The organism is Burkholderia sp. YIM B11467, assembly GCF_052952715.1.
This window is the reverse complement of the sequence record NZ_JBQVSQ010000003.1, coordinates 648,924-705,069: the sequence shown is the minus strand read 5'-3', so window position 1 is coordinate 705,069 and position 56,146 is coordinate 648,924. Positions and strand designations below refer to the sequence as shown.

The 56,146-nt window shown below is 67.9% G+C and carries 55 protein-coding genes (2 of these 55 only partly in view); 38 read left to right on the top strand and 17 right to left on the bottom strand.

Features of this window, described 5'->3' with window-relative positions; genetic code table 11:
* The 7 genes from ACTRWB_RS15205 to ACTRWB_RS15175 form a co-directional block, all read right to left on the bottom strand.
* Positions 1 to 570 carry the start of a DUF3426 domain-containing protein gene (locus tag ACTRWB_RS15205; protein WP_446902349.1) on the bottom strand. Its footprint begins 783 nt before the window's first position, so only the first 570 of its 1,353 coding nucleotides appear in the window; its start codon is at positions 568 to 570; its stop codon lies beyond the left edge, outside the window.
* A 45-nt stretch (positions 571 to 615) separates the two neighbouring features.
* Positions 616 to 1,518, bottom strand: a complete 903-nt coding sequence (prmA, locus tag ACTRWB_RS15200; protein ID WP_048251161.1) for a 50S ribosomal protein L11 methyltransferase — start codon at positions 1,516 to 1,518, stop codon at positions 616 to 618.
* Between the two features lie 2 nt (positions 1,519 to 1,520).
* Positions 1,521 to 2,888, bottom strand: coding sequence for an acetyl-CoA carboxylase biotin carboxylase subunit (accC, locus tag ACTRWB_RS15195; RefSeq protein WP_193097593.1), 1,368 nt, complete (start codon positions 2,886 to 2,888; stop codon positions 1,521 to 1,523).
* Positions 2,889 to 2,972: 84 nt separating this feature from the next.
* Entirely contained in the window at positions 2,973 to 3,443 is a 471-nt protein-coding gene (accB, locus tag ACTRWB_RS15190) for an acetyl-CoA carboxylase biotin carboxyl carrier protein (RefSeq protein WP_446902348.1), read from the bottom strand.
* 66 nt (positions 3,444 to 3,509) lie between these two features.
* Entirely contained in the window at positions 3,510 to 3,962 is a 453-nt protein-coding gene (aroQ, locus tag ACTRWB_RS15185) for a type II 3-dehydroquinate dehydratase (protein WP_111015348.1), read from the bottom strand.
* A gap of 194 nt (positions 3,963 to 4,156) precedes the next feature.
* Entirely contained in the window at positions 4,157 to 4,708 is a 552-nt protein-coding gene (locus ACTRWB_RS15180; protein WP_446902347.1) for a TlpA family protein disulfide reductase, read from the bottom strand.
* A 7-nt stretch (positions 4,709 to 4,715) separates the two neighbouring features.
* Positions 4,716 to 5,360 (bottom strand): UDP-N-acetylmuramate--alanine ligase, encoded by a 645-nt coding sequence (locus tag ACTRWB_RS15175; RefSeq protein WP_446902346.1) that lies wholly within the window; start codon positions 5,358 to 5,360, stop codon positions 4,716 to 4,718.
* A gap of 235 nt (positions 5,361 to 5,595) precedes the next feature.
* Here ACTRWB_RS15175 and mpl point away from each other — a divergent pair, with 235 nt between their 5' ends.
* The 17 genes from mpl (at position 5,596) to pyrF (ending at position 24,192) form a co-directional block, all read left to right on the top strand.
* The gene (gene mpl, locus ACTRWB_RS15170) at positions 5,596 to 6,981 is read left to right on the top strand and encodes a UDP-N-acetylmuramate:L-alanyl-gamma-D-glutamyl-meso-diaminopimelate ligase (protein ID WP_129513669.1); all 1,386 of its coding nucleotides are present in this window, start codon (positions 5,596 to 5,598) and stop codon (positions 6,979 to 6,981) included.
* Positions 6,978 to 7,547, top strand: a complete 570-nt coding sequence (locus tag ACTRWB_RS15165; RefSeq protein WP_446902345.1) for a YqiA/YcfP family alpha/beta fold hydrolase — start codon at positions 6,978 to 6,980, stop codon at positions 7,545 to 7,547. The genes mpl and ACTRWB_RS15165 overlap by 4 nt, the downstream gene beginning before the upstream one ends.
* A gap of 80 nt (positions 7,548 to 7,627) precedes the next feature.
* Positions 7,628 to 9,721: an RNB domain-containing ribonuclease gene (locus tag ACTRWB_RS15160; RefSeq protein ID WP_446902344.1), complete on the top strand. Its 2,094-nt coding sequence runs from the start codon at positions 7,628 to 7,630 to the stop codon at positions 9,719 to 9,721.
* Entirely contained in the window at positions 9,718 to 10,584 is an 867-nt protein-coding gene (aroE, locus tag ACTRWB_RS15155; protein WP_446902343.1) for a shikimate dehydrogenase, read from the top strand. Before ACTRWB_RS15160 ends, aroE begins: the two co-directional genes overlap by 4 nt.
* 14 nt (positions 10,585 to 10,598) lie before the next feature.
* Entirely contained in the window at positions 10,599 to 11,336 is a 738-nt protein-coding gene (mtgA, locus tag ACTRWB_RS15150; RefSeq protein WP_446902342.1) for a monofunctional biosynthetic peptidoglycan transglycosylase, read from the top strand.
* Between the two features lie 425 nt (positions 11,337 to 11,761).
* Positions 11,762 to 13,372 (top strand): S10 family peptidase, encoded by a 1,611-nt coding sequence (locus ACTRWB_RS15145; protein WP_446902341.1) that lies wholly within the window; start codon positions 11,762 to 11,764, stop codon positions 13,370 to 13,372.
* Positions 13,373 to 13,454: 82 nt separating this feature from the next.
* The gene (locus tag ACTRWB_RS15140) at positions 13,455 to 13,853 is read left to right on the top strand and encodes an EF-hand domain-containing protein (protein WP_446902340.1); all 399 of its coding nucleotides are present in this window, start codon (positions 13,455 to 13,457) and stop codon (positions 13,851 to 13,853) included.
* A 348-nt stretch (positions 13,854 to 14,201) separates the two neighbouring features.
* A complete protein-coding gene (locus ACTRWB_RS15135) occupies positions 14,202 to 15,101 on the top strand; it encodes an IclR family transcriptional regulator (protein WP_048251172.1) in 900 nt (299 codons plus the stop codon).
* Complete coding sequence (locus ACTRWB_RS15130; RefSeq protein WP_446902339.1) at positions 15,098 to 16,123, top strand: 2-dehydro-3-deoxygalactonokinase; 1,026 nt, start codon at positions 15,098 to 15,100, stop codon at positions 16,121 to 16,123. Before ACTRWB_RS15135 ends, ACTRWB_RS15130 begins: the two co-directional genes overlap by 4 nt.
* A gap of 23 nt (positions 16,124 to 16,146) precedes the next feature.
* A complete protein-coding gene (locus ACTRWB_RS15125) occupies positions 16,147 to 16,824 on the top strand; it encodes a 2-dehydro-3-deoxy-6-phosphogalactonate aldolase (protein WP_419686175.1) in 678 nt (225 codons plus the stop codon).
* Positions 16,824 to 17,603 (top strand): SDR family oxidoreductase, encoded by a 780-nt coding sequence (locus tag ACTRWB_RS15120; RefSeq protein WP_446902377.1) that lies wholly within the window; start codon positions 16,824 to 16,826, stop codon positions 17,601 to 17,603. Before ACTRWB_RS15125 ends, ACTRWB_RS15120 begins: the two co-directional genes overlap by 1 nt.
* Positions 17,604 to 17,705: 102 nt before the next feature.
* Positions 17,706 to 18,701 (top strand): arabinose ABC transporter substrate-binding protein, encoded by a 996-nt coding sequence (locus ACTRWB_RS15115; protein ID WP_446902338.1) that lies wholly within the window; start codon positions 17,706 to 17,708, stop codon positions 18,699 to 18,701.
* A 68-nt stretch (positions 18,702 to 18,769) separates the two neighbouring features.
* Positions 18,770 to 20,281 carry an L-arabinose ABC transporter ATP-binding protein AraG gene (gene araG, locus ACTRWB_RS15110; RefSeq protein WP_446902337.1) on the top strand — a complete coding sequence of 504 codons (1,512 nt, stop codon included), beginning with the start codon at positions 18,770 to 18,772 and terminating at the stop codon, positions 20,279 to 20,281.
* A 70-nt stretch (positions 20,282 to 20,351) separates the two neighbouring features.
* Positions 20,352 to 21,368 carry an L-arabinose ABC transporter permease AraH gene (araH, locus tag ACTRWB_RS15105; RefSeq protein ID WP_446902336.1) on the top strand — a complete coding sequence of 339 codons (1,017 nt, stop codon included), beginning with the start codon at positions 20,352 to 20,354 and terminating at the stop codon, positions 21,366 to 21,368.
* A gap of 29 nt (positions 21,369 to 21,397) precedes the next feature.
* On the top strand, positions 21,398 to 22,213 hold the full coding sequence (locus ACTRWB_RS15100) for an SDR family NAD(P)-dependent oxidoreductase (RefSeq protein WP_446902335.1): 816 nt from the start codon (positions 21,398 to 21,400) through the stop codon (positions 22,211 to 22,213).
* Positions 22,214 to 22,263: 50 nt separating this feature from the next.
* On the top strand, positions 22,264 to 23,325 hold the full coding sequence (locus ACTRWB_RS15095; protein WP_129513680.1) for an aldose 1-epimerase: 1,062 nt from the start codon (positions 22,264 to 22,266) through the stop codon (positions 23,323 to 23,325).
* A gap of 39 nt (positions 23,326 to 23,364) precedes the next feature.
* A complete protein-coding gene (gene pyrF / locus ACTRWB_RS15090; RefSeq protein WP_048251180.1) occupies positions 23,365 to 24,192 on the top strand; it encodes an orotidine-5'-phosphate decarboxylase in 828 nt (275 codons plus the stop codon).
* A 60-nt stretch (positions 24,193 to 24,252) separates the two neighbouring features.
* On the opposite strand, the gene ACTRWB_RS15085 is transcribed toward pyrF, so the two are convergent.
* From ACTRWB_RS15085 to thiL, 3 genes are read right to left on the bottom strand one after another with little or no spacing between them, the layout of a single operon-like run.
* Complete coding sequence (locus tag ACTRWB_RS15085) at positions 24,253 to 24,753, bottom strand: CinA family protein (RefSeq protein ID WP_446902334.1); 501 nt, start codon at positions 24,751 to 24,753, stop codon at positions 24,253 to 24,255.
* A gap of 31 nt (positions 24,754 to 24,784) precedes the next feature.
* Complete coding sequence (locus ACTRWB_RS15080; RefSeq protein ID WP_419686181.1) at positions 24,785 to 25,330, bottom strand: phosphatidylglycerophosphatase A family protein; 546 nt, start codon at positions 25,328 to 25,330, stop codon at positions 24,785 to 24,787.
* Positions 25,320 to 26,318 carry a thiamine-phosphate kinase gene (gene thiL / locus ACTRWB_RS15075; RefSeq protein ID WP_446902333.1) on the bottom strand — a complete coding sequence of 333 codons (999 nt, stop codon included), beginning with the start codon at positions 26,316 to 26,318 and terminating at the stop codon, positions 25,320 to 25,322. Before thiL ends, ACTRWB_RS15080 begins: the two co-directional genes overlap by 11 nt.
* A 136-nt stretch (positions 26,319 to 26,454) precedes the next feature.
* Between thiL and ACTRWB_RS15070 the strand changes: the two genes are divergently transcribed.
* The 4 genes from ACTRWB_RS15070 (at position 26,455) to ACTRWB_RS15055 (ending at position 31,107) form a co-directional block, all read left to right on the top strand.
* Positions 26,455 to 28,797: an NADP-dependent malic enzyme gene (locus ACTRWB_RS15070; protein WP_276321857.1), complete on the top strand. Its 2,343-nt coding sequence runs from the start codon at positions 26,455 to 26,457 to the stop codon at positions 28,795 to 28,797.
* Between the two features lie 377 nt (positions 28,798 to 29,174).
* Complete coding sequence (locus ACTRWB_RS15065) at positions 29,175 to 29,606, top strand: ribonuclease domain-containing protein (protein WP_048251184.1); 432 nt, start codon at positions 29,175 to 29,177, stop codon at positions 29,604 to 29,606.
* Positions 29,607 to 29,622: 16 nt separating this feature from the next.
* Positions 29,623 to 30,189, top strand: coding sequence for a barstar family protein (locus tag ACTRWB_RS15060; protein WP_048251226.1), 567 nt, complete (start codon positions 29,623 to 29,625; stop codon positions 30,187 to 30,189).
* Positions 30,190 to 30,399: 210 nt separating this feature from the next.
* On the top strand, positions 30,400 to 31,107 hold the full coding sequence (locus ACTRWB_RS15055) for a hypothetical protein (protein WP_446902332.1): 708 nt from the start codon (positions 30,400 to 30,402) through the stop codon (positions 31,105 to 31,107).
* A 78-nt stretch (positions 31,108 to 31,185) separates the two neighbouring features.
* Here ACTRWB_RS15055 and ACTRWB_RS15050 read toward each other — a convergent pair whose 3' ends face one another.
* From ACTRWB_RS15050 to speE, 3 genes are read right to left on the bottom strand one after another with little or no spacing between them, the layout of a single operon-like run.
* Positions 31,186 to 31,953 carry a 16S rRNA (uracil(1498)-N(3))-methyltransferase gene (locus ACTRWB_RS15050; RefSeq protein ID WP_193097608.1) on the bottom strand — a complete coding sequence of 256 codons (768 nt, stop codon included), beginning with the start codon at positions 31,951 to 31,953 and terminating at the stop codon, positions 31,186 to 31,188.
* Positions 31,954 to 31,970: 17 nt separating this feature from the next.
* Positions 31,971 to 32,387: a VOC family protein gene (locus tag ACTRWB_RS15045; RefSeq protein WP_446902331.1), complete on the bottom strand. Its 417-nt coding sequence runs from the start codon at positions 32,385 to 32,387 to the stop codon at positions 31,971 to 31,973.
* Positions 32,388 to 32,437: 50 nt separating this feature from the next.
* Positions 32,438 to 33,295 carry a polyamine aminopropyltransferase gene (gene speE, locus ACTRWB_RS15040; RefSeq protein WP_048251188.1) on the bottom strand — a complete coding sequence of 286 codons (858 nt, stop codon included), beginning with the start codon at positions 33,293 to 33,295 and terminating at the stop codon, positions 32,438 to 32,440.
* Between the two features lie 217 nt (positions 33,296 to 33,512).
* On the opposite strand from speE, the gene tkt reads away from it, so the two are divergent.
* Together tkt and gap are read left to right on the top strand one after the other, a co-directional pair.
* Positions 33,513 to 35,585 (top strand): transketolase, encoded by a 2,073-nt coding sequence (tkt, locus tag ACTRWB_RS15035; protein WP_446902330.1) that lies wholly within the window; start codon positions 33,513 to 33,515, stop codon positions 35,583 to 35,585.
* An 87-nt stretch (positions 35,586 to 35,672) separates the two neighbouring features.
* Positions 35,673 to 36,683 (top strand): type I glyceraldehyde-3-phosphate dehydrogenase, encoded by a 1,011-nt coding sequence (gap, locus tag ACTRWB_RS15030; RefSeq protein ID WP_014898111.1) that lies wholly within the window; start codon positions 35,673 to 35,675, stop codon positions 36,681 to 36,683.
* A gap of 77 nt (positions 36,684 to 36,760) precedes the next feature.
* On the opposite strand, the gene ACTRWB_RS15025 is transcribed toward gap, so the two are convergent.
* A complete protein-coding gene (locus ACTRWB_RS15025; RefSeq protein WP_193097611.1) occupies positions 36,761 to 37,651 on the bottom strand; it encodes a LysR family transcriptional regulator in 891 nt (296 codons plus the stop codon).
* A gap of 151 nt (positions 37,652 to 37,802) precedes the next feature.
* Between ACTRWB_RS15025 and ACTRWB_RS15020 the strand changes: the two genes are divergently transcribed.
* From ACTRWB_RS15020 to ACTRWB_RS15005, 4 genes are all read left to right on the top strand, one after another.
* Positions 37,803 to 38,576 (top strand): SDR family NAD(P)-dependent oxidoreductase, encoded by a 774-nt coding sequence (locus ACTRWB_RS15020; protein WP_193097612.1) that lies wholly within the window; start codon positions 37,803 to 37,805, stop codon positions 38,574 to 38,576.
* 153 nt (positions 38,577 to 38,729) lie between these two features.
* A complete protein-coding gene (locus tag ACTRWB_RS15015; protein WP_446902329.1) occupies positions 38,730 to 40,169 on the top strand; it encodes an MFS transporter in 1,440 nt (479 codons plus the stop codon).
* Between the two features lie 74 nt (positions 40,170 to 40,243).
* Complete coding sequence (locus ACTRWB_RS15010; RefSeq protein WP_446902328.1) at positions 40,244 to 41,200, top strand: 2-hydroxyacid dehydrogenase; 957 nt, start codon at positions 40,244 to 40,246, stop codon at positions 41,198 to 41,200.
* 10 nt (positions 41,201 to 41,210) lie between these two features.
* Complete coding sequence (locus ACTRWB_RS15005) at positions 41,211 to 42,269, top strand: L-idonate 5-dehydrogenase (protein ID WP_446902327.1); 1,059 nt, start codon at positions 41,211 to 41,213, stop codon at positions 42,267 to 42,269.
* Between the two features lie 96 nt (positions 42,270 to 42,365).
* Here ACTRWB_RS15005 and ACTRWB_RS15000 read toward each other — a convergent pair whose 3' ends face one another.
* Positions 42,366 to 43,565 (bottom strand): MFS transporter, encoded by a 1,200-nt coding sequence (locus ACTRWB_RS15000; protein WP_419686196.1) that lies wholly within the window; start codon positions 43,563 to 43,565, stop codon positions 42,366 to 42,368.
* A gap of 310 nt (positions 43,566 to 43,875) precedes the next feature.
* Here ACTRWB_RS15000 and cynR point away from each other — a divergent pair, with 310 nt between their 5' ends.
* A complete protein-coding gene (gene cynR / locus ACTRWB_RS14995) occupies positions 43,876 to 44,766 on the top strand; it encodes a transcriptional regulator CynR (protein WP_446902326.1) in 891 nt (296 codons plus the stop codon).
* A 30-nt stretch (positions 44,767 to 44,796) separates the two neighbouring features.
* Here the strand turns inward: cynR and ACTRWB_RS14990 are convergent, their stop codons facing one another.
* Positions 44,797 to 45,519 (bottom strand): FadR/GntR family transcriptional regulator, encoded by a 723-nt coding sequence (locus ACTRWB_RS14990; protein WP_080971041.1) that lies wholly within the window; start codon positions 45,517 to 45,519, stop codon positions 44,797 to 44,799.
* 214 nt (positions 45,520 to 45,733) lie between these two features.
* On the opposite strand from ACTRWB_RS14990, the gene ACTRWB_RS14985 reads away from it, so the two are divergent.
* The 3 genes from ACTRWB_RS14985 to ACTRWB_RS14975 all read left to right on the top strand — a co-directional run bounded on the left by ACTRWB_RS14985 (position 45,734) and on the right by ACTRWB_RS14975 (position 48,707).
* Positions 45,734 to 47,056, top strand: coding sequence for a C4-dicarboxylate transporter DctA (locus tag ACTRWB_RS14985; RefSeq protein WP_048251228.1), 1,323 nt, complete (start codon positions 45,734 to 45,736; stop codon positions 47,054 to 47,056).
* Between the two features lie 104 nt (positions 47,057 to 47,160).
* Positions 47,161 to 48,168 (top strand): allantoicase, encoded by a 1,008-nt coding sequence (gene alc, locus ACTRWB_RS14980; protein WP_446902325.1) that lies wholly within the window; start codon positions 47,161 to 47,163, stop codon positions 48,166 to 48,168.
* A gap of 14 nt (positions 48,169 to 48,182) precedes the next feature.
* Positions 48,183 to 48,707 (top strand): ureidoglycolate lyase, encoded by a 525-nt coding sequence (locus tag ACTRWB_RS14975; protein ID WP_048251196.1) that lies wholly within the window; start codon positions 48,183 to 48,185, stop codon positions 48,705 to 48,707.
* Between the two features lie 165 nt (positions 48,708 to 48,872).
* On the opposite strand, the gene fur is transcribed toward ACTRWB_RS14975, so the two are convergent.
* Positions 48,873 to 49,301, bottom strand: a complete 429-nt coding sequence (gene fur / locus ACTRWB_RS14970; RefSeq protein WP_011350926.1) for a ferric iron uptake transcriptional regulator — start codon at positions 49,299 to 49,301, stop codon at positions 48,873 to 48,875.
* Positions 49,302 to 49,442: 141 nt separating this feature from the next.
* Between fur and ACTRWB_RS14965 the strand changes: the two genes are divergently transcribed.
* From ACTRWB_RS14965 to holA, 7 genes are all read left to right on the top strand, one after another.
* Entirely contained in the window at positions 49,443 to 50,261 is an 819-nt protein-coding gene (locus ACTRWB_RS14965; protein ID WP_129513698.1) for an outer membrane protein assembly factor BamE, read from the top strand.
* A 65-nt stretch (positions 50,262 to 50,326) separates the two neighbouring features.
* Complete coding sequence (dapB, locus tag ACTRWB_RS14960) at positions 50,327 to 51,124, top strand: 4-hydroxy-tetrahydrodipicolinate reductase (RefSeq protein ID WP_048251198.1); 798 nt, start codon at positions 50,327 to 50,329, stop codon at positions 51,122 to 51,124.
* Positions 51,125 to 51,142: 18 nt separating this feature from the next.
* Positions 51,143 to 51,811 carry a MotA/TolQ/ExbB proton channel family protein gene (locus ACTRWB_RS14955; RefSeq protein ID WP_048251199.1) on the top strand — a complete coding sequence of 223 codons (669 nt, stop codon included), beginning with the start codon at positions 51,143 to 51,145 and terminating at the stop codon, positions 51,809 to 51,811.
* Positions 51,812 to 51,835: 24 nt separating this feature from the next.
* Complete coding sequence (locus ACTRWB_RS14950) at positions 51,836 to 52,279, top strand: ExbD/TolR family protein (RefSeq protein WP_446902324.1); 444 nt, start codon at positions 51,836 to 51,838, stop codon at positions 52,277 to 52,279.
* A gap of 253 nt (positions 52,280 to 52,532) precedes the next feature.
* The gene (leuS, locus tag ACTRWB_RS14945; protein WP_446902323.1) at positions 52,533 to 55,127 is read left to right on the top strand and encodes a leucine--tRNA ligase; all 2,595 of its coding nucleotides are present in this window, start codon (positions 52,533 to 52,535) and stop codon (positions 55,125 to 55,127) included.
* Positions 55,128 to 55,165: 38 nt separating this feature from the next.
* Positions 55,166 to 55,717: an LPS-assembly lipoprotein LptE gene (locus tag ACTRWB_RS14940; protein ID WP_446902322.1), complete on the top strand. Its 552-nt coding sequence runs from the start codon at positions 55,166 to 55,168 to the stop codon at positions 55,715 to 55,717.
* A gap of 18 nt (positions 55,718 to 55,735) precedes the next feature.
* A protein-coding gene (holA, locus tag ACTRWB_RS14935) for a DNA polymerase III subunit delta (protein WP_446902321.1) crosses the window boundary here: on the top strand, positions 55,736 to 56,146 show its start. It continues 684 nt past the right edge of the window; 411 of the gene's 1,095 nt are visible here — the first part of the coding sequence; its start codon is at positions 55,736 to 55,738; its stop codon lies beyond the right edge, outside the window.

The window sequence follows — 56,146 nt, the reverse complement described above, 5'->3', positions numbered from 1 at the left end:
CTCACGCGGGTCGCGCTCGACGGTCGACGACGCGATGGGGGCGGCCGGAACTTCCGTTTCGTGTTGCGGCTGTGTCGAATGCGCTTCGGTCGGTGGCTCGATGGCGGCGGAGGCGTCCAGTTCGGCCGGGGAGGATGCGATCGGCGTGGGCGTACCCGACAGGTGAACGACACCGGCGTCCGTGTCCGGGAGCGCGAGCGGCACCAGTGGCTCGGTGCGTATGGTCTCCACGCTGTGCTGCAGCGACGGATCGACGCCGGCGTCGAGCCACGGCGCCCACATGTCCCAGCCTTCCGGCTTGTAATCGGTGTCGGATGACGACCCGGCCGGTGCGCCGACGAACAGTCGTGGCGGCACGGCCTGATGGTGCGCGTCGCCGTCGTCCGGCGCGGCAGCCATTTCGGTCAAGACCGGTTCGGGCTGCTGCGCGTGCTCGGGAACGAGCGATTCGGACGCGTTGAAGACTTCGTGGCAATGCCCGCAGCGCACGAGCCCTTGATGCAGCGAGAGCTGTTCCTGCTGCAGCCGGAAGACGGTTTCGCAATGAGGGCAGCGCGTCGCAAGAAGCATGTCGAGCCGGGCGGCCTGCTGGCCAGAGTGAAGGACAGCGCTATTCTAATGGCTTTCCCGCCGGGTTCCGGCGAGGCATACCCAACCTTCGTGTTCACGCCAGACCGCGATGTCGACGTAGCGCGCGTAGACGGCCGCGACTTCGTCCGCCTGACGCGCGAGCACGCCCGACAGCGCGATGCGCCCGCCCGGTTTGACCTTCGACGCCAGCATCGACGCCATCAGCTTCAGCGGGTTCGACAGGATGTTCGCGACGACGATGTCGAATTCGCCTTCCGGGCATGCATCGGGCAGTCCGTACGTGACTTCCGCACGGTTGCGTTCGCTGTTCTGCCGCGCCGATTCAACCGCCTGCGGATCGATGTCGATGCCGATGACGGGGTTCGCCCCGCATTTCTTCGCGAGGATCGCGAGAATGCCGGAGCCGCAGCCGTAGTCGAGCACCGACTGGCCGGGCTTCACCGACTGTTCGAGCCATTCCATGCAAAGGCGCGTGGTCGGGTGGCTGCCGGTGCCGAACGCGAGGCCGGGGTCGAGTTCGAGGACGAGCGCGTCGGGATCGGGCGCATCGTGCCACGACGGCACGACCCAGATCCGCTCGCCGATCGGGATCGGTTCGAACTGCGATTGCGTGAGCCGTACCCAGTCCTGTTCCTCGACTTCGCGGACGGTGAAGGTCGGCGTCTCGGCGACGCCGATTTCGTTCGCGGCCGCCGCGAGCAGCACGGCCGGCTCGTGGTCGGCCGACAGCAGCGCGACCACGCGCGAGTGCTGCCACGCGGTGCGATCGGGCACGAGGCCCGGCTCGCCGAAGAGCGGCTGTTCGTCGGGCGTGTCGGCGTCGGCGTCCTCGACGGACACCGACAGCGCGCCGAGTTCGAGCAGCGCGTCGGACAATGCCTCCGCATGCTCACGGGCCAGTTCGACGACGAGTTCGCGATAACTCATGCTTACGCTTCTTCCGGTGCGACCTGCTGCTTCTGCGCGAGCCGGTTTTCGAGGTAATGGATGCTGGTGCCGCCTTCGACGAACTTCGAGTCGATCATCAGCTCGCGGTGCAGCGGGATGTTGGTCTGGATGCCTTCGACGACCATTTCCGACAGCGCGATGCGCATCCGGCGGATCGCCTGGTCGCGCGTGGCGCCGTAGGTGATCAGCTTGCCGATCATCGAATCATAGTTCGGCGGCACGAAATAGCCATTGTAGGCATGCGAGTCGACGCGCACGCCGGGGCCGCCCGGCGTATGCCACGACGTGATCCGGCCCGGCGACGGCGTGAACTTGAACGGATCCTCGGCGTTGATCCGGCATTCGATCGCATGTCCGCGGAACTGGATGTCGCGCTGGCGCAGCGCGAGCTTCTCGCCGGCCGCGATGCGGATCTGTTCCTGCACGATATCGACGCCGGTGATCATTTCCGACACAGGGTGCTCGACCTGCACGCGCGTGTTCATCTCGATGAAGTAGAACTCGCCGTTTTCGTACAGGAACTCGAACGTGCCCGCGCCGAGGTAGCCCATCTTCTTGCACGCGTCCGCGCAGCGGTCGCCGATGCGGTCGATCAGGCGGCGCGGAATGCCGGGTGCCGGCGCTTCCTCGATCACCTTCTGGTGGCGGCGCTGCATCGAGCAATCGCGCTCGCCGAGCCAGATCGCGTTCTTGTACGCGTCGGACAGCACCTGAATCTCGATGTGGCGCGGGTTCTCGAGGAACTTCTCCATGTACACCTGCGGGTTGCCGAACGCACGGCCGGCTTCCTCGCGGGTCATGTTGACCGCGTTGACGAGCGCGGCCTCGGTGTGCACGACGCGCATCCCGCGACCGCCGCCGCCGCCGGCGGCCTTGATGATGACCGGATAGCCGATCGAGCGCGCAATCTTGACGATCTCTTTCGGATCGTCCGGCAACGCGCCTTCCGAGCCCGGCACGCACGGCACGCCGGTCTTGATCATCGTCTGCTTCGCGGTGACCTTGTCACCCATCATGCGGATCGTTTCCGGGCGCGGACCGATGAACGTGAAGCCCGACTGTTCGACGCGCTCCGCGAAATCGGCGTTCTCCGACAGGAAGCCGTAGCCGGGGTGGATCGCCTCGGCATCGGTGACTTCCGCGGCGCTGATCAGCGCCGGCATGTTCAGGTAGCTCAGGTTCGACGGGGCCGGGCCGATACAGACGGCTTCGTCCGCGAGGCGCACGTACTTGGCTTCCTTGTCGGCTTCCGAGTAGACGACCACCGTCTTGACGCCGAGCTCGCGGCACGCGCGCTGAATGCGCAGCGCGATTTCACCGCGATTGGCAATGAGGATTTTTTCAAACATAGCGAGTATTCGTCTCTTCGAGGGGCGCGCGAACGGCGCCTGGCGAGCATCGGCGGCGCGCGGCCGGCTGGCCGCGCGGCGGGCTTAGCCGATCACGAAAAGCGGCTGGCCGTATTCGACGGCCTGGCCGTTCTCGACGAGGATTTCCTTGACCACGCCGGCCTTGTCCGACTCGATCTCGTTGAGCAGCTTCATCGCTTCGATGATGCAGATCGTCTGGCCTTCCTTGACCGTGTCGCCGACCTGGACGAACGGGTCCGCGCCCGGCGACGGCGCACGATAGAACGTGCCGACCATCGGCGACGTCACGACATGGCCCTGCGGGACGGCGGGCGCTGCAGCGCCGGCTGCTGGCGCAGCAGCGCCTTCGGTCGGCAGTGCGACCGACGGAGCGGGCGCGCTGAATTGCGGGGCATACCCAGCCGTCGGCTGTACGTAGACCGGCGGCGCGTTCTTGACGATGCGCACCTTGCCTTCGCCTTCCGTCACTTCCAGCTCGGAGATGCCGGATTCGGAGACGAGGTCGATCAGAGTTTTCAGCTTACGAAGATCCATCGGGAATTCCCCTTTCAATACGTAAAAGCGCCGGTTAGGGGCCGGCGCTGAATCTAGATCGCGAAATCAGCCGCGCGACGTGCCTTGCAGCTTGTCCAGCGCGTACTCGAGCGCGTACAGATAACCTTTCCAGCCAAGCCCGCAGATCACGCCTTCGGCCTGGTCGGAAAAGTAGGAGTGGTGCCTGAACGCTTCGCGGCGATGCACGTTCGACAAGTGAACCTCGACGAACGGGATGCCAACGCCGGCGATCGCGTCCCGGATCGCGACGCTCGTGTGCGTATACGCGGCCGGATTGATCAGGATGAAATCGGTCTGTTCCTCCCGCGCGGCCTGGATGCGGTCGACCAGCGCACCTTCATGGTTGCTCTGGAACGACGACAGTTCGGCACCGGCTTCCCGGGCGCGTGCGGCAAGCGCCTGATCGATCTGCGCCAGCGTGACGTGGCCGTACACCTCCGGTTCCCGGGTGCCGAGAAGGTTCAGGTTGGGGCCGTGCAGCACCAGCAATCGTGTCATGGTCGCTTCTATTTCTGCGGAATTGCGCGAACTTTAGCGCTATTTAGAGAATTTTGTCTAGTTTCGCCGAACGGCCGGGCGCGCCGGACCCGCAAGAATTACCGGTGCGGATGTAAAGTATCGGCGAATTCACGCGAAATTGCGGCGATCGACCCACAAATCGCCGCCAACGTGCGGGCCGTCGTTCGAGCAGGTTACAGCGCGTCGAGCGTCTTTTTCAGCTCGGCCGGCTGGATTTGTCCCAATTTTGTCTCGCGAATCTTGCCGGTCTGGTCGATGACGACCGTGAACGGCAACGCGCCGGCGGTATTTCCAAAATTACGGGCCAGATCGGCGCCCGCATATCCGCTGACGAAAACCGGATAGTCGACCTTCACTTTCTGCAGAAAGTTCTTCACGTTCTGCCCGGAATCGACGCCGATCCCGATGAAACGGATGCCTTTCTGCTTGTACTGGTGCGACAGCGCGACGAGCTCGGGCATCTCCTCGACGCACGGGCCGCACCACGACGCCCAGAAATTGACGACGACCTTCTGGCCCTTGAAGGCCGCCAGCGTGACCGGCTTGCCGTCGACGTCCGTCAGCGACGACGCCCACAACTGGTCGACCGGGTTGCCCTGTGCGGCGGGCGCGGCGACGGCGACACCGTCGTCGGCACTGCCGCGGAACCAATGGCCGGCGGCGATCCCGCCGGCAACGGCGGCGGCCGCGACCACCGCGAGCGCCATCATGCGTTTCATCATCATCGTTGAATCATTCCGGTTCGGAAGGGGCCTTGCCCGCCTCGACGAGCACGCGCAGCGCGGTGGCATCCGCGCGGGCGACGCGGCCGCGCGCGTCGGCCTTGACCGCGCCGCGCAGGTCGTCGCTCGCATAGAGCGCGAGGTGGATGCCGATTGCGTCCACGTCGCGCCGCGGGCGCCACAGGAAGCTCAGCGTCTCGACGTCGTTGCGGCCCGCGAAGTGCCGCGTCTCGGACACGTCGTACTGGACGTTCTGGTTCAGCAGGTAAATCGCGACGTCCTTCGGGTTGTCGGGGAATGCCTGCAAATGGATGTCCGAATGCGCGTTCGCGGTGCCGTTCAGCACGGCGCCCGTCACATACGGACGGAACTCGGCGAGCCGCTGCATCCAGTCGAGCGCGACTTCGCGCAGGCGACGCAGTTCGTCCGGCTGCGTGTCGCTCTGGAACAGGGCGAGGTACTCGCGCAGTTCTTCCTCGATCTGGTCGTTATCCGGCAGCCATTCGCCGGCAACGCGCGAATCGCCCAGCAACTGGCGCGCGGCCTTGCGTTTCGCACTGGCGTAGTCCAGGCCGTCCTCCGCGATCAGGCGGGCGGCGGACTGGGCGATTTCCTCGCGGACGCGCCGCGGGTCGACAAGAGGTTTGCGAGACATGATCCGGCAATCATACTCGATCGCTGCGGCGCCCGAGCGCGGGTACGGCCGCCTGCCGCCCGGCGCGCAGGCGCCGTTCGCGCGCATCGTTCGGGCCGCCGGGCATGGCAGGCCGTCAGTTACAATACTGCTCTTTGTGTCGCGGCGGCGAGCGCCGGTCGCACGGCCTGTCCGGCGCGCCGCAGACGCATCTTTTCCGAATCGACGGCGCCCGGCGGCGCGAAAGCATTCATCTATGCACATCCACATTCTTGGCATCTGCGGCACCTTCATGGGCGGTCTCGCCGTACTCGCGCGCGAGGCGGGCCACACGGTGACGGGTTGCGACGCGGGCGTCTATCCGCCGATGAGCACGCAGCTCGAGGCGCAGGGCATCACGCTGATCGAAGGCTACGGCGCCGAACAGATCGACCTGAAACCGGACCTGTTCGTGATCGGCAACGTCGTCACGCGCGGCAACCCGCTGATGGAGGCGATCCTCGATCGCGGCCTGCCGTACGTGTCGGGCCCGCAATGGCTTGGCGAGCACGTGCTGGCGGGCAAATGGGTGCTGGCGGTGGCGGGCACGCACGGCAAGACGACCACGTCGTCGATGCTCGCGTGGCTGCTGGAAGACTCGGGGCTGAACCCGGGTTTCCTGATCGGCGGCGTGCCGCTGAACTTCGGCGTGTCGGCGCGGCTCACCGATTCGAGCTTCTTCGTGATCGAGGCCGACGAATACGATACGGCGTTCTTCGACAAGCGCTCGAAGTTCGTCCACTACCGGCCGCGCACCGCGGTGCTGAACAACCTTGAATTCGATCACGCCGACATCTTCCCGGATCTCGCCGCGATCGAGACGCAATTCCATCATCTTGTGCGTACCGTGCCCGGTGTCGGCCGGATCGTCACGAACGGCCGCTCGGACGCGCTCGAGCGCGTGCTGGCGCGCGGCTGCTGGAGCGAGGTCGAGCGGTTCGGCGTCGACGGCGGCTGGCAGGCGCTGCCGGCCGAGGACGGCGTGCCGGTCGACGAGCGCTTCGCGGTGTATTCGCACGCCGAACGCGTCGGCGAAGTCGCGTGGCAGGTGCAGGGCGATCACAACCGGATGAATGCGTTGGCGGCGATTGCCGCCGCGCGCCACGTCGGCGTGCCGCCCGCGCAGGCCGCCGCGTCCCTCGCATCGTTCCGCAACGTGAAGCGCCGCATGGAAGTACGCGGCAGCGTGGACGGCGTAACCGTGTACGACGACTTCGCGCACCATCCGACCGCGATCGAAACCACGATCGCCGGTCTTCGTGCGCGCATCGGCAGCCAGAATGCCCGCATCCTCGCGGTGCTCGAGCCGCGCTCGAACACGATGAAGCTCGGCGTGATGAAGTCGCAATTGCCGGCGAGCCTGGCCGATGCCGATCTCGTGTTCGGTTACGGCGCGCCGACGGGGCGCGACGCGCTCGGCTGGAATCTCGCCGAGGCGCTTGCGCCGCTCGGCGGCAACGCGCGCGCGTTCGACGATCTCCACCTGCTGGTGAAGGCCGTCGTCGAGGCCGCGCGCCCGGGCGACCATGTGCTCGTGATGAGCAACGGCGGCTTCGGCGGCGTGCACCAGAAGCTGCTCGATGCGCTCGGGAGCCGCACGTGATCCTGTATCTGCACGGCTTCCGGTCGTCGCCGGAATCGCAGAAGTCGCGGCTGCTCGCCGCGCGCATGGCCGAACTCGGCCGCACGGACGAGTGGCGCTGCCCGTCGCTGTCGATGTCGCCGCTCGAGGCGATCGCCGTCGCGGAAGCCGAGGTCGCGGGCGCACGCGACGTGACCGTGATCGGCAGTTCGCTCGGCGGCTATTACGCGACCTGGCTGGCCGAGAAGCACGGCTGGAAGGCCGTGCTGCTGAATCCGGCCATCGTGCCGCAGCGCGATCTCGAGCAGCATCTGGGCGAACAGCCGCTGTGGCACGGCGGCGGCACGATCGTCGTCGAGCGCCATCACCTGCATGAGCTCGACGCGCTGCGGGTGCCGGCAATCACGCGTGCCGAACGCTACTATCTGTTCGCGGCGACCGGCGACGAAGTGCTCGACTACCGCGAGATGCTGGCCCATTACCCGGGCGCGAACACCCGCGTGATCGACGGCAGCGATCACGGGATTAGCGAATTTGCCGACTATGTCGACGACGTTCTCGCGTTTTGCGACGGAAAAGCGCGATAAACCGGCCCTGTGCCGATCGAATCCCCATCATCATGCGGCGCCGCCGACGCGGCGCCCGGCAGTCTGAACGAGAGTACTGAGTGAACGTTTTCTTCGAGGAATCGGGCAGTTTCAAGGCGGGCAGCGTGCTGTCGCGCCAGGGCGACGCATTTCAGGTCGAGTTGCCCGGCGGGCGGCGTGCGAAGGTGCGCGCGAAAGACGTACTGATCGAATTCGACAAGCCGGCCGCGGGCGAGCTGATGCAGGAGGCCGACACGGCCGCGCAGCAGATCGATCTGGATTTCCTGTGGGAATGCGCGCCGTCCGACGAGTTCGCGTATACGGCGTTGGCCGCGGAGTACTTCGGCGCGACGTACGGCCCGGTCGAGCGCGCGGCACTGGTGCTGCGGCTGCACGGCTCGCCCGTCTATTTCCGCCGCAAGGGGCGCGGCCAGTACCAGCGCGCGCCGGAAGAGCAGCTCAAGATGGCGCTCGCGTCGCTCGAGCGCAAGCGCCAGCAGGCGCTCGTCCAGGTGCAGTATGAAGAGGAACTGAAGGCCGGCAAGCTGCCGGACGCGTTCGCGGGCAAGGTGCTCGGGCTGCTGACGCGGCCGGACAAGAACGCGATCGAATACAAGGCGATGGAAGCGGCGGCCGGCGCACGCGGCGTGTCGCCGGCGCGCCTGATGCTCGACTGCGGCGGCATCGCGTCGCCGCGCGCGCTGCACGAGGCGCGCTTCCTCGCGGAGTTCTTCCCGCACGGCACGGGCTTTCCGCCCGTCACGGTCGGCGCGCTGCCGGACGACCTGCCGCGCGCGAACGTCGAGGCCTTCTCGATCGACGACATCACGACGACCGAAATCGACGACGCATTCTCGGTCGAGCACCTGTCCGACGGCCGCGTGCGGATCGGCGTGCACATCGCCGCGCCGGCGCTCGGCATCGTGCGCGGCGACGCGGTCGACGCGATCGCGCGCACGCGCCTGTCGACCGTCTACATGCCGGGCGACAAGATCACGATGCTGCCGGACGACGTCGTCGACGTGTTCACGCTGAAGGAGGGCGATTACCGCCCGGCGCTGTCGCTGTACATCATCGTCAACCGCGAAACGCAGGACATCGTCGCGAACGAGACGCGCGCCGAACTCGTGTTCGTGAAGAACAACCTGCGTCACAACACGCTCGACGAGCTCGTCAACGAAGAGACGCTCGCGGCCGGCACCGGCGAGTATCCGCACAAGGACGACATCGCCGTGCTGTGGCCGCTCGCGCAGGCGCTGTTCGAGAAGCGCCAGCTTGCACGCGCAGGCTACGGCCTCAAGCGCGAAGTGCAGCGCAACACCGACTACAACTTCTACGTCGACGGCGAGCACGTGTCGATCACGCCGCGCCGCCGCGGGTCGCCGCTCGACCTGATCGTGTCGGAGCTCGCGATCCTCGCGAACTCGACCTGGGGCGCGTTCCTGCATGACCACACGGTGCCCGGCATCTACCGCTCGCAGCGCGGCTTCGGCGCGCCGGGCCCGAAGCGCACGCGGATGCAGACGACGGCCGCGCCGCACGAAGGCCTCGGCGTGCCGCAGTACGCGTGGAGCACGTCGCCGCTGCGCCGCTACGTCGATCTGGTAAACCAGTGGCAACTGCTCGCGTGCGTGCAGCATGGCGTCACCGCGAAGCTCGCCGCGCCGTTCAAGCCGAAGGACGCCGACCTGTATGCGGTCGTGCAGGGCTTCGACGACACCTACACGGCCTACGCCGACTACCAGCGCCGGATGGAGTATTTCTGGTGCCTGCGCTGGCTCGCGCAGGAGAAGAAGAAGCAGGTCGTTGCGGCGGTGGTGAAGGGCGATCTCGTGCGCCTCGAGGAAATTCCGCTGCTGCTGCACGTGCCGGGGCTCGGCGTGCATGCGCGCGGCACGCGCGTGCTGCTCGACGTGATGTCGCTCGACGAGCTGACGATCGAGGCGTCGGTGCGGTTGCTGAACGTGCTCGATGCGCCGACCGTGACGAGCGGCGATGCGGCCGAGGAAGAGGATGACGCCGAAGGCGGCGACGACACGCTGATCGACGCGGAAGACGCCACGGCGGAAACCGAGGCGGAAGCGCTGGCCGAAGCGGACGGTGCGGCGGCGGACGTCGGCGGCGAAGCCGCGAGCGCCAACGGCAACGATAGCGAAGAGGGGCGCGCATCATGAATGCGGCTGCGTCGACGAGCGGCGCCGACCGCTACGTGGTGTTCGGCAACCCGGTGGCGCACAGCAAGTCGCCATTCATCCACGCGCAGTTCGCCGCGCAGACGGGCGAGCCGATCGACTACACGCACCGGCTCGCGCCGGTCGAGGGTTTCGAGGCGGCCGTGCGTGCGTTCGTTGCCGAAGGCGGTCGCGGCGCGAACGTGACGGTGCCGTTCAAGCTCGAAGCGCATGCGCTCGCCGACACGCTGTCGCCGCGTGCGGCGGCGGCGGGTGCGGTGAACACGCTGCGCATCGACGCCGACGGCCGTATCCACGGCGACAACACCGATGGCGTCGGTCTCGTGCGCGACATCGAATCGAACCTCGGCGTGTCGCTCGCGGGTGCGCGCATCCTGCTGCTCGGCGCGGGCGGCGCCGCGCGCGGTGTCGTGCTGCCTTTGCTCGACCGCGCGCCGCTGTCGATCACGATCGTGAACCGCACCGCAAGCAAGGCCGAGGCGCTCGTCGGCCAGTTCATGCAGGCCGCGCACGATGCGGGCTGCACGCTCGCGGGCGGCGGCCCCGACGTGGTGCGCGCGGAGCCGTACGACGTGATCGTCAATGCGACGGCCGGCAGCCTCGACGCGGCGCTGCCGGCGTGCGACGCGGCCGCGTTCGGCGCGGGCACGCTGGCGTACGACATGATGTACGGCGCGCAGCCGACCGTGTTCATGCAGCATGCGGCGTCGCTCGGTGCGCGCACGGCCGACGGGCTCGGGATGCTCGTCGAGCAGGCGGCCGAATCGTTCTTCATCTGGCGCGGTGTGCGGCCGGACGGTGCACCGGTGCTTGCCGCGCTGCGCCAGGCGCTCGCGGCGAGCTGAACGGAGCGCGGCACGTGGCGGCGGTGAGCGGCACGCAGCGCACGCGGACGGTCAGCCCGGCCCGCTGGATCGTCTATGCGGGGGCGGTGTTCGCGGGCGCGTGGCTCGCGACGCAACTGTTCTATCTCGCGCAGATCACGCTGTGGTCGTTCGTGAATCCGGGCTCGACCGCGTTCATGCGCACCGACGCATGGTGGCTGTCGCGCGAGCAGCCGCCCGCGCAGATCCAGCACCAGTGGGTGCCGTACGACCAGATCTCGCGCAACCTGAAGCGCGCGCTGATCGCGTCGGAAGATTCGACCTTCGCGACCAACAACGGCTACGACGTCGACGCGATCCTGCAGGCGTGGGAGAAGAACAAGGCGCGCGGCCGGATCGTCGCGGGCGGCTCGACGATCACGCAGCAGCTCGCGCGCAACCTGTTCCTGTCGCGTGAGAAGAGCTACATCCGCAAGGGGCAGGAGCTCATCATCACGTGGATGCTCGAAACGGTGCTCGACAAGGAGCGGATCTTCGAGATCTACCTGAATTCCGTCGAGTGGGGGCGCGGCGTATATGGCGCCGAAGCAGCCGCGCGCTATTACTACAAGATCCCCGCGAGCCGGCTCGGCGCGTGGCAGTCGGCGCGCCTCGCGGTGATGTTGCCGAAGCCGCGCTGGTTCGATGCGCACCGCGGTTCGGCCTACCAGGCGCAGCGCGCGGCGATCATCGCCCGCCGAATGGGCGCGGCCGCGCTTCCGCAATCCGAGTGAGCGGCGCGTTCGCGCCGTCGCATTGTCCGTTTCGCCGCCGACGCGCCGTTTGTGCGCTGCAGCGCATTCGTGTCACGCGCATTTCGGGCCATATCCATTAGACGAATTCGTCTATTTCGCTTTACTGATCAATACGTTCGATCGCGCGATTTTATTGGGCGATATGGCACGAAATCCGCGCTTTTTTAGTATTGCCGGGTAAACGCGAAAGTCGATGAAAGGCACGTGAAATGCAACGTTTCATGAACCGAAGCATTTCTGAAAGGTGTGCGCTGCACCGGTCTCCCGCCAAATATTTCAAAATTTTTCAAAGCTGACGGGCTCGCGTATATTGGCCAGCGCCTCGGCTTATCGGCCGCAATCGAGGCGGGGGGCGGCTTATCAGGCTGCTCGATACAAAAACATCCGAGAGAAGGAAAGCAACAATGCCAGCGAGCAAAGCCAAGCTGTTGTTGGGGGTTGTGTTCTCTTCGCTGATCCTGACGGCCTGCAACGACGACGTGACGTCGTCCGCCGCTTCCAGCGCCGACAATTCAGCCGATCCCGCCAGCCAGGTGGACAGGGCGTACAACGATCCCAACAGTTATTCGTCGAGCGCGACCGCGTCGCTCGACGCGTCCGCCGCGGTGGAAAAGGCCGCCGTCACGCATCACCAGATCACGCTGAACGGCAAGACGATCCATTACACGGCCACGGCCGGCCACCTCGTCGCGCGTAATCCGCAGACAGGCGCGCCCGAAGCGTCGTTCTTCTATGTCGCCTACACGGCTGACAACCAGCCCGCGGCGAAGCGGCCCGTCACGTTCCTGTACAACGGCGGCCCCGGCTCGGCATCGGTGTGGCTGCACCTCGGCTCGTTCGGTCCGCGGCGGATCCAGACGGGCGACCCGAACGCGAACACGTCGACGTTCCCGTTCGTCGACAACCAGGAAAGCCTGCTCGACACGACCGACCTCGTGTTCGTCGATGCGATCGGCACCGGTTTCTCCGAAGCGGTTGCGCCGAACACGAACCAGTCGTTCTGGGGCGTCGACCAGGACGGCGGTGCGTTCCGCGATTTCGTGGTCCGCTACCTGACCGTGAACCAGCGCAACGATTCGCCGAAATACCTGTTTGGCGAGTCGTACGGCACGCCGCGCACCGACGTGCTCGCGAACCTGCTCGAGACGGCCGGCGTGAAGCTCGCCGGCATCGTGCTGCAGTCGTCGATCCTGAACTACAACACGAACTGCGACATGGCGAGCGACTACATCGGCAACTCGAACAACGGTTCGAGCCCGGTGAGCTGCGCGGGCTTCGTGCCGTCGTACGGCACCGTCGGCGCGTACTACCAGCTCGACAATCCGAACCCGTCGAACCTGCCGCAGTATGCGGACCAGATGCGGCTGCTGACGGCCGGCAGCTATGCGCCTGCCGTGAACGCGTACCTGGCGAGCCATACGCCGCCGCCGCCGAATCTCGTCACGACGATGGCGAACTCGACCGGCGTGAAGCAGGCGCTGTGGAACGCGAACTTCAACGTGATCCCGACCTTCTTCGACAACAGCTTCCAGTTGTCGCTGGTCCCGGGCACGCTGATCGGTCGCTACGATGCGCGTGTGAACGTGCCGGTATCGAGCCCGCTCGCGTCGGGCGGCGATCCGTCGAGCACGTACATCACGCAGCCGTTCACCGACACGATCGGCCGCTACCTGCCGAACGAGCTGAAATACACGGCGCAATCGGCCTACTCGTTGAGCAGCAATGCGATCAACACGTGGGACTGGACGCACGATGGCCTCGCGATGCCCGACACGATCCCCGATCTTGCCGCGGCGCTGACGCTGAATCCGTCGCTGAAGGTGCTGTCGCTGAACGGGTATCACGACATCGCGACGCCGTTCTACCAGACCGAGCTCGACCTCGCGCGGCTCGGGTCGCAACCGAACCTGACGATCAAGGACTATCAGGGCGGACACATGGTCTATCTCGACGATACGTCGCGTCCGCAGGAGAAAGCCGACCTCGTGACCTTCTACAACGCGGCCGCGCACTGATGCGATGCGCGAGGCCGGCGACCGGCGTCCACAGTGGCGCGTCGCCGGCCGTCGACGACCTCATTCCAGACTGGAGCCTGATATGAAGAATCGTTTCATCGTCGTTGCCGCGGCGCTCGTTTGCGCCAGCGCCGCAGCATCCGTATCCGCGTTCGCGCAGGCGAGCGACACCGCCGCACCGGCGCGCGCGCGCCAGGCGCAGCTCGGCGATCCGTACGTGCCGCCGGCCGCCCGCAAGCCGACGGCCGGCACGCAGACGACGGGCGCCGCGCTGCATGCGCAGGTGGTGCGCAAGCTCGCGCGGCAGTTCGACGCGGCCGATACGCAGAGCACGGGTTCGATCACCGAGGCGCAGGCGCGCGCGGCCGGCCTCGGTTATGTCGCGAACCACTTCCGGCAGATCGACGCGAGCGGCAACGGCCGCGTGTCGTTCTCCGACGTGCAGCGCTACATGCAGGCACGCAGCACAAGCCAGCAGTAAGCGCGACGGATGTGGACCAACGGGGGCGGAACCTGCGTGACAGCGGGTTCCGCCCCCGTGCACTTGGCGCGGCCGTTTCATCCTGCAGGTGGCGGATGTTCGCCGAATTCTCATTATCTGGGCAACGCATTCAAATATTGGAGACAAGTGCGTGCACTCCTACAATCCGAAGCACATCGACAGCTTCGGACCCACGCATCGCGCGGCGCCCGACGCACACGGAGACACATTCCATGAAGTTCGCCGGGCGCTTCCCTCGGTGCATCGACCGCCGCCACGCCGCAGCACCGGACACAGTTCCGGCGCCGCGCGAGCGGCTTCACCGATTCCGTTGAAGAAGCCCGCTCCATGACCAAGATGCCCGTACCCCTTGCCCTCGACACCCGGCGCGCGACGCCGGACGATACGTCGCTGACCGACAGCATCGGCGCGACCAGCACGCCGCTCGATCTCGCCGCGCAGCAGGCCGGCACGCAGACGCTGCTGCGCGGTCTCGCGATCCTCGAGGCGATCGCGAACGGCGCGCGCGACATGCGTGCGATCGGCGCCGCGCTCGGCACGACGCGCAGCACGACGCACCGCCTCGTCAGCAGCCTCGTGCAGGCGCGCTACCTGCGGCAGGTGCAGGGCGGTTACCTGCTCGGCCCGAAGCTGATCGAGCTCGGCACGATCGCGCTCGAACAGATGCCGCTCACCGCGGTCGCGCGGCCGCATCTCGAAGCGCTCGCGGAAGCGACGCTCGACACGATCCATCTCGGCGTGCGCGACGGCGACGACGTGCTGTACATCGACAAGATTCCCGGCACGCGCGGCCTCGAGATGCGCTCGCGCGTCGGCCACCGGATGCCGCTCGCCTCGACGGGCATCGGCAAGGCGATGATGCTCGACCTCGATCCCGACCTGTGGCGCTCGCTGTTCGAGGCCGCGCGGCGCGCGCTGGCCGGCGTCAATTTCAAGCCCGACAACCGGCCAGAGACGAGCGCGTTCCTGCAGCGCATGGCCCATTACGCGGCCGGCGGCTATACGTTCGACCTCGAGGAGAACGAAGCGTCGATCCGCTGCGTCGCCGCGCCGATCCGCGACGCATCGGGCGCGGTCGTCGCGGCCGTATCGGTCGCGAGCACGATTCCGTACATGCCGCATGACCGGATGGACGAACTGATTCCGCTCGTGCAGCGCGAAGCGCGAGCGATTTCCGCGGAACTGGGCTGGAGCCCACCGCAGGGTACCCGCAGGATCAAACGATGACGACTTCGACCCGGCCCGTTCCGGATGCCAGCTCCGCCACCCCGTCGCTGATCGCGCTCGACTGGGGCACGACGTCGCTGCGCGCCTATCTCTACGATGCGCATGGCGCGCTCGTCGACTCGCGCAGCCGTGCGGCAGGCGTGATGCATGTCCCGGGCGGCGGCGCGCGCGCGTTCGACGCGGTGTTCGAGGAAGCGTGCGGCGACTGGCTCGACCGCACACCCGGCCTGCCGGTGCTCGCCGCCGGGATGGTCGGCAGCGCGCAGGGCTGGCGCGAGGCGCCGTACGTCGCGGTGCCGGCCGGCGCCGACGCGCTCGTCGCGGGCCTCATCACGGTGACGACGTCACGCGGCACGACGGTATCGATCGTGCCGGGCGTGATCGCGACGGGCGAATTGCCCGACGTGATGCGCGGCGAAGAAACGCAGATATTCGGTGCACTCGCGAGCGATCCCACGCTTGGCACCGATCGTTCAGGGGTACTGATCGGCTTGCCGGGCACGCACGCGAAATGGGCGTGGGTGAAGGACGGGCTGATCGAGCGCTTCCAGACCTTCATGACGGGCGAGCTGTTCGCGGTGCTGCGCGACCACACGATACTCGGCCGCACGATGCGCGCGGGCGCGTCGCCCGACCACGCGGCGTTCGTGCGCGGCGTGTCGGTCGCGCGCGGCGCGCAGCGCACGGGGCTGCTCGCGACGATTTTCAGCACGCGCACGCTCGGCCTGACCGACCGGCTCGCGCCCGATGCGCAGGGCGACTACCTGTCGGGCCTGCTGATCGGCCATGAACTCAACGCGCTCGACGCGATGCTCGCGGAGCGCGGCATCGCGCTCGCGGCCCAGCCGCTGCGGTTGATCGGCGACGACAGCCTGTGTGCGCGCTACGTCGCCGCGCTCCGCGAATTCGGCCACACGCATGCACGGGTCGTCGCGCATGCGACCGAGCGCGGCCTGTGGCGGATCGCGTCGCGCGCCGGGCTCGTGCGCGCGGACGGCGAGCCCGTCTTCGCCGACCAATGAACCGATTGCAGAGGAACCCCGTCATGCCGTCCGACCTTACGTTGCCCGCGCCGTACACGCCCCACGCCGCACTGATGCGCGCGTTCGATGCGTGTCCGCTGATCGCGATCCTGCGCGGGATCACGCCCGCCGATGCGGCCGACCATGGCCATGCGCTCTACGAAGCCGGCTTCCGGATCGTCGAGGTGCCGCTCAACTCGCCGGACCCGTTCGGCAGCATCGCGGCGCTGCGGCGCGCGCTGCCCGACGACGCGATCGTCGGCGCCGGCACCGTGCTTCGTGCGGAGTACGTCGACCGCGTGCAGGACGCGGGCGGCGCGCTGATCGTGATGCCGCACAGCGACGCGGCCGTGATCCGCCGCGCACGCGAGCGTGGCCTCGCGAGCGCACCGGGTGTCGCGACGCCGACCGAAGCGTTCGCGGCGCTCGCGAACGGCGCCGACGTGCTGAAGATGTTCCCGGCCGAGCAGCTCGGCGTGCCCGTCGTGAAGGCGTGGCGCGCGGTGATCGACCGCGCGGTGCCGCTGATCCCGGTCGGCGGCATCTCGCCCGACAACATGCAGCCGTTCCTCGCGGCCGGCGCGAACGGCTTCGGGCTCGGCTCGGCGCTGTACCGGCCCGGCCAGCCGGCCGACGCGACCGCGGCGAACGCGCGCGCGTTCCAGGCCGGATTGCGCGTCGCGCGCGGCGGAGCCGCATGATGGGCCGCCTCGCGGGCAAGGTCGCGATGGTGACGGGCGCGGGCCGTGGCATCGGCGCCGCGATCGCCTGTGCGTTCGCTCGCGAGGGCGCGGCCGTCGCGCTCGTCGATCTCGACTTCCCGCAGGCGCAGCACACGGCCGCCGCAATTGCGCACGACACCGACGGCGCGCGTGTGCTGCCGCTGCATGCGGACGTCGCGCGGCAGGATTCGGTGCGCGCTGCGCTCGTGCAGACCGAAGCGGCCTTCGGCCCGCTCGACGTACTGGTGAACAACGCGGGCATCAACGTGTTCGCCGATCCGCTGACGATGACCGACGACGACTGGCGGCGCTGCTTCGCGGTCGACCTCGACGGCGTGTGGCACGGCTGCCGCGCGGCGCTGGAAGGGATGGTCGAGCGCGGTCGCGGCAGCATCGTGAACATCGCATCGACGCATGCGTTCAGGATCATCCCGGGCTGTTTTCCGTACCCGGTCGCGAAGCACGGCGTGCTGGGCCTCACGCGCGCGCTCGGCATCGAATACGCGGCGCGCAACGTGCGCGTGAACGCGATCGCGCCGGGTTACATCGAGACGCAGCTCACGCGCGACTGGTGGGACGCGCAACCCGATCCGGCCGTCGCGCGCGCCGAGACGCTCGCGCTGCAACCGATGAAGCGGATCGGCCGGCCGGAGGAGGTCGCGATGACGGCCGTGTTCCTGGCGTCCGACGAGGCGCCGTTCATCAATGCCGCGTGCATCACCGTCGATGGCGGGCGCGCGGCGCTGTATCACGACTGACGCAACGATTCGAAAGACCGCACGTGCGACGGCCGCGCGCACGCTGCGTCGAAACCAACAAGCGGCTGCATCCTGTTCGATGAAGACAAGGAGACACTGGAGATGAAACGCAGAACGTTCGTAACGCTGGCCGCGGCTGCCGCGGTGGTGATGGGCAGCCCGGTCGCGCACGCGGCCGATCCGGTCAAGATCGGCTTTCTGGTGAAGCAGCCGGAAGAACCGTGGTTCCAGGACGAGTGGAAGTTCGCCGAGATGGCGGCGAAGGAAAAGGGCTTCACGCTCGTGAAGATCGGCGCACCGTCGGGCGAGAAGGTGATGAGCGCGATCGACAACCTGTCCGCGCAGAAGGCGCAGGGCTTCATCATCTGCACGCCCGACGTGAAGCTCGGGCCGGGTATCGTCGCGAAGGCGAAGTCGCACAACCTGAAGATGATGACGGTCGACGACCGTCTTGTCGACGGCGCGGGCAAGCCGATCGAGGCGGTGCCGCACATGGGGATTTCGGCGTACAACATCGGCAAGCAGGTCGGCGACGGCATCGCGGCCGAGATCAAGAAGCGCGGCTGGGACATGAAGGACGTCGGCGCGATCGACATCACCTACGAACAGTTGCCGACCGCGCATGATCGCACCAGCGGCGCGACCGACGCGCTGGTGGCCGCCGGTTTCCCGAAGGCGAACGTGATCGCGGCGCCGCAGGCGAAGACCGACACCGAGAACGCGTTCAACGCGGCGAACATCGCGCTCACGAAGAACCCGCAGTTCAAGCACTGGGTCGCGTACGGCCTGAACGACGAGGCCGTGCTCGGCGCGGTGCGCGCGGCCGAAGGGCGCGGCTTCAAGGCGGACAACATGATCGGTATCGGCATCGGCGGTTCCGATTCGGCGATGAACGAATTCAAGAAGCCGCAGCCGACGGGCTTCTTCGGCACCGTGATCATCAGCCCGAAGCGCCATGGCGAGGAAACCTCGGACCTGATGTACACGTGGATCACGCAGGGCAAGGCACCGCCGGCGCTGACGCTGACGACGGGCATGCTCGCGACGCGCGACAACGTGTCGAAGGTGCGCGAGGAGATGGGTCTCGCATCGAAGTAAGCGGCCCGCCGGCTGCCGCGGCGATGCGGCGGCCGGCGGTCGATCGGTTTCGGAAGTGGGGAGACGACGTGTCAGCGGCACTGCGTTTTGACAATATCGGCAAGGTATTTCCCGGCGTGCGCGCACTCGACGGCATTTCGTTCGACGTGCATGCGGGCGAGGTGCATGGCCTGATGGGCGAGAACGGCGCGGGCAAGTCGACGCTGCTGAAGATTCTCGGTGGCGAATATCAGCCCGATGCGGGCAGCGTGCTGGTCGACGGCCAGCCCGTGCAGTTCGCGAGTGCGGCCGCGTCGATCGCGGCCGGCATCGCGGTGATTCACCAGGAGCTGCAGTACGTGCCCGACCTGACGGTCGCGGAAAACCTGCTGCTCGGCCGCCTGCCGAACGCGTTCGGCTGGGTGAGGAAGCGCGAGGCGAAACGCCATGTGCGCGAGCGGCTCGCCGCGATGGGCGTCGATCTCGATCCCGACGCGAAGCTCGGGCGGCTGTCGATCGCGCAGCGGCAGATGGTCGAGATCTGCAAGGCGCTGATGCGCAATGCGCGCGTGATCGCGCTCGACGAACCGACCAGCTCGCTGTCGCATCGCGAGACCGAGGTGCTGTTCAAGCTCGTCGACGACCTGCGCGCGCAGGGCCGCGCGCTGATCTACATCTCGCACCGGATGGACGAGATCTACCGGCTGTGCAATGGCTGCACGATCTTCCGCGACGGGCGCAAGGTCGCGTCGCACGCGTCGCTCGACGACGTGCCGCGCGAGCGGCTCGTCGCCGAGATGGTCGGGCGCGAGATTTCGGATATCTACCATTACGCGCCGCGCGCGCTCGGCGACGTGCGGTTCTCCGCCGAAGGCGTCGACGGCCCGGCGCTGCGCGAGCCCGCGAGCTTCGCGGTGCGCGCGGGCGAGATCGTCGGCTTCTTCGGGCTGGTCGGCGCGGGCCGCAGCGAGCTGATGCGGCTCGTGTACGGCGCGGACCGCCGGCGTGCGGGCGTGTTGACGCTCGACGGCGCGCGCATCGACGTGAAGCGCACCGGCGACGCGATCCGCCACGGCATCGTGCTGTGCCCCGAGGACCGCAAGGAAGAAGGGATCATCGCGATCGCGTCGGTCGCGGAGAACATCAACATCAGTTGCCGCCGCCATTCGCTGCGCGCGGGGCTCTTCATCGACCGCAAGACCGAAAACGAAACGGCCGACCGCTTCATCCAGCGGCTGAAGATCAAGACGCCGAACCGGCGGCAGAAGATCCGCTTCCTGTCGGGCGGCAACCAGCAGAAGGCGATCCTGTCGCGCTGGCTCGCGGAGCCCGACCTGAAGGTCGTGATCCTCGACGAACCGACGCGCGGGATCGACGTCGGCGCGAAGCACGAGATCTACGACGTGATCTACCGGCTCGCGGAGCGCGGCTGCGCGATCGTGATGGTGTCGTCGGAACTGCCGGAAGTGCTCGGCGTGTCCGATCGCATCGTCGTGATGCGCGAAGGACGGATCGCCGGTGAACTGACGCGCGAACAGGCGAACGAGCACGCGGTGCTGAACCTCGCGCTGCCGCAGACGAGCGCCGCCCAGGCGGCCTGACGCGGCGCACGACAATCGAATCGACCAGGCGCGGCGCGGGCCGCGCGATGCAGGAGCAGGAGACACAATCATGCAAGTCAGGGAAAACCTCGCCAGCTCAGCCGTGAAGCCGTCGGCCGACACGCTGGTACCGCAGCAGAACGACCGCCAGAAGTGGTGGCAGCATCTGACCGAATACAGCCTGATCGCGATCTTCGCGGTGATGTTCGTGACGATGTCGCTGACGGTCGATCACTTCTTCTCGATCGACAACATGCTCGGGCTCGCGCTGTCGATCTCGCAGATCGGCATGGTCGCGTGCACGATGATGTTCTGTCTCGCGTCGCGCGATTTCGACCTGTCGATCGGCTCGACCGTCGCGTTCTCGGGCGTGCTGTGCGCGATGGTGCTGAACGCGACCGACAACACGTTCGTCGCGATCGTCGCGGCGGTCGCGGCGGGCGCCGCGATCGGCTTCGTGAACGGCGCGGTGATCGCGTACCTGCGCATCAACGCGCTGATCACGACGCTCGCGACGATGGAGATCGTGCGCGGGCTCGGCTTCATCGTGTCGAAGGGGCAGGCGGTCGGCGTGTCGTCGGATACCTTCATCGCGCTCGGCGGGCTGTCGATGTTCGGCGTGTCGCTGCCGATCTGGGTCACGCTGCTGTGCTTCATCGCGTTCGGCGTGCTGCTGAACCAGACCGTGTACGGCCGCAACACGCTCGCGATCGGCGGCAACCCGGAGGCGTCGCGGCTCGCGGGGATCAACGTCGAACGCACGCGCGTGTACATCTTCCTGATCCAGGGCGCGGTGACGGCGCTCGCGGGCGTGATCCTCGCGTCGCGCATCACGTCGGGCCAGCCGAACGCCGCGCAGGGCTTCGAGCTGAACGTGATCTCCGCGTGCGTGCTCGGCGGCGTGTCGCTGATGGGCGGCCGCGCGACGATCTCGGGCGTCGTGATCGGCGTGCTGATCATGGGCACCGTCGAGAACGTGATGAACCTGCTGAACATCGACGCGTTCTATCAATACCTCGTGCGCGGCGCGATCCTGCTCGCGGCCGTGCTGCTCGACCAGCTGAAGAACCGCGGCGTACGCGACTGACCCGAGCCGCCTTCACGGAGACGAACCGCATGACCATCGACACGTCCGCGCACGACCCGCTCACCGCGAGCCCTGCGCGTTATGCAAGTTACCCGAGCCTCGCGGATCGCGCGGTGCTGATCACGGGCGGCGCGACCGGCATCGGCGCGTCGTTCGTCGAGCACTTCGCGCAGCAGGGCGCGCGCGTCGCGTTCGTCGACCTCGACGCGGCCGCCGGCACGGCGCTGGCGGAAAGCCTCGCGCATGTGCCGCACGTCCGTCACGCGCCGCTGTTCATCCGGTGCGACCTGACCGACGTCGACGCGCTGCGTCATGCGATCGACGCGATCCGTGCGCGGATCGGCGCGATCGCGGTGCTCGTGAACAACGCGGCGAACGACACGCGCCATGCGATCGGCGACGTGACGCCCGCATCGTTCGACGCGGGCATCGCGGTGAACCTGCGTCACCAGTTCTTCGCCGCGCAGGCGGTGATCGACGACATGAAGCAGCAGGGCGGCGGCTCGATCGTCAATCTCGGCTCGATCAGCTGGATGCTGAAGAACGGCGGTTATCCCGTCTACGTGATGGCGAAGGCGGCCGTGCAGGGCCTGACGCGCGGCCTCGCGCGCGACCTCGGCCCGTTCGGCATCCGCGTGAATTCGCTGGTGCCCGGCTGGGTGATGACCGACAAGCAGCGCCGGCTGTGGCTCGACGACGCGGGCCGCGCGGCGATCAAGGCCGGCCAGTGCCTCGACGCCGAACTGCTGCCCGGCGACCTCGCGCGGATGGCGCTGTTCCTCGCGGCCGACGACAGCCGGATGATCACCGCGCAGGACGTGATCGTCGACGGCGGCTGGGCCTGACCGTTCGCACCGACCTGCATCGTTTCTTCGACGAAGGAAAGGAGCTCATCATGACCGCCACGTCCTCGCACGCATCGTCGTCCACCAGCCAGTCGCGCCGCGCCCGGCTGGCCGCCGCCGCGCAGCCGGTCAGCCCCGGCCCGCAGACGGCCGCCTTCGCGCAGGGCGTCGGCGCCGCGCATGCGGCGGCCGTCACGCTGTCGAACGCGTCGCTGCGGCTCGACGTGCTGCCGCACCTGGGCGGCGGCATCGCGCGCTTCGACTGGCGCGGCGACAACGGCGCGCTGATGCCGGTGTTCCGCCGCTGCGAGCATCCGGAGACGGCGACGGACCCGAACGAGCTCGCGTGTTACCCGCTGTTGCCTTACTCGAACCGGATCGGCGACGGGCGTTTCGAATGCGACGGCCGCAGCGTCGCGGTGCCGCGCAACCGCCGCGACGAGCCGCTGCCGATCCACGGCGACGGCTGGCTCGCGCCGTGGCAGGTGGACGATGCGACCGACACGACGCTGCAACTGTCGCTCGATCGTACCGGCGGCGCGCCGTATGCGTTCCGCGCGATCCAGTCGTTCGAACTCGACGATGCGACACTGTCGATCGCGCTGTCGATCGAGAACGCGGGGCGCGCCCGGCTGCCGTTCGGGCTCGGCGTGCATCCGTTCCTCGTGCGCGATGCCGTGACCGAACTGGCCGCGGCCGCCGGCGGGCTGTGGCTGTCGGGCGCCGATTTCCTGCCGGTGCGGCACGTGAGCGTGCCGCCGGCCTGGCAGTTCGGCGTCGCGTATCCGTTGCCGGCCGCGCTCGTCAATCATGCGTTCACCGGCTGGGGCGGCCACGCGACGGTGAGCTGGCCGCGCCGCAGGCTGTCGCTGACCGTCGCGGCCGACACCGATGCGTACGTGCTCTATACGCCGCCCGGCGAGGATTTCTTCTGCTTCGAGCCGGTCGATCATCCGATCAATGCGATGAACCTGCCCGGCGGCGCGGTCGCGCACGGGATGACGCTGCTCGCGCCGGGCGAGCGGCTCACGCGGCGTTTCGCGTTCACCGTCGAGCGCGCCGATGCGCGCAGCAATGCCGCGACACGCGAGGGACGCCGGCGACGCGGGTAAAATACGCGGTCTACCAACGGTTTGCCGCGAGTACCCGCCATGTCTTCCCCGCTTACTTTCATTGAATCGCTGCGCGCCGCGTGGCAGCGCACCAATTCGCTGCTGTGCGTCGGCCTCGATCCCGAGCCGTCGCGCTTTCCCGTGCAGTTCGACGGCCAGCCCGACGCGATCTTCGAATTCTGCCGGCAGATCGTCGACGCGACCGCACAGTACGCGAGCGCGTTCAAGCCGCAGATCGCCTACTTCGCCGCGCATCGCGCGGAAGACCAGCTCGAACGGCTGATCGCGCACATCCATCTCCAGCATCCGGGCCTGCCCGTGATCCTCGACGCGAAGCGCGGCGACATCGGCAGCACGGCCGAACAGTACGCGCGCGAAGCGTTCGAACGCTATCGCGCGGACGCGGTCACGGTGAACCCGTACATGGGCTACGACTCGGTCGAGCCGTACTTCGAGCATGAAGGCAAGGGCGTGATCGTGCTGTGCCGCACGTCGAACCCGGGCGGCTCCGACCTGCAGTTCCTGGACACGAACGGCCGGCCGTTGTACCAGGTCGTCGCGGATCTCGCGGCGAACAAGTGGAATGCGAAGAACGGCCAGCTCGGCCTCGTGGTCGGCGCGACGTTCCCGAAGGAAATCGAGATCGTGCGCGGGATCGTCGGCGACATGCCGCTCTTGATTCCCGGCATCGGCGCGCAGGGCGGCGACGTGCAGGCGACCGTCAACGCGGGCCGCACGGCCGACGCGACGGGCATGATGATCAACTCGTCGCGCGCGATCCTGTACGCGAGCAACGGCGAGGATTTCGCCGAAGCCGCGGCGCTCGCCGCGCAAAAGACCCGCGATACGATCAACGCGTATCGCTGAAATGTGCAGGCCGCCCGCCCGGGCGGCCTGTTGCCGAGCCCGCGCCTGGCGGGCCGCGCTTCAGCCTTCGCGCTCGTCGAGCAGCTTCAGGAGCCCGCGCAGCGCATGCGCGGCCGCCTGCGTGCGGATCTGTTCGCGGTCGCCCTTGAATACGAGGGTCTCGGCGTCGGTATGCAGCCGGTTGCTCCAGCCGAACGACACGGTGCCAACCGGTTTCTTCTCGCTGCCGCCGGCCGGGCCCGCGATGCCCGTGACGGACAGCGCGACCTGCGCACGGCTGTTGCGCAGCGCGCCTTCGGCCATCGCGCGCGCGACCGGCTCGCTGACGGCGCCGTGCTTGTCGATCAACTCGGGCGGCACGCCGATCATCTCGATCTTGGCCTGGTTCGAATAGGTGACGAAGCCGCGCTCGAACCACTGGCTGCTGCCGGAGATGTCGGTGATCGCCGCGGCGATCATGCCGCCGGTGCAGGATTCGGCGGTGGCGAGCGTCAGGTGCTCGTCACGCAACTTGTTGCCTGCGCGGATCGCAAGCTGGTGGACGACGGAATCGGTTGGCATGCGCGTCGGGAAACGGGAGTCGGGAAATCGGTCAGCCGACGACGGAGCGCCACAGGGCGATCACGAGCAGCGTCATGAACGCGGCGATCAGGTCGTCGACCATGATGCCGAGCCCGCCTTTCAGGCGACGGTCGAAATAGCGGATCGGCGGCGGCTTGAGCATGTCGAAGATGCGGAACGCAACGAACGCCCACAACTGGCCGACGAACGTCGCGGGCGTGACGAACAGCATCACCAGCCAGATCGCGACGATCTCGTCCCAGACGACGGGCCCCGGATCGGACGTGCCCATCTTCCTCGCGGTGAAACCGGTGATCCACGTGCCCGCCACGAAGCCGGCCGCGATCAGCCCCCACCATTCGGGCACCGTCAGGTAGCGGTTGAGCACGACGAACGTGAGCCAGCCGAACAGCGAGCCGAACGTGCCGGGCATGATCGGCGCGAGCCCGCTGCCGAAGCCGAGCGACACGATGTGCGCCGGGTGCGACAGCATGAAGCGCGCGTTCGCACGCTTCGGCGCGTTCGGTGCGGCGTCGGGCTCGGTCGCGGCGTGCGCGGACGTCGGGTCAGTCTGCATGGAAGTGATCGAAGCCGTGCAACGTGAGAGCCAGGGGGGCGCCGGCGGCGTCGCGCCACGCGATCGCGGGCTGCTCCGACGGGGCGGACAACGCGCGTATTGTACCGACTCGCGTGACCGCAACGCCGGCCGTTGCGCCGGCCGCTTCGACCGCCGCGCGGGCCGCGGCCGGCGCGGTGAAGCACAGCTCGTAGTCGTCGCCGCCCGCCAGTGTGCAGCGGCGCTGCACGTCGGGCGACAGCGTCGCGAGCGCGGCCGAGCGCGGCACCGCATCGGCGTCGATCTCGGCGCGCACGTTCGAGCGCGTGAGGATGTGCTGCAGGTCGCCGGCGAGGCCGTCCGAGATGTCGAGCGCCGCGTGCGCGACGCCCGCGAGCGCAAGGCCGAGCGCGACGCGCGGCTCGGGGCGCTCGAGTGCGCGCCGGAACGCGGCCGCTTCGTTCGCGCCGGCGGCCCATTCGCCGCGTGCGACGCCGAGGCCGGCGCGCGCGTCGCCGAGCGTGCCGGACACCCAGACGTCGTCGCCGTCGCGCGCGGCATCGCGCCGCAGCGCCGCGTCGGGCGCGACTTCGCCGAAGACGGTCACGCACAGGTTCAGCGGCCCGCTGGTGGTGTCGCCGCCGATCAGCTCGCAGCCGAACCGCTCGGCGAGCGCGAACAGCCCGTTGCTGAACGCTTCGAGCCATGCCGCATCGGCACGCGGCAGCGCGCACGCGAGCGTGAACGCACGCGGCTCGGCGCCCATCGCCGCGAGGTCGGACAGGTTGACCGCGAGCGTCTTGTGGCCGAGCGCGTCGGGCGCGACGTCAGGGAAGAAATGGCGGCCTTCGACCAGCATGTCCGTCGAAATGGCCAGCAATTTCCCGGATCGGGGTGTGATCAGCGCGCAATCGTCGCCGATGCCGAGCGTCGACGCGCGCGTGCCCTGTGCCGCGCGGCGCGCGAAGAAGCGTTCGATCAGCGAAAACTCGGAGAGGGCGGCTGGCACGGCGGATGGATCCGATACGGTTGAAGGAACGGCATTGTACGAGGCGAACGGCGGGTGTTCGTGTACCGTTCTGGACATTTTTGTCGCGGCTGTCGCACCCGAAACGCCGGTCTGGCGGCCGGTGATTGGCGCTACAATGCCGTCGAAGAGTTATTCTAATCCGCCCGTCAAGAGACACATGTCCACGCAAGCCTCCTCCAAAGCCAAGCTCCGCGAAGCCGCGCTCGACTATCACGAATTCCCGACTCCCGGGAAGATCGCGATCGCCCCGACCAAGCAGATGATCAACCAGCGCGACCTCGCGCTCGCGTATTCGCCGGGTGTGGCGTTCGCGTGCGAGGAGATCGTCGAGAATCCGCTCAACGCGGCGCGTTTCACCGCGCGCAGCAACCTGGTCGGCGTCGTCACGAACGGCACGGCGGTGCTCGGTCTCGGCAACATCGGCCCGCTCGCGTCGAAGCCGGTGATGGAAGGCAAGGCGGTGCTGTTCAAGAAGTTCGCCGGCATCGACGTGTTCGACATCGAGCTGAACGAGTCGGACCCGCACAAGCTCGTCGACGTGATCGCCGCGCTGGAGCCGACCTTCGGCGGGATCAACCTGGAAGACATCAAGGCGCCGGACTGCTTCATCGTCGAGCGCGAGTGCCGCAAGCGGATGAAGATCCCGGTGTTCCACGACGACCAGCACGGCACCGCGATCGTGGTGGCCGCGGCCGTCACGAACGGCCTGAAGGTCGTCGGCAAGGACATCAAGAAGGTGAAGCTCGTCGCGTCCGGTGCGGGCGCGGCCGCGCTCGCGTGTCTCGACCTGCTGGTCGACATCGGCCTGCCGATCGAGAACATCCTGGTGACCGACCTGGCCGGCGTGGTCTACAAGGGCCGCACCGAACTGATGGACCCGGACAAGGAGCGTTTCGCACGCGAAACGGAAGCCCGTACGCTGGCCGAAGTGATCGACGGCGCGGACATCTTCCTCGGCCTGTCGGCCGCCGGCGTGCTGAAGCCGGAGATGGTGAAGGGCATGGCCGAGCGCCCGCTGATCCTCGCGCTCGCGAACCCGACGCCGGAAATCCTGCCGGAAGCGGCGCTCGAAGTGCGCCCGGACGCGATTCTCGCGACCGGCCGCACCGACTACCCGAACCAGGTCAACAACGTCCTGTGCTTCCCGTTCATCTTCCGCGGCGCGCTCGACGTCGGCGCGACGACGATCACGCGTGAAATGGAGATCGCCGCCGTCAACGCGATCGCCGAGCTTGCGCAGCACGAGCAGAGCGACATCGTCGCGACTGCGTACGGCATCCAGGACCTGTCGTTCGGGCCCGAATATCTGATTCCGAAGCCGTTCGATCCGCGCCTGATCGTGAAGATCGCGCCGGCCGTCGCGCAGGCCGCGATGGACGGCGGCGTCGCGACGCGCCCGATCGAGGACATGGAGGCGTACCGCGTCCACCTCCAGCAGTTCGTGTATCACAGCGGCACGACGATGAAGCCGATCTTCCAGATCGCGCGCGCCGCGCCGGAAGAGAAGAAGCGCGTGGTGTTCGCGGAAGGCGAAGAAGAGCGCGTGTTGCGTGCCGTTCAGATCATCGTCGACGAAAAACTGGCGACGCCGATCCTGATCGGCCGCCCGTCGGTGATCGAGCACCGTATCCACCGCTACGGCCTGCGCCTGAATCCGGGCGTCGACTTCACGGTCGTCAACACCGAGCACGACGAGCGTTACCGCGACTTCTGGCAGACGTACTACAAGCTGATGGCGCGCAAGGGCATCAGCGAACAGCTCGCGCGCGTCGAGATGCGCCGCCGCACGACGCTGATCGGCGCGATGCTGGTGAAGAAGGGCGAAGCGGACGGGATGATCTGCGGCACGATCAGCACCACGCACCGCCATCTGCACTTCATCGACCAGGTGATCGGCAAGCGCCCGGGCTGCAGCGTGTACGCGGCGATGAACGGCCTCGTGCTGCCGGGCCGCCAGATTTTCCTGGTCGACACGCACGTGAACGTCGATCCGACCCCGGAACAACTGGCCGAGATCACGATCATGGCTGCGGAAGAAGTGCGCCGCTTCGGCATCGAGCCGAAGGTCGCGCTGCTGTCGCACTCGAATTTCGGCACGAGCAACGCACCTTCGGCGAAGAAGATGCGCGATACGCTCGAGATCCTGCAGGAACGCGCACCGGAGCTGAAGGTGGACGGCGAGATGCACGGCGATGTCGCGCTCGACGCGGCGCTGCGCAAGGAAATCCTGCCGGAGTCGACGCTGGAAGGCGAAGCGAACCTGCTGATCCTGCCGAACATCGACGCCGCGAACATCGCGTACAACCTGCTGAAGACGGCCGCCGGCAACAACATCGCGATCGGGCCGATCCTGCTGGGCGCTGCCCAGCCGGTGCATGTGCTGACCGAATCGGCGACCGTTCGCCGCATCGTCAACATGGCGGCGCTGCTGGTCGCCGACGTCAACGCCACGCGCTAAGCAAAAACGAACGCGCCAGGCCGGTCGAACCGGCGTGGCGCGTCGGGCGAAATTGTAAACAAAAGAAAAAAGCGGCGTGCCCGCAATGGGCACGCCGTCGGGCAGGGCGCAAACGCGCTTCCCTCAAGCAACAGCAGCATCTCTCACCGCTCCGGGTAGCGAGCGTGGCAAGGAGGCAGGTCTTGCCATGGAGAAATGCCGCTTGTATTTTATCCTGTGTAAGATAAATGTAGTGTAATTTCGGTAAGAAATGCGCAAATCGGCGCGTCGTCGGGCTTTCGATTCCCAAACGGACATTGATTCGCGCGGCCAATAACGCTACGCTAACGCCTTTGTTGGTCGTCAACTACTTGATTTAACAGCGGGAACCCTGGTTCATGGCACGCAAGTGGCTCCGCAACGGCGCGCTCGCGTCCGTCTTCGCGATGTTCGCGATGGGTATCGTCGGCACGCCGACGGGCAGTCTGGTTTCCGCCGCTTACGCACGGGAGGCCGTTTCGGCCGACGTGGCCGCGAGCGGGCTCGATACGATTCCGACCGCCAGTCTTCCGCGCGAGGCCGTGACCACGCTGGGCCTGATCGGCGCCGGCGGTCCCTATCCGTACGAGAAAGACGGCGTCGTGTTCGGCAACCGCGAGCGGATCCTGCCGAAGGCGAAGCGCGGCTACTACCATGAATACACGGTGCCGACGCCGCGTGCCCGCAATCGCGGCGCGCGCCGGATCGTCTGTGGCGGGCCGTTGCGCCGGATCGACAACTGTTATTACACGGGCGACCACTACAACAGTTTTAAACGTATTGTTGAATGACTTCGGGATGAATGGCATGAGCGACTCCATCTACGCGCACGATACGGCGACGGCGGCGGAACTGTTCGCGACCGGCGACGGCAATCTGTTTCAGCGCGTGATCCAACTTCACGCGGCGGCGCAGGCCGGCAGTGCGCCGGAGCAACAGGAAGCCGAGCCCGGGCTTTCATCGAACGAGGAGCCTATGAGCCTTTTCACGAGCGTGCGACCTAATCTCGTGCAGTCGATCCGCGCGTTCCGCGTGCAGGATCTCGCCGACGAAGCCACCCGGCTCGGCCAGCATTTCCTGTACGCGTTTTGCGGCGCCGCGCAGTCGAAGCAGGAAGTGATGGAAACGATCGCGACGTCGTTCCTGTTTCCGAAGCATTTCGGGAAGAACTACGACGCGCTGTACGACTGCCTGACCGACCTCGTCGCGAAGGCCGGCGCGCAGCCCGGTTTCGTGATCGTGCTCGAAGGGCTGCCGATCGCGCAGAAATTCGACAAGGAAGGGCGCGAGACGCTGCTCGACGTGTTCCGCGAAGCGGCCGAGTTCTGGGCCGAACGCAAGGTCGCGTTCCGGGTGTTCTACTCGTTCGCGTAAGCACGCATCGGCCTGCGGCCGATCCGGCAAGAAGCCCGCCTCGAGCGGGCTTTTTTGCGCCTGCGCGACGCGTCCGGGCCGGTGCGCCCGTCGCTTGCCGACATCGGCCTTTCATCTGGCGCCATTTTTCGAGACAATTCTGGTCGGCCCGGCTGCGGCAGCCGCCGCATCGGGTGCGTACAACAAACATCGAGAGAGGGCTGTCTTCCCATGAATATTTCCCGTTCCGCACGCGCCGTCGTGCTGCCCCTGCTGGTCGCGGCCGGCGCCGTGCATGCCGCGCCGCTGACGCCCGAGCAGACCGTCGACCTTTACATCGGCGCGCTCGTCAACGGCGACGTGTCGAAAGCCCGCGAATTCAACGACGCGGTTCGCGCGAGCTACAGCGGCAAGGACGCGCTCGACATCAACGTGCTGTCGACGATGGGCGACTCGATGCGCAAGGACATGGCCGACGGGATACTGGCGCCGATGCCGCCGAAGGCGAGTACCGCGTTGCGTCCGTCGGTCGAGAGCATGGCCGCCGCTTATCAGCGCGCGCTCAATCGGTCGGAATGCAAGACGACCGGGTCGTCGCAGCGACCGAACTCCGATGTCGAGGGCGCGACGATCGCGACGGTCGAATTCGCTTGCCGCGTGGCGGATGCGGGGCCGGGCGCGAAGGCGCTGGAGGCGAAGCTGGGGCCGAATCGGCGCCTGAAGACCGAGGCGGCACGCATTGCGTCGCTCAAGACGATCTTCTCGGGCATCGCGCAGGTGCTGGACGATGCACCGGTGACGCACCCGGTGACGGGCAAGATCGACATTTACAGCCTCAAGGAGGGCGGCTGGACGACCGGTAGCCCGGGCGACGTGCTCACGCCGGTGGTCGACGCATTGTCCGATTCGATGCCGCACGGCTCGTCGAGCGACAAGTAACGTGCGATAAACCGCGACGTCAACGTCGCGTGCGAGCGGGGAAGGGCCGTGCCGCGTCGCGGCGGCACACCCTGCTCGTTACCACCCGCCCCAACGCGCGGCTAACGCCGCGAGCACGGCCGCACCGGCCGTCTCGGTGCGCAGTACGCGCGGCCCGAGCGACAACGCGGTGAATCCGCGGGCGCGCGCCGCGTTTTCCTCGTCGGGCGACAGCCCGCCTTCGGGGCCGATCAGCAGCGTCACGGTGGCCGCGGGCGGCGCGTCGGGCAACGACGCAAACGAGATGCTCGCACGCGGCGACAGCAGCAGCCGCAGCTCGCCGTCGGCCGGTGTGGCAGGCAGCGTATCGAGCCACGCGTGGAAGCCGGCGACCGGCGCAACGTCGGGTACACGGTTGCGTCCGCACTGTTCGCACGACGCACGCACGACGCCGCGCCAGTGTGCGACGCGCTTGTCCGCGCGTTCGCCGGACAGCTTCACGACGCCGCGCGCGGTCGACAGCGGCACGACCGCCGCGACGCCGAGCTCGACGGCTTTCTCGATCACCCAGTCCATCTTGTCGCCGCCGGCGATGCCTTGCGCGAGCGTCACGCGGTAGGGCGGTTCGGCTTCGGCCGGTTCGAACGTGTCGATCTGCGCGATCGCGCTGCGCTTGTCGATCTCGACGAGCCGCGCGCGGTACTGGCCGCCGGTGCCGTCGAACAGCGCGAGCACGTCGCCGGGCTGCAGGCGCAGCACCTGTGCGTGGCGTGCGACGTCGGCCGGCAATGCGAGTGTTGCGTCGGCGCGCAATGCGGCTTCGACGAAAAAGCGCGGCACGGCCGCGGTGGTGGTGGCTTCGTTCATGCGTGTTGCGGTGTCGGTCATGCGTGGAGACGGTGTCCGAGCGCCCATCGGTAGCCGTCGAGATCCTCGATCTGCGCGAAGCGGTCGCCCCAGAACTGGTCCTGCGGCGCGCTCAGCGATTTCGCGCCCGCGTCGAGCGCGTGCTGCCAGGTGGCGTCGACGTCGTCGACATACAGATAGAACGATTGCGGCGCGGTCGTGTTCGCGCTTTTCGGCGTGAGCGCGGTCGAGCCGAACGCGCCTTCGGGCGCGAACATCACGATCAGCTGGCCGCGATAGGCCATCTCGACGTGCATGATCGCGCCGTCCTCGTCGTGCACGTCGCGCAGCTCGAAGCCGAAGGCGGCCTTGAAGAAATCGATGGCCGCGCGCGCGTTGCGTACGGCCAGATAAGGCGTCAACCAAGGCACGTTGGCCGGACGTGGATCGGTCATCGGTAGTTCTCCTGCGTGGGGAAAGCGGAACGGCTCGACCGCCCGGGTGCTCAGCGGCGAGCGCCCAGTGTATCGCGCAGCGCGCAGGGCAGGGCAAAGAGGGACGCATGCAGCCGCGCGTCGTAGTAGCGCAAGCCCTGCACGCGACGGGCGGCGAGCCGGTCGTCGATGTCGTGCGCGAACAGCGCGGCCGCATCGAGCGTGTCGCTCGCGATCGCCATCAGCCACTGCGAGCCGTACAGCGGCACGTGCGCGGACAGCGGATCGACGACCGCGAAGCTCGCGCGCAGGTCGTCGAGCAGCGCGGCGATGCGCGTGGCATGGAACACGGGCGAGCCGAGGTGCATCGAGATCGCGCCGCACGGCGTGAGGATCCGCTTGAGCCGCGCGTAGAACGCACGCGTATAGAGGCCGGCCGCCGGCGAATCGGGCGGCGTGAGGTCGAACACGACGAGATCGAAATGCTCGACGGTCGATTCGACGAAATGCGCGGCGTCGCCGATCACGACCTCGACGCGCGGGTCGTCGAGCGCACCCTGATGCACGTCGTCGAGATAACGGCGCGCCATCCCGACCACCTCGTCGTCCAGCTCCGCGATCACGATCCGCTCGATGCACGCGTGCTTGAGCAACTGGCGCGCCGCGCCGCCGTCGCCGCCGCCGAGCACGAGCGCCTTCCTGGGCGACGGATGCGCGAGCGCGGCCGGGTGCGTCATGCACTCGTGATAGACGTACTCGTCGCCGACCGACGTCATCGGCTGGCCGTCCAGCGTAAACAGGCGGCCGAGCTGCGGCGTTTCCCAGACCTCGATCTGCTGGTGCGGGGACGCGACATGCGCGAGCCGCCGCGCATTCGGGAAGCCGTAGGTGGCGTCGGGCGTAGGGTGAAAGAGAAGCGTGGTGCTCACGGGCGGGGCCGCTGAGGGCAGGCAGTTCTGACGTCTGAATTATAGGAGGCGCGCGGTTTGACGGAAAACCGTGCCGGAACACTACGCGCGGACAAGGGAAATGTCAGCCCATCTGTTAAAATGACGAGCTTTGCAGCCCCGTCCGTAGGCTCCGTCCGCTTCGCGTCCGTCAGGCGCCGCACCGCGCGCCGGGAACGATTGACGCTCGAGCTTCCGGATGCCGCCGTGCCCCCGTTTCCTCGACTCGTTCTCCGGACTCGACATGACGACTTCGTCTCCCGCCTCCACCACCCTGATGGCCAACGCGATCCGTGCGCTCGCGATGGACGCCGTCCAGCAAGCGAACTCCGGCCACCCCGGCATGCCGATGGGCATGGCCGAAATCGGCGTCGCGCTCTGGTCGCGCCACCTGAAGCACAACCCGACGAACCCGCACTGGGCAGACCGCGACCGCTTCGTGCTGTCGAACGGCCATGGCTCGATGCTGCTGTACTCGCTGCTGCACCTGACCGGCTACGACCTGCCGATCGAAGAGCTGAAGAACTTCCGCCAGCTGCACTCGAAGACGCCGGGCCACCCGGAATACGGGATCACGCCGGGTGTCGAGACGACCACCGGCCCGCTCGGCCAGGGTCTCGCGAACGCGGTCGGCATGGCGCTCGGCGAAGCGCTGATGGCCGACGAGTTCAACCGCGACGGCGCGAAGATCGTCGATCACCACACGTACGTGTTCCTCGGCGACGGCTGCCTGATGGAAGGCATCTCGCACGAAGCCTGCTCGCTCGCGGGCACGCTGAAGCTGAACAAGCTGATCGCGCTGTACGACGACAACGGCATCTCGATCGACGGCGACGTCGTGAACTGGTTCCACGACGATACCCCGAAGCGTTTCGAAGCCTACGGCTGGAACGTGATCCCGAACGTGAACGGCCATGACGTCGACGCGGTCGACGCGGCCATCGCGAAGGCGAAGCTGTCGGACAAGCCGACGATGATCTGCTGCAAGACGGTGATCGGCCAGGGCGCGGCCACGAAGGCGGGCGGCCACGACGTGCACGGCGCGGCGCTCGGCGCGGAAGAAATCGCGAAGACGCGCGAAGCGCTCGGCTGGAAGTGGGAGCCGTTCGTGATTCCGCAGGAAGTCTACGCGGCATGGGACGCGAAGGAAGCCGGCAAGCGCGCTGAAACCGAATGGGACGCGACGTTCGCTGCCTATCGCGCCAAGTTCCCGGCAGAAGCCGCCGAATTCGAGCGCCGGATGGCGAACAAGCTGCCGGCCGACTGGGCGCAGAAGGCGGCGGCGATCATCGCCGGCGCGAACGAGCGCGGCGAGACGGTGGCGACCCGCAAGGCGTCGCAGCAGGCGATCGAAGGCCTGGCTGCCGCGCTGCCCGAACTGCTCGGCGGCTCGGCCGACCTGACCGGCTCGAACCTGACCAACTGGAAGGCGTCGAAGGCCGTCCGCGCGAATCCGGAAGGCCCGGGCGTCGTGCTCGGCAACCACATCAACTACGGCGTGCGCGAATTCGGCATGAGCGCCGCGATCAACGGCCTCGCGCTGCACGGCGGCCACAAGCCGTTCGGCGGCACGTTCCTGACGTTCTCCGACTACAGCCGCAACGCGCTGCGCGTGGCCGCGCTGATGAAGGTGCCGTCGATCTTCGTGTTCACGCACGATTCGATCGGCCTCGGCGAAGACGGCCCGACGCACCAGTCGATCGAGCACGTGTCGAGCCTGCGCCTGATCCCGAACCACGACGTGTGGCGTCCGGCCGACACGGTCGAAACCGCGGTCGCATGGACCCACGCGGTCGCCGCGGATCGTCCGTCGAGCCTGATCTTCAGCCGCCAGAACCTCGCGTTCAACCCGCGTTCCGATGCGCAGATCGCGAACATCGCGAAGGGCGGTTACGTGCTGAAGGACTGGGACGAAGAGATCGTCGCGCGCAAGATCATCCTGATCGCGACGGGCTCGGAAGTCGAACTCGCGATGAAGGCCGTCGAGCCGCTCGCGCAGCAGGGCATCGCGGCGCGCGTCGTGTCGATGCCGTCGACCAACGTGTTCGACCGCCAGGACGCCGAATACCGCGAACGCGTGCTGCCGCACGGCGTGCGCCGCGTCGCGATCGAAGCGGGCGTGACGGCCTTCTGGCACAAGTACGTCGGCCTCGAAGGCGGCGTCGTCGGGATCGACACGTTCGGTGAATCGGCGCCGGCCGGCGTGCTGTTCAAGTACTTCGGCTTCACCGTCGAGCACGTCGTCGAGACCGCCAAGGCCGTGCTGGCCTAAAGACATACGCGACGCGCGCCACCCCTCGCGCGCGTCGCACCGTGAAGCTGCACGAAACGAATTTTTTCAGCCATCAGGAGATAGACCATGACGATTCGCGTCGCAATCAACGGCTACGGCCGCATCGGCCGCAACACGCTGCGCGCGTTTTATGAAAACGGCAAGAAGCACGATCTCGAGATCGTCGCGATCAACGACCTGGGCGATGCGAAGACCAACGCGCACCTGACCCAGTACGACACCGCGCACGGCAAGTTCCCGGGCGAAGTGTCGGTCGACGGCGATTACCTCGTCGTGAACGGCGACAAGATCCGCGTGCTGGCGAACCGCAACCCGGCAGAACTGCCGTGGGGCGAGCTCGGCGTCGACGTCGTGATGGAGTGCACGGGCTTCTTCACGACCAAGGAAAAGGCAAGCGCGCACCTGAAGGGCGGCGCGAAGAAGGTCATCATCTCGGCGCCGGGCGGCAAGGACGTCGACGCGACGATCGTCTACGGCGTGAACCACAACGTGCTGAAGGCCGAGCACACGGTCATCTCGAACGCATCGTGCACGACGAACTGCCTCGCGCCGCTCGTCAAGCCGCTGAACGACAAGATCGGCCTCGAAACCGGCCTGATGACGACGATCCACGCATACACGAACGACCAGGTGCTGACGGACGTCTATCACGAAGACCTGCGTCGCGCGCGTTCGGCCACGCACAGCCAGATCCCGACGAAGACGGGCGCTGCTTCGGCCGTCGGCCTCGTGCTGCCGGAACTGAACGGCAAGCTCGACGGTTACGCGATCCGCGTCCCGACGATCAACGTGTCGGTCGTCGACCTGTCGTTCATCGCCAAGCGCGACACGACGGTCGAGGAAGTCAACGCGATCATGAAGGAAGCGTCGGAAGGCGCGCTGAAGGGCATCCTCGGCTACAACGACGCACCGCTGGTGTCGATCGACTTCAACCACAACCCGGCTTCGTCGACGTTCGACGCGACGCTGACCAAGGTGTCGGGCCGCCTCGTCAAGGTGTCGAGCTGGTACGACAACGAGTGGGGTTTCTCGAACCGCATGCTGGATACGGCTGTCGCATTCGCGAACGCGAAGTAATCCCGCACGTTGCGCGGCCGCTGCAAAGCGGCACGCGCGGCAAACGAGCCCGGCCCGGTTTTCCGGCCGGGCTTTTTTTATTGCGTTGACGCTGCCGTCACCTGCTCGAGCGCGTCGACGAAGGCGCGCTTCAGCGGGCTGTCGAGGTCGGTCCACGCGAGGCCGATGCCGGTCCGGTGCCCGGCCAGGTCGAGCGGCCGCGCGAGCACGTTCGGCGGCAGCGCGCTGGCGGCTTCCGCCGGGATCAGCCCGATGCCCATGCCGGCCGCGACGAGCGCCAGCATCGTCGTGAATTCCCCGAACTCCTGCGCAATCTCGAGCGTCGTGCCCGCGCGGCTCAGCGCGAGCAGCATGTCGTCGTGAAAGCCGGGCGCGTAGCGGCGCGCGAGCACGAACGCCGGCTGGCCGCGCAGCGCCGCCGGCGGGATCGCGTCGTGGGCGGCGAGCGGGTGGTCGAGCGGCAGCGCGACGACGAAACCTTCCTCGAGCACCACGCGCGTGTCGATGCCCGCATACGCGGCCGGCAGCCGGATCATCCCGAAATCGATCCGCCGGTCGCGCAGCGCGGCGATCTGGTCGGGTGTCGGCATGTCCTTCAGTTCGAGCGTGATCAGCGGATAACGCTCGCGCATCGTGCGCAGCACGGCCGGCAGCAGCGTGGGCAGCACCGACGACACGAACGCGATCCGCAGCGTGCCGATCTCGCCGCGGCTCGACAGCCGCGCCATCTGTTCCGCGCGCGCGGCCTGCTGCAGCGTGGCCCGCGCTTCCGGCAGGAACACGCGCCCCGTATCGCTCAGTTCGACCTTGTGCCGGTCGCGCTCGAACAGGCGCGCGCCGAGTTCTTCCTCGAGCGCCTTGATCTGCATGCTCAGCGCGGGCTGCACGATGAACAGGCGCTGCGCGGCGCGCCCGAAATGCAGCTCTTCCGCGAGCGTGACGAAGGCGCGCAATTGCTTGAGTTCCATGGGCGGCGGGCAGGCGAGGGCGGTAATCAGATTTCATGATAACCGCATCAAAAAAGACCATTGGCGCGGTGCCCGGCCGGCAGCCGAAGATACCGTCAACGAGAGACCGGCCGCGATGGGCGCCCGGCTCCACCGGCACGAGGAGACATGCATGACGAACGCGCTTGAACGGTTCCGCCTGGACGGCCGCCGCGCACTGATCACGGGTTCCGGACGCGGGATCGGGCTGACGCTCGCCCGCGGGCTTGCGGAGGCCGGCGCGGCGATCGTCATCAACGATCGCAATGAGGAAAAGGCCGCGACGCTCGCGCGCCATTTCCGCGAGGAAGGTTTCGCGGCCGACCATGCGGTGTTCGACGTCGCCGAGCATGCGCAGGTGCGCGCGGCGATCGACGATTTCGAGGCGCGCGTTGGCGCGATCGACATCCTCGTGAACAACGCGGGCATCCAGCGCCGCGCGCCGCTCGACACCTTCGAGCCCGACGACTGGCATGCGCTGATGCGCGTGAATCTCGACGGCGTGTTCAACGTCGCGCAGGCCGTCGCGCGTCACATGATCGCGCGCGGCCACGGCAAGATCATCAACATCTGCTCGGTGCAGAGCGAGCTCGCGCGGCCGACGATCGCGCCGTATGCCGCGACGAAAGGTGCGGTGCGGATGCTGACGAAAGGGATGTGCGCCGACTGGGCGCGCCACGGCATCCAGGCGAACGGCCTCGCGCCCGGCTATTTCGAGACCGAACTGAATCGCGCGCTGGTCGACGACGCGGCGTTCTCGGACTGGCTGTGCAAGCGCACGCCGGCCGGCCGCTGGGGGCGCGTCGACGAGCTGTGCGGCGCGGCGATCTTCCTCGCGTCGGCCGCCTCCGATTTCGTGAACGGCCAGACACTGTTCGTCGACGGCGGGCTGACCAGCGCCGTCTGAGCGGCGGCGCGCCCGCGCGATGCGCGGCGTGCCGTCGGCCGGCTTCGGCCGGCATCCGAATTCCCAGAAGAGCCCGCCGCACGAGCGGGCCGATGTCCCGGCGCGCGCCGCGTAGCCAGGTTCCGGAACGGAAGCAGGAGACAGGAGACAACGATGGATCGCACTTCCCCGCCGCCCGCGCGGCACGATGCCGTGCCGGCCGAGACCGTCGAGCGCCGCGGCGTCGACACGAAGCAGCTCAACCGCGCGGCATGGACCTGCTCGCTCGGCAGCGCGCTCGAATACTACGATTTCGCGTTGTACACGCTCGCGTCGGCGCTCGTCTTCGGGCCGCTGTTCTTTCCCGGGCAAACCGCGGAGATGCGGCTGATCGCGAGCTTCGGCACCTACTTCGTCGGCTTCGCGGTGCGCCCGCTCGGCGGCGTCGTGTTCGGCGTGCTCGGCGACCGGATCGGCCGCAAGTTCGTGCTGACCGCGACGGTGCTGCTGATGGGCGTCGCGAGCACGCTGATCGGCGTGCTGCCGACCTTCGCGACGGCCGGCTACTGGGCGCCCGCGCTGCTCGTGCTGCTGCGCATCCTGCAGGGCCTCGGCGCCGGCGCCGAGCAGGCCGGCGCCGCCGTGCTGATGACCGAATACGCACCGCCCGGCAAGCGCGGCTTCTATGCGTCGCTGCCGTTTCTCGGCATCCAGCTCGGCACCGTGCTCGCGGCCGCCGTCTATTTCCTGCTGCTCGCGAACCTCGACCGTGTCACGGACGGCTGGGGCTGGCGCGTGCCGTTCCTGTTCAGCGCGGTGATCGTCGCGGTTGGGCTCTACATGCGGGTGAGGCTGCACGAGTCGCCGACCTTCGTGCGGCTGGAAAAACGCGCGCAGGTCTCGGCGAATCCGCTGAAGAGCGCGGTCCGGCATTCGAAGCGTTCGCTGCTGATCGGCATCGGCCTGCGGATGGCCGAGAACGGCGGCTCGTCGATCTACCAGGCGCTCGCCGTCAGCTATCTCGCGGGCGTGATCTGGATGAAGGGGCCGATCGGCGCGCTCGCGCTGGTGTGCGCGGCGACGGTCGGCGCATGCACGGTACCGCTGGCGGGCCGGCTGAGCGACCGCTTCGGCCGCGTGCGCGTGTATCGCGCGTTCGCCTGGCTGCAGCTCGCGCTTGCGTTCCCGGTGTGGTGGATCTTCAGCCAGGGGAACGTGGTCGCGAGCGTCATCGCGATCTCGGTCGCGCAAGGCTTCGCGAACTGGGGGATGCTCGGCGCGCAGGCCGCGCTGCTGCCCGAGCTGTTCGGCGCGCGCCATCGCTACATGGGCGTGTCGTTCTCGCGCGAAGTATCGGCCGTGCTCGCGGGCGGGATCGCACCGCTGGTCGGCGCGACCCTCATCGCGACCGTGATCGCGCTGCACGGCGGCGACCACGCGGCCGGCGTGCGCGCGTGGGTGCCGATCGCCGCCTATCTGGCGTTGCTGACGCTGATCACGCTGTTCACGACCGCGCGGATGCCCGAAACGCTGAACCGCGATCTCGACGATCCGCTCGATGCGGCGCAAACGGTGCCGGCGCCGGACGCCGACCCGCTCGCGCGGCACGCATGAACGGGCCGGGCGGCCGACGCGGCCCGGCCCGGCATGGTTTCGCCTTCAACTCACCTCGACAGGAGCAAGCGCAGATGGCGCACGAATCGACCCAGCGGCCCGCACTGCTGATGACGGGCCCTTACCAGCCGTGGGACGACGCATGGCTGTCGGCCGGCTACGACGTACACCGGCTGTGGGAGGCCGCCGACCGCGCGGCGTTCCTCGCCGAACAGGGCGCCGGCGTGCGCGCGATCGCGACACGCGGCGACCTCGGCGCCGATGCCGCGCTGATCGCGGCGCTGCCGAAGCTCGAGATCATCGCGTGTTATGGCGTGGGCAGCGACGCGATTGATCTCGCCGCCGCGCGCGAACGCGGCATCCGCGTGACGAACACGCCCGACGTGCTGACCGGCGACGTCGCCGATCTCGGTGTCGGGCTCGCGCTCGCGATGATGCGGCGGATCGGCGCCGGCGACGCGTACGTGCGCTCCGGCGCATGGCGCGACGGCGACATGCCGCTCGTCACGCGGCTCTACGGCAAGCGTGTCGGCGTGGTCGGCTTCGGCCGCATCGGTTCGACGCTCGCGCGCCGGCTGTCCGGCTTCGACGTCGAACTCGGTTATTTCGACGTCGCGTCGCGCGCGGACAGCCCGTACCGCTTCTTCGGCGCTCTGGCCGAGCTGGCCGGCTGGTGCGACCTGCTGATCGTCACGCTCGCGGGCGGGCCGTCGACTCGCGGGCTCGTCGACGCACGCGTGCTCGACGCGCTTGGGCCGCACGGTTATCTCGTGAACGTGTCGCGCGGCACGACCGTCGACGAACCCGCACTGCTCGACGCGCTCGAGCGCGGCGCGATCGCCGGTGCCGCGCTCGACGTGTTCTGGAACGAACCGCGCATCGACCCGCGTTTCCTCGCGTTGCCGAACGTGCTGCTGCAGCCGCATCATGCGAGCGGCACGATCGAGACGCGTCAGGCGATGGGCTGGCTCGTGCGCGACAACCTCGCCGCGCACTTCGCCGGCGAGCCGCTGCTCACGCCGGTCGTCTGAGGAGAGTGTCATGCGTATGCGTTGCATGTGTGTCGTCATCCACGGGCCGAACGACCTGCGGGTCGAAGAGCAGGATGCGGGCGAGATCGGCCCGGGCCAGGTGCGCGTCGACGTCGCGATGGGCGGCATCTGCGGCTCCGATCTGCATTACTTCCGGCACGGCGGTTTCGGCGCGATCCGGCTGCAGCAGCCGATGGTGCTCGGCCACGAGGTTGCCGGCACGGTCGCGGCGGTCGCGCCGGACGTGACGTCGGTGAAGGTCGGCGATCGCGTCGCGGTCAATCCGAGCCGGCCGTGCGGCGCGTGCCGCTATTGCCTCGAAGGCCTGCCGAACCAGTGTCTCGACATGCGCTTCTACGGCAGCGCGATGCGGATGCCGCACGTGCAGGGCGCGTTTCGCAACGCGCTCGTGTGCGACGCGGTGCAGTGCGTGCCGGTTGCCGATCACGTGCCGCTGTCGCTCGCGGCGCTCGCCGAGCCGTTCGCGGTCGGGCTGCATGCGGTGTCGCGCGCGGGTCCGCTGATCGGCAAGCGCGTGCTGGTGTCGGGCTGCGGGCCGATCGGCGTGCTGGCGGTCGCGGCGGCGCGCGTGCACGGCGCGGCGGAGATCGTCGCGACCGATGTCGTCGAGGCGCCGCTGGAAGTGGCGCGCTCGCTCGGCGCCGACCGCACGATCAATGCGGCGACCGATGCCGGATGGGTCGCGCGCTACGCCGCCGACAAGGGCACGTTCGACGTGATGATCGAGTGTTCGGGCAATGAGCGTGCGCTGCGCGACGGTCTGGACGTGATGCGTCCGCGCGGGGTCGTCGTGCAGCTCGGACTCGGCGGCGATGTCAGCCTGCCGCAGAACGTCGTGGTCGCGAAGGAGCTGTCGATTTGCGGATCGTTCCGCTTCCATGCGGAATTCGCGCTCGCGGTGCAGTTGATCAACGCGGGGCGCGTCGACCTGCGGCCGGCCGTGACGCGCGTGTTCCCGATGCGCGATGCGCATCTGGCGTTCGAACTGGCCGGCGACCGGCAGCGCGCGATGAAGGTGCTGATCGATTTCGCGGACGAGGCCGTCTGATCGTCCGGCGCCAGCCCACAACACGACGGTGCAAGCAAAAAAGGCACGCCCGCGGTTCGCGCGGCGTGCCTCTTTTCGTGGCGATCTGGAAACGGATTACTGCGTGACCTGGCGTACGCCGACGCGCTGCGAAGCGAGCCACAGCGCGATCAGCACGCCGGCAAGCGCCGCGCCCGCGATACACACGCCGCGCCAGCCGTCGATGCCGTAGGCGACGCTCGCCGCGAACGACCCGAGCGCGCCGCCGATGAAGTAGCTCGTCAGGTAGATCGTCGTCACGCGGCTGCGCGCGTTGCCCGCCAGCGCGTAGATCACGCTCTGGTTCGAGATGTGCATGCCCTGCACGCCGACGTCGAGCAGCAGGATGCCCGCGATCAGCGCCGCGAGCGAGTGCGCGCCGGTCGCGATCAGCGCGAACGATGCGAGCACGGCCGCCGCGAACAGCCCCGTCGCCGCATTGCCGTGGCCGCGATCGACGAGCCGGCCGGCCGACGTTGCCGCGAGCGCACCCACCGCGCCGACGATCCCGAACAGGCCGATCCGACCTTCGGAATAGCTGTATGGCGGCTGGCTCAGCAGAAACGTGAGGCCCGTCCACAGCAGGCTGAAGCACGCGAACACGAGCGCGCCGTAGGTGGAGCGCAGCGCGATCAGCGGTTGCGCGCGCACCAGTGCGACCAGCGACTTCATCAGCGCCGCATAGTCGACGCGCGTATCGCGGCGATCCTTCGGCAGCTTCACGGCGAGCACGCCGGTCAGCGCGAGCACCATCACCGCGGCGATGCCGTACACCGCGCGCCAGCCGAACCCGTCGGCGATTGCACCGGCCGCGACGCGCGCGAGCAGGATGCCGAGCAGCAGCCCGCTCATCACGGTGCCGACCGCGCGGCCGCGCGAACGCGCGTCGGCGAGCGATGCCGCGAACGGCACGAGCAGCTGCGTCGAACACGTGACGAAGCCGACCGCGACGTTCGCGACGACGAACATCGTGAAGTTCGTGCTGAACGTGACCGCGACCAGCGCGACGACGTTGAGCATCAGCAGCCGCACGATCAGCGTATGGCGGTTGACCGCGTCGCCGAGCGGGACGATCAGCAGCAGGCTCGCCGCGTAGCCGAGTTGCGTCAGCGTGACGAGATAACCGAGCTCGGTCGGCGCGCGCCCGAAGCTGTGCGCGATCGCGGCGAGCAGCGGCTGCGCGTAATAGATGTTGCCGATGACGATGCCGCACGCGCAGGCGAACAGCAGCGTCATGCCGCGGGTCAGGGGAGGATGGGTGTCGTGATGCGGTTCCATGGTCGCGAAAAACAGCGGCGCCGGCCGGCGGCACGGGGCCGTTGGCTGCGCGGGGTGACGGAAATCGGGGCCGGCGTCGACGGATCGGCGGTGAACCGATGCGCGCCGGGCGGATCGCGGCCGATGCCCGGATCGGGCGGGCGGCGGATCGCCGTGCGGCGGGCGAGGGCAGGCGGGCCCGGGCGTGCCGTTCCGGTGCGGCCAGGCGCGGTGCAGCGGAACGGATGTGCGTATGATGCGGGAATCGAATCATAGCGTCCAAGACTGGATCGTTATGGTATCCATTGGCAAAACCAATACGTTGGCCGCGATGCTTCTCCGCCATATCCGCTATTTCCTGGCCGTCGCCGAGCAGCGCAGTTTCACGCGTGCGGCCGACGCGCTGCACGTGTCGCAGCCGACGCTGTCGCAGCAGATCCGCCAGCTCGAGGAAACGCTCGGCGTGCAGCTGTTCGACCGCTCGGGCCGCACGGTGCAGCTCACCGAATTCGGCGAGGTCTATGCGCGCCACGCGCGCGCCGCGCTGCACGAACTCGATACGGGGCAGCGCGCGCTGCACGATGTCGCCGATCTCGGCAGCGGCTCGCTGCGGCTCGCGATGATGCCGACCTTCGCGGCCTACCTGAGCGGCTCGCTGATCGATGCGTTCCATGCCGATTATCCGAACGTCGCATTGACGATCGACGCGATGCCGCAGGAGCGCATCGAGGCTTTGCTCGCCGACGACCGGCTCGACGCGGGCTTCGCGTTCGTGCCGCCACGCGCGCCGGATATCGACGCGCTGCCGCTATGGGACGAACCGCTCGCGCTCGTGACGGGGCGCACGCACCGCCTTGCGCGGCGGCGCCGCGCGCTGACACCGGCCGAGCTGAGCGGCGAGCCGCTGGTGCTGCTGAGCCGCGCGTTCGCGACGCGCGAGAGCATCGACCGCTATTTCATCGAGCATGGCGCGCGGCCGTTGATCGCGATCGAGACGAATACGATCAGCGCGGTGCTGGAGCTCGTGCGCTGCGGCCGGCTCGCGACGGTGCTGCCCGATGCGGTCGCGCGTGAAAGCGCCGGCCTGTGCGCGCTGGAGATCGATCCGCCGCTGCCGACCCGCACGGCCGTGCTGCTGACGCGCAAGGGCGCATACCGCAGCGTCGCGGCGCGCGCGTTCATCGAGCGCGCGCTCGCGTATCGCGATCCGTCGGGAGGTTGACCGGTACGACCGGGCGGCGGCCCGGGCGCGTTACGCGCCCGGTGTCGGGAAGAAGATGCCCGCGCGCTGCGCGGCGTTCGCGATGTGCGTTTCGATCGCGGTGCCCGCGGCGGCGGCATCGCGCGCGATCAGCGCGTCGACGATCGCGCGGTGCTCGTGCCACGTCGACAGCAGCAGCTCGCGCCGGTAGAACGGCATGCGCTGGCTTTCCTTCATGATGTCCGCGCTGCTGCGCAGGACCGATTCGATCGCCGCGTTGCCGGCGAGATGGATGATCCGCATGTGGAAGTCGAAGTCGAGCTGCGACGCCGCGTCGAGTGCGCTCTCGGTCAGCGCGACGTGCAGGTCGGCGAGGTTGTCTTCGAACCACGCGATGTCGTCATCGCTGACGACGTGCGCGGCCATCCGCGCGGCAAACCCTTCGAGCGCATAGCGCATCTGATACGTGTCGGGCGGCGACGATTGCTCGGCGAACCGCCATGCATGCGCGGCCGTTGCCTGCGCGCTTTCGACGTACACGCCCTTGCCCGCGCGGATGCGCAGCATGCCGAGCGCCTCGAGCGTCGACAGCGCCTCGCGCAGCGACGCGCGGCTGATCTCCAGCTCCTCGGAGAGCTGACGCTGGGCCGGCAGCAGGCTGCCGACCGGATAAACGCCTGCCTCGATCCGGTCGCGGATCGTCGCGATGGTGGCGTCGGTCACGGTATGCGGAACATTTTTCATGATGTGAACGATGGCCGGTCTGACCGGCATTGTAATCCGCACATGCGCGGTGCATGACCGCCCTACGGGTAAGCCACGATCAGGCACGCTTTCGGGGCAATTGGGCGCGTGCGGAGGGGGGCGGGAAATCCCTATTTTGTCCGTCCTTGACGCCACTATATCGGCTTCCTACTATCCTCCATAACATCACTGGTCTTACCAGTATGAACAGACGAAACTGCAACCGTTGGATCGGGAGAGCGCCGTGTCGAAATTCTTCAATTCGCTGTTTGGCCGGGTAGTCGTCGCATTGATCCTGGGGGTCGCGCTAGGCGCGTTCTTCCCGCATTTCGCCGAGTCGTTGCGACCGCTCGGCGACGGCTTCCTGAAGCTCATCAAGATGGTCATCGGCCCGATCGTGTTCTGCGTCGTGGTCAGCGGGATGGCCAACGCAGGCGACCTGAAGAAGGTCGGCCGGGTCGGCCTGAAAGCCGTCATCTACTTCGAGATCATGACGACGCTCGCGCTCGGCATCGGCCTCGTGCTCGCGTGGCTCACACGCCCGGGCGTCGGGATGAACATCGACCTGCGCTCGCTCGACGCGTCGTCGCTCACGTCGTACGCGAAGAACGCCGAAAGCCTGAAGGACACGGCCGGCTACCTGATGAAGATCATCCCCGAGACCGCGATCGACGCGTTCGCGAAGGGCGACATCCTGCAGATCCTCGTGTTCGCGGTGCTGTTCGGCTCCGCGCTGTCGCTGCTCGGCGACAAGGCGCAGCGCGTCAACTCGCTGATCGAGGAACTGTCGCACGTGTTCTTCCGGATCATCGGCTTCATCATCAAGCTCGCGCCGCTCGGCGTGCTCGGTGCGATCGCGTTCACGACCGGCAAGTACGGCGTCGCGTCGCTCAAGCAGCTCGGCTACCTGGTCGCGGTGTTCTACCTGAGCTGCTTCGTGTTCGTCACGGTCGTGCTCGGCATCGTGATGCGGCTCGCGGGTTTCTCGGTGTTCAAGCTGATCCGCTACCTGCGCGAGGAACTGTCGATCGTGCTCGGCACGGCGTCGTCGGATGCGGTGCTGCCGCAGGTGATGCGCAAGCTCGAATACATGGGCGTCAAGGATTCGACGGTCGGCCTCGTGATCCCGACCGGCTACTCGTTCAACCTCGACGGCTTCTCGATCTACCTGACGCTCGCTGTGCTGTTCATCGCGCAGGCCACCAACACGCCGCTGTCGACGCATGACCTGATCGTCGTGCTGCTCGTGTCGCTCGTCACGTCGAAGGGCGCGCACGGCATCCCGGGTTCGGCGATCGTGATCCTCGCGGCGACGCTGTCGGCGATCCCGGCGATTCCGGTGCTCGGCCTCGTGCTGATCCTGCCGGTCGACTGGTTCGTCGGCATCGCCCGCGCGCTGACCAACCTGATCGGCAACTGCGTCGCGACGGTTGTCGTCGCGGTGTGGGAGAACGACATCGACCGCGCCCGCGCGACACGCGTGCTGAACCGCGAGCTGCGCTACGTGCCGGCCGAAGAAGAAGGCCGCACGGCGCCGGTCGCCGGCGACCAGGCTCACGCGCTCTGAGCGCGCCGCCGCGCGGGGCGTCCTCCCCCGGCTGTTCCGCGCGATCGAATGACATGCGGCCGGCGCCTCGATGCGCCGGCGCTTTTAAACATAGTGGAGACGACATGGCAGCCCCCATCCTCGATCCGAACGCGCCGGCGTTTACGCGGCGTTACATGAACCTCGCCGACCCGCGCCTCGGTGCGCAGGCGCTCTTCGCCAGCGACGAATTCTTCGCGCCGAAGGAGCGCATGCTGAATCCCGAGCCGGCCGTGTTCATTCCCGGCAAGTACGACGACCACGGCAAGTGGATGGACGGCTGGGAAACGCGCCGCAAGCGCACGACCGGCCACGACTTCTGCGTGGTCCGCCTTGCGCGGCCGGGCGTGATTTACGGCGTCGATCTCGACACGAGCCACTTCACCGGCAATTTCCCGCCGGCCGCGTCGATCGAAGCGTGCAGCGCCCCCGGCGACACGCCGCCCGACGACGCCGAGTGGCGCACGATCGTCCCCGCGACGACGTTGCAAGGCAATTCGCATCACTACGTGAGCGTCGACGACGCGCAGCCGGTCACGCACCTGCGCGTGAACCTGTATCCGGACGGCGGGCTGGCGCGGCTGCGCGTGTACGGCCAGCCGCAGCGTGACTGGCGCAACGTGCCGGCCGGCGAGCTCGTCGATCTCGCGGCAATCGAGAACGGCGGTCATCTCGTCGCCGCGAACAACCAGCACTTCGGCCCGGCATCGCAGATGCTGATGCCGGGGCGCGGCGCGAACATGGGCGACGGCTGGGAAACGCGGCGCCGCCGCGAGCCCGGCAACGACTGGGCGATCGTCGCGCTCGCGCGGCCGGGCATCATCCGGCGCGTCGAGGTCGATACGGCGTTCTTCAAGGGCAACTTCCCCGACCGCTGCTCACTGCAGGCCGCGCGGGTCGCGGGCGGCACCGACGATTCGCTCGTCACGCAGGCGATGTTCTGGGCCGAACTGCTCGGCGAGCAGAAGCTGTCGATGGACCACGTGCATACGTTCGACCAGCTCGCGGCGCTCGGCCCCGTCACGCACGTGCGTTTCAACATCTTCCCGGACGGCGGCGTGTCGCGCCTGCGTCTGTGGGGCGAGCCGGCTTGAAGGAGGGTAACGGCATGAGCGGACCACACATCCTGCGCGTCGAGCGCCTGACCCGCGAAGCGTTCGCGCCGTTCGGCGACGTGATCGCGCTCGAAGGCGCACGGCATTTCCCGATCAACGGCGGCACGACCGAACGCTTCCACGATCTCGCGACCATCGACGTCTGCGCGGACGGCGGCCGGCCGCTCGTCAGCGTGTTTCGCGCGCAGCCGCGCGCGCTGCCGGTCGCCATCACGCTGATGGAGCGCCATCCGCACGGCAGCCAGGCTTTCATCCCGCTCGCGGCCGTGTCGCGCTACGCGATCGTCGTCGCGCCGGCCGGCGAATTCCGGCCCGACGCGATGCGCGCGTTCCTGGCCGAAGGCTGGCAGGGCGTGAATTATGCGAAGGGCGTCTGGCACCATCCGCTGCTCGCGCTCGACGCGGTCAGCGATTTCGTGATCGTCGATCGCGGCGGCTCGCAGCCGAATTGCGACGAGATCCCGCTCGACGTCGCGTGGGCGCTCGAGTTCGAACCAGCCTGCGCGAGCACGGCCTGACGCGACGCGCAGCCGGCGCCGGGTTCCGGGCGCGGGCGGCGCGAGACGGCCGAAGGGCTTTCGTAAGCGTTCCGAACCGGTCCGCGCGCGGCACGATCCCGAAAAGAACACGGCCCGGGCGGCGAAATGCCGGCCGGGCCGTGCTGCGTGCGCGAGTCGCGCGCTTTAGTGCTTGCGGTGCGGGCAGTTCTCGGTGGTGCAGGAACCGTACATCGCGAGCGAGTGTTCCTGGAGCCGGAAGCCGCGCTCCTTCGCGATGGCCTGCTGGCGGCCCTCGATCTCGGCGTCGAAGAATTCCTCGACGCGGCCGCAATCGAGGCACACGAGGTGGTCGTGGTGCGAACCTTCGTTCAATTCGAACACGGCCTTGCCGGATTCGAAGTTGCTGCGCGTGAGCAGGCCGGCCTGCTCGAACTGCGTGAGCACGCGGTAGACGGTGGCGAGCCCGATGTCGAGCTGCTCGTTGAGCAGGTTGCGGTAGACGTCTTCGGCCGTCAGGTGGCGCACCGGACTCTGCTGGAAGATCTCGAGAATCTTGAGGCGCGGTAGGGTGGCCTTGAGCCCAATATTCTTGAGATCCGTCGGATTGGTCATGGCTAGGCATCCCTAGAGTACAATGCAGGGCTTCAATGTTACCGGCTTTTCGCCGTTCCAGAAACACGCGCGGCCTGCATACGGGCCAGCACGGTGAAGGAAATGATCCCAGAATCGCTTTCGCACTTTCAGAGGAGTCGCATGCGGAGTGCCATCATCGCTGCCGCCGCCGTTGCGGCGCTGGCTGGTTGTTCGTCGTACGACAGCGTGACGCAGCGCATCGCGCAGAGCATCACGCCCTATCGGATCACCGTCGTGCAGGGCAACTTCGTATCGCAGGAGAAAGCCGCGCAACTGCAGGTCGGCATGACGCGCGAGCAAGTGCGCGCGTTGCTCGGCACGCCGCTGCTGGCGGACATGTTCCACGCCGACCGCTGGGATTACCTCTTCTACTTCAAGCGCGGCTCGACGGCAGTCGTCCAGCAGCGCGATCTCGTCGTGACCTTCGCGGGCGATCGCCTCGCGGGCTGGACCGGCGCAGACAACCTGCCGTCCGAGCTCGACCTGCTGGCCGACATCGACGGCGACCGCGGCGGCAAGAAGGCGAAGGCGGCCGCGGCGGCGAGGGCCGCTTCCGAGGCGGCTGCCGCGAGCGCTGCGCAAGCGGCGAGCGCGCCGGCGCCGGATACCGTCGCCAGCCCGTCCGTCGTGCCGGCGTCCGGCGCGGTGGTCGACCAGGATGCGAACGCGCAGGCTGCCCGCGCGGCCAACCGCGCGACCAACCAGGTGTCGGGTCAGGGCTCGAACGCGCGCCGTTTCGCGCCGTCCACGCAGGCTGCCGGCGGTGCGCCGGTGCCGGGCGGCCAGCCGCCGGGCGCGGTGCCGGCGATCCAGCCGCAGTTCCAGTTCCATCGTCCGCCGCAGCCGAACGTGTCGAACGAGGCGTCGCCGCCGGTCGGCCCGCAAGGCTCGGACACGCTGCAGAACCAGCCGATTACCGCGCCGGCCCAGTCGCAGTAAGCGGCCGGCAAGCGGAAACAGGGCGGCATGTGCCGCCCGCCTTTAGACCTGTCGTGTAGAAAGCCATGAAGATTGCGATTGCCGGCGCATCGGGCCGTATGGGCCGGATGCTGATCGAAGCCGTTCTCAACGATCCCGATGCACAGCTCGTCGGCGCGCTCGACCGCGCCGATTCGCCGTTCCTCGGCCAGGACGCGGGCGCGTTCCTCGGCAGGGAAACCGGGATCAAGCTGACGGACGACCTCGACGCCGTATTCGCGCAGGCCGACTACCTGATCGATTTCACGCGCCCGGAAGGCACGATCGCGCACATCGAGGCCGCGCTGCGCCACGACGTGAAGCTCGTGATCGGCACGACCGGCTTCACCGCCGAGCAGAAGGCCGAACTGCAGGCCGCGGCCGGCAAGATCGGCATCGTGTTCGCGGCGAACATGAGCGTCGGCGTGAACGTCACGCTGAAGCTGCTCGAATTCGCGGCGAAGCATTTCTCGCACGGCTACGACATCGAGATCATCGAGGCGCATCACCGCCACAAGGTCGATGCGCCGTCGGGCACCGCGCTGATGATGGGTGAAGCCGTCGCCGGCGCGCTCGGCCGCTCGCTCGACGATTGCGCGGTGTACGGCCGCCACGGCGTGACGGGCGAGCGCGATCCGTCGTCGATCGGCTTTGCCGCGGTGCGCGGCGGCGACATCGTTGGCGACCACACCGTGCTGTTCGCCGGGATCGGCGAGCGCATCGAGATCACGCACAAGTCGTCGAGCCGCGTGTCGTACGCGCAGGGCGCGCTGCGCGCGGTCCGCTTCCTGTCGGCGCGCGGCGCCGGCCTGTTCGACATGCAGGACGTGCTCGGCCTGCGCTGACACAACGGGGAAACTCCGATGGCGATTCCCACCGGCGTTGTCCACTACCTCGAAAGCGGCGATGCGATCACGCACGCCGTCGCCTATGTACTGCTGGCGATGTCCGTCGCCAGCTGGTGCTTCCTCTTCATGAAAGCCTGGCTGCTGGTCCGCGCGAAGCGGCAGGGGCCGCGTGCGCTCGCCGCGTTCTGGCGCGCGCCGTCGCTCGACGCGGGCATCGCCGCGCTCGCCGGCGCCGATCGCGAGCGCGTGTTCGTGCCGCTCGCCGAAGCCGCGCGCGACGCGGCCGACGACCACGACCCGGCCGCGCTGGCCGCGCGCGTCGAACGCAACGAACGCGTGCTGCGCGCGTTGCGACACGCGATGCTGCGCTCGCAGCGGCGTCTCGAATTCGGCCAGGTGCTGCTCGCGTCGATCGGCAGCACCGCGCCGTTCGTCGGGCTGCTCGGCACCGTGTGGGGCATCTACCATGCGCTCGGCAGCATCGCCGCGAGCGGGCAGGCGCAGATCGAGAACGTCGCGGGGCCGGTCGGCGAGGCGCTGATCATGACCGCGTTCGGGCTCGTCGTCGCGATTCCGGCGGTGCTCGCCTACAACATCCTCGGGCGGCTCGTGCGGCAACTCGCCGAGGAACTCGACGGCTTCGCGCGCGACCTGCACGTGTTCGTGTGCGCGCAGGAATCCTGACGCGCCCATCCCGGAGGAGCAACCATGGCATTCGGCGGACTCGAGCACCACAAGACGTCCGCGCCGATGGCGGAGATCAACATGACCCCGCTGATCGACGTGATGCTCGTGCTGCTCGTCATCTTCATCATTACCGCGCCGCTGATGACGCACGCGATCCGGCTCGACCTGCCCAAGGTCGCGGCCAGCGTCGCGCGCGACACGCCGCAATCCGTCACGCTGTCGATCGACGACGCGGGCAAGCTGTACTGGGATGATGTGCCCGTCGCGCTCGACGCGCTGCCGGCGCGCTTCCGGGCCGCCGCCGCGGGCGCCGCGCCGCCCGAGCTGCGACTGCGCGCGTCGCGCGCGACCCGCTACGACGTGATCGCGAAGGTGATGGGGGCCGCGCAGGCCGCGGGCCTCACGCGAATCGGCTTCGTGACCGACATGCCGCCGCAGGCGGGCGCCGCCGGCGCGAAACCCTGACACCTCGTCGTGTTGAGGGCCCAAGCCCGCGAGACCGGCCGTACGGGCCGGCGCGGGCGGTATAATCGACGTTTTTCCCGGTCTGCAGGGTTTCCCTGGTCATCCGGAGCTCGTCCGGGCGTTCCGGGTTCTTCCGGCAACCGCGGTCGGGCCTGGAAACCGCCAGCCTGTTCCCGCGCCGGGCAAGCGCGATTTTCGATCCACACCTGCGCGCGAGCCGTCGCGCTGCTTAAAGCCTAGTCCGAACCACACCATGCACGAGAGATACGTACCCGCCGACGTCGAAGCCGCCGCCCAGGGCGACTGGCGCGCAGCCGATGCCTACAAGACGAAGGAAGATTCGCAGAAGCCGAAGTTCTACTGCGTGTCGATGCTGCCGTACCCGTCCGGCAAGCTGCACATGGGTCACGTGCGTAACTACACGATCAACGACGTGATGTACCGCTATCTGCGGATGAACGGCTACAACACGCTGATGCCGATGGGCTGGGACGCGTTCGGGATGCCGGCCGAGAACGCCGCGATGGCGAACGGCGTGCCGCCCGCGAAGTGGACCTACGACAACATCGACTACATGAAGGGCCAGATGCAGTCGATGGGCCTCGCGATCGACTGGTCGCGCGAAATCGCGACGTGCAAGCCCGACTACTACAAGTGGAACCAGTGGCTGTTCCTGAAGATGCTCGAGAAAGGCATCGCGTACAAGAAGACGGGCACCGTGAACTGGGACCCGGTCGACCAGACCGTGCTCGCGAACGAGCAGGTGATCGACGGCCGCGGCTGGCGTTCGGGCGCGCTCGTCGAAAAGCGCGAGATCCCGATGTACTACCTGCGGATCACGCAGTACGCGGATGAGCTGCTGAACGATCTCGACGGCCTCGGCTGGCCCGAGCGCGTGAAGATCATGCAGCAGAACTGGATCGGCAAGAGCTTCGGCGTGAACTTCGGTTTCCCGTACGAACTCGACGGCGAACAGAAGCTGCTGCGCGTGTTCACGACGCGCGCCGACACGATCATGGGCGTCACGTTCTGCGCGATCGCGGCCGAGCACCCGCTCGCCACGCGCCTCGCGCAGGACAAGCCCGAGCTGCTGGCGTTCATCGACGAATGCAAGCGCGGCGGCGTCGCCGAAGCCGACGTCGCGACGATGGAGAAGAAGGGCGTCGCGACGGGCTTCTCGGTCAAGCATCCGCTCACGGGTGAGCCGGTCGAGGTGTGGATCGGCAACTACGTGCTGATGAGCTATGGCGAAGGCGCGGTGATGGGCGTGCCGGGCCACGACGAGCGCGATTTCGCGTTCGCGAAGAAATACGACCTGCCGATCAAGCAGGTGATCTCGGCCGAGGGCCAGGCTTACTCGCTCGACGCCTGGCAGGAGTGGTACGGCGACAAGGAAACCGCGGTCTGCGTGAACAGCGGCAAGTACGACGGCCTGCGCTATGCGGACGCGGTCGACGCGGTGGCGGCCGACCTGAGCGCCGGCGGCTTCGGCGACAAGCAGGTCACGTGGCGCCTGCGCGACTGGGGCGTGTCGCGCCAGCGCTACTGGGGCACGCCGATCCCGATCATCCACTGCCCGTCGTGCGGCGACGTGCCGGTGCCGGAGCAGGACCTGCCGGTCGTGCTGCCGGAAGACCTCGTGCCGGACGGCTCGGGCAACCCGCTCGCGAAGTCGGAAGCGTTCCTGAACTGCACGTGCCCGAAGTGCGGCGCGGCCGCGAAGCGCGAAACCGACACGATGGATACCTTCGTCGATTCGTCGTGGTACTTCTCGCGCTACACGGCGCCGGACGCCGAGACCATGGTCGACGCGCGCACCGACTACTGGATGCCGATGGACCAGTACATCGGCGGCATCGAACACGCGATCCTGCACCTGCTGTACTCGCGCTTCTGGACCAAGGTGATGCGCGATCTCGGCCTCGTGAAGTTCGGCGAGCCGGCGAAGAACCTGCTGACGCAGGGGATGGTGCTGAACGAGACGTTCTACCGCGAAGATGCATCGGGCAAGAAGACCTGGTACAACCCGGCCGACGTGACGGTCACGCACGACGACAAGGGCCGCCCGGTCGGCGCGACGCTGAACACGGACGGCGAGCCGGTCGTGCTCGGCGGCATCGAGAAGATGTCGAAGTCGAAGAACAACGGCGTCGATCCGCAGGTGCTGATCGACCTGTACGGTGCCGATACCGCGCGCCTGTTCACGATGTTTGCCGCGCCGCCCGAGCAGCAGCTCGAATGGTCGGGCGCGGGCGTCGAAGGTGCGAGCCGCTTCCTGCGCCGCGTATGGAGCTTCGGCTACGGCAACAACGAAGCGCTCGCCGCGCGCGCGGGCTTCGATGCGGCCGCGCTCGGTGAAGCCGACAAGGCGCTGCGCCGCGAGATCTACAGCGTGCTGAAGCAGGCCGATTTCGACTACCAGCGCCTGCAGTACAACACGGTCGTGTCGGCCGCGATGAAGATGCTGAACGCGATCGACGGCGCAAAGGGCGCGACGCCCGGCGTGCTGCGCGAGACGTACGGCGTGCTGCTGCGCGTGCTGTACCCGGTCGTGCCGCACGTCACGTTCGAGCTGTGGAAGACGCTCGGCTACGCGGACGAATTCGGCACGCTGCTCGATGCGCCTTGGCCGAAGGTCGACGAGGCTGCGCTCGAGCAGGCCGAGATCGAACTCGTGCTGCAGGTGAACGGCAAGGTGCGCGGTGCGCTGAAGGTCGCGAAGGACGCGAGCCGCGAGGCGATCGAAGCCGCGGCGGTGGCCGACGACGCGTTCGCGAAGTTCAGCGACGGCAAGCCGGCGAAGAAGATCGTCGTCGTGCCGGGCCGCCTCGTGAACATCGTCGTCTGACGGCCGCCGGTCGTCGGACGTACACAGAAGGAGCGAAGGTGATCCGCAGATCGTTTTTGATGCTCGTCGGCAGCGCGGTCGCGCTGTCGGCATGCGGCTTCCAGCTGCGCGGCCAGCAGGACTACGCGTTCAAGCACCTGCTGGTGGCCGGCGCGTCGGCGCCCGTCGAGGCGCGGCTGACGCGCCTCGTCGAGGCCGGCAGCGACACGAAGATCGTCAAGTCGGCGGACGACGCCGACGCCGTGCTGCGCATGTGGGAGTCGCGTGGCCAGAACACGCTGACGCTCAACCAGTACGGCTCGGCGCAGGAATACGCGTTGTTCTATACGCTGAACTACACGCTGACGAGCAAGGACGGCACCGTGCTGATCCCGCCGAGCGCGATCGCGCTGAACCGCGCGATGACGTACAGCGATCAGTACACGAACGCGAAGGCGCAGGAAGCCGACATCCTGTACGGCGACATGCAGAGCGATGCGGTCGACCAGCTGATGCGGCGTCTCGCGATCGTCCACTCGCTGACGCCGGCGCCGGAGGACGTGGTGCCGGGCGTCGCGCCGCGCGCACCGCTGCCGCCGCCGCCGCTCTGATCGACGGCGCACGCACCGATGCAATTGCGACTTGATGCGCTGGAGCCGCACCTCGCGAAGGGGTTGGCCGGGCTCTATACCGTCTACGGCGACGAGCCGCTGCTCGCGCAGGAAGCGTGCGACCGCATTCGTGCGGCCGCGCGCGCGGCCGGCTTCACCGAGCGTTCGGTGCATACGGTCGAGCGCGGCTTCGACTGGAGCGTGCTGCTCGGCGCGACCCAGGCGATGTCGCTGTTCGGCGAGCGCCAGCTGATCGAGCTGCGCATTCCGTCGGGCAAGCCCGGCAAGGAAGGCGCCGATGCGCTGAAGACGCTCGCGGCCACGCCCAACCCCGATGCGCTGATGCTCGTCACGTTGCCGCGCCTCGACGCGGCCACGCAGAAATCCGCGTGGTTTACCGCGCTGCAGAACGGCGGCGTCGCGCTGAAG

Excerpts from the sequence above, each read along its gene's own strand:
- prmA (WP_048251161.1), bottom strand. The coding sequence starts at position 1,518 with ATGAGTTATCGCGAACTCGTCGTCGAACTGGCCCGTGAGCATGCGGAG.
- accC (WP_193097593.1), bottom strand. The coding sequence starts at position 2,888 with ATGTTTGAAAAAATCCTCATTGCCAATCGCGGTGAAATCGCGCTGCGC.
- accB (WP_446902348.1), bottom strand. The coding sequence starts at position 3,443 with ATGGATCTTCGTAAGCTGAAAACTCTGATCGACCTCGTCTCCGAATCC.
- aroQ (WP_111015348.1), bottom strand. The coding sequence starts at position 3,962 with ATGACACGATTGCTGGTGCTGCACGGCCCCAACCTGAACCTTCTCGGC.
- ACTRWB_RS15180 (WP_446902347.1), bottom strand. The coding sequence starts at position 4,708 with ATGATGATGAAACGCATGATGGCGCTCGCGGTGGTCGCGGCCGCCGCC.
- ACTRWB_RS15175 (WP_446902346.1), bottom strand. The coding sequence starts at position 5,360 with ATGTCTCGCAAACCTCTTGTCGACCCGCGGCGCGTCCGCGAGGAAATC.
- mpl (WP_129513669.1), top strand. The coding sequence starts at position 5,596 with ATGCACATCCACATTCTTGGCATCTGCGGCACCTTCATGGGCGGTCTC.
- aroE (WP_446902343.1), top strand. The coding sequence starts at position 9,718 with ATGAATGCGGCTGCGTCGACGAGCGGCGCCGACCGCTACGTGGTGTTC.
- ACTRWB_RS15145 (WP_446902341.1), top strand. The coding sequence starts at position 11,762 with ATGCCAGCGAGCAAAGCCAAGCTGTTGTTGGGGGTTGTGTTCTCTTCG.
- ACTRWB_RS15140 (WP_446902340.1), top strand. The coding sequence starts at position 13,455 with ATGAAGAATCGTTTCATCGTCGTTGCCGCGGCGCTCGTTTGCGCCAGC.
- ACTRWB_RS15135 (WP_048251172.1), top strand. The coding sequence starts at position 14,202 with ATGACCAAGATGCCCGTACCCCTTGCCCTCGACACCCGGCGCGCGACG.
- ACTRWB_RS15130 (WP_446902339.1), top strand. The coding sequence starts at position 15,098 with ATGACGACTTCGACCCGGCCCGTTCCGGATGCCAGCTCCGCCACCCCG.
- ACTRWB_RS15125 (WP_419686175.1), top strand. The coding sequence starts at position 16,147 with ATGCCGTCCGACCTTACGTTGCCCGCGCCGTACACGCCCCACGCCGCA.
- ACTRWB_RS15120 (WP_446902377.1), top strand. The coding sequence starts at position 16,824 with ATGGGCCGCCTCGCGGGCAAGGTCGCGATGGTGACGGGCGCGGGCCGT.
- ACTRWB_RS15115 (WP_446902338.1), top strand. The coding sequence starts at position 17,706 with ATGAAACGCAGAACGTTCGTAACGCTGGCCGCGGCTGCCGCGGTGGTG.
- araH (WP_446902336.1), top strand. The coding sequence starts at position 20,352 with ATGCAAGTCAGGGAAAACCTCGCCAGCTCAGCCGTGAAGCCGTCGGCC.
- ACTRWB_RS15100 (WP_446902335.1), top strand. The coding sequence starts at position 21,398 with ATGACCATCGACACGTCCGCGCACGACCCGCTCACCGCGAGCCCTGCG.
- ACTRWB_RS15095 (WP_129513680.1), top strand. The coding sequence starts at position 22,264 with ATGACCGCCACGTCCTCGCACGCATCGTCGTCCACCAGCCAGTCGCGC.
- pyrF (WP_048251180.1), top strand. The coding sequence starts at position 23,365 with ATGTCTTCCCCGCTTACTTTCATTGAATCGCTGCGCGCCGCGTGGCAG.
- ACTRWB_RS15085 (WP_446902334.1), bottom strand. The coding sequence starts at position 24,753 with ATGCCAACCGATTCCGTCGTCCACCAGCTTGCGATCCGCGCAGGCAAC.
- ACTRWB_RS15080 (WP_419686181.1), bottom strand. The coding sequence starts at position 25,330 with ATGCAGACTGACCCGACGTCCGCGCACGCCGCGACCGAGCCCGACGCC.
- ACTRWB_RS15070 (WP_276321857.1), top strand. The coding sequence starts at position 26,455 with ATGCCGTCGAAGAGTTATTCTAATCCGCCCGTCAAGAGACACATGTCC.
- ACTRWB_RS15065 (WP_048251184.1), top strand. The coding sequence starts at position 29,175 with ATGGCACGCAAGTGGCTCCGCAACGGCGCGCTCGCGTCCGTCTTCGCG.
- ACTRWB_RS15060 (WP_048251226.1), top strand. The coding sequence starts at position 29,623 with ATGAGCGACTCCATCTACGCGCACGATACGGCGACGGCGGCGGAACTG.
- ACTRWB_RS15055 (WP_446902332.1), top strand. The coding sequence starts at position 30,400 with ATGAATATTTCCCGTTCCGCACGCGCCGTCGTGCTGCCCCTGCTGGTC.
- ACTRWB_RS15050 (WP_193097608.1), bottom strand. The coding sequence starts at position 31,953 with ATGAACGAAGCCACCACCACCGCGGCCGTGCCGCGCTTTTTCGTCGAA.
- ACTRWB_RS15045 (WP_446902331.1), bottom strand. The coding sequence starts at position 32,387 with ATGACCGATCCACGTCCGGCCAACGTGCCTTGGTTGACGCCTTATCTG.
- tkt (WP_446902330.1), top strand. The coding sequence starts at position 33,513 with ATGCCGCCGTGCCCCCGTTTCCTCGACTCGTTCTCCGGACTCGACATG.
- gap (WP_014898111.1), top strand. The coding sequence starts at position 35,673 with ATGACGATTCGCGTCGCAATCAACGGCTACGGCCGCATCGGCCGCAAC.
- ACTRWB_RS15025 (WP_193097611.1), bottom strand. The coding sequence starts at position 37,651 with ATGGAACTCAAGCAATTGCGCGCCTTCGTCACGCTCGCGGAAGAGCTG.
- ACTRWB_RS15020 (WP_193097612.1), top strand. The coding sequence starts at position 37,803 with ATGACGAACGCGCTTGAACGGTTCCGCCTGGACGGCCGCCGCGCACTG.
- ACTRWB_RS15015 (WP_446902329.1), top strand. The coding sequence starts at position 38,730 with ATGGATCGCACTTCCCCGCCGCCCGCGCGGCACGATGCCGTGCCGGCC.
- ACTRWB_RS15010 (WP_446902328.1), top strand. The coding sequence starts at position 40,244 with ATGGCGCACGAATCGACCCAGCGGCCCGCACTGCTGATGACGGGCCCT.
- ACTRWB_RS15005 (WP_446902327.1), top strand. The coding sequence starts at position 41,211 with ATGCGTATGCGTTGCATGTGTGTCGTCATCCACGGGCCGAACGACCTG.
- ACTRWB_RS15000 (WP_419686196.1), bottom strand. The coding sequence starts at position 43,565 with ATGGAACCGCATCACGACACCCATCCTCCCCTGACCCGCGGCATGACG.
- cynR (WP_446902326.1), top strand. The coding sequence starts at position 43,876 with ATGCTTCTCCGCCATATCCGCTATTTCCTGGCCGTCGCCGAGCAGCGC.
- ACTRWB_RS14990 (WP_080971041.1), bottom strand. The coding sequence starts at position 45,519 with ATGCCGGTCAGACCGGCCATCGTTCACATCATGAAAAATGTTCCGCAT.
- alc (WP_446902325.1), top strand. The coding sequence starts at position 47,161 with ATGGCAGCCCCCATCCTCGATCCGAACGCGCCGGCGTTTACGCGGCGT.
- ACTRWB_RS14975 (WP_048251196.1), top strand. The coding sequence starts at position 48,183 with ATGAGCGGACCACACATCCTGCGCGTCGAGCGCCTGACCCGCGAAGCG.
- fur (WP_011350926.1), bottom strand. The coding sequence starts at position 49,301 with ATGACCAATCCGACGGATCTCAAGAATATTGGGCTCAAGGCCACCCTA.
- ACTRWB_RS14965 (WP_129513698.1), top strand. The coding sequence starts at position 49,443 with ATGCGGAGTGCCATCATCGCTGCCGCCGCCGTTGCGGCGCTGGCTGGT.
- dapB (WP_048251198.1), top strand. The coding sequence starts at position 50,327 with ATGAAGATTGCGATTGCCGGCGCATCGGGCCGTATGGGCCGGATGCTG.
- ACTRWB_RS14955 (WP_048251199.1), top strand. The coding sequence starts at position 51,143 with ATGGCGATTCCCACCGGCGTTGTCCACTACCTCGAAAGCGGCGATGCG.
- ACTRWB_RS14950 (WP_446902324.1), top strand. The coding sequence starts at position 51,836 with ATGGCATTCGGCGGACTCGAGCACCACAAGACGTCCGCGCCGATGGCG.
- leuS (WP_446902323.1), top strand. The coding sequence starts at position 52,533 with ATGCACGAGAGATACGTACCCGCCGACGTCGAAGCCGCCGCCCAGGGC.